At 64.4% G+C, this 56,911-nt stretch carries 53 protein-coding genes (1 of these 53 cut by a window edge); 36 read left to right on the forward strand and 17 right to left on the reverse strand.

What is annotated here, in order from left to right; genetic code table 11:
- From MHM88_RS08735 to cobJ, 7 genes are all read left to right on the forward strand, one after another.
- On the forward strand, positions 1 to 185 hold the final stretch of the coding sequence (locus MHM88_RS08735; RefSeq protein ID WP_239363094.1) for a DUF1636 domain-containing protein. The gene continues 295 nt to the left of window position 1, outside the view; only the last 185 of its 480 coding nucleotides appear in the window; its start codon lies beyond the left edge, outside the window; its stop codon occupies positions 183 to 185.
- Between the two features lie 19 nt (positions 186 to 204).
- A complete protein-coding gene (gene cobW / locus MHM88_RS08740) occupies positions 205 to 1,239 on the forward strand; it encodes a cobalamin biosynthesis protein CobW (protein WP_239363105.1) in 1,035 nt (344 codons plus the stop codon).
- Positions 1,240 to 1,381: 142 nt separating this feature from the next.
- Positions 1,382 to 4,627 (forward strand): cobaltochelatase subunit CobN, encoded by a 3,246-nt coding sequence (gene cobN / locus MHM88_RS08745; protein ID WP_239363107.1) that lies wholly within the window; start codon positions 1,382 to 1,384, stop codon positions 4,625 to 4,627.
- A complete protein-coding gene (cobG, locus tag MHM88_RS08750) occupies positions 4,624 to 5,781 on the forward strand; it encodes a precorrin-3B synthase (protein ID WP_239363110.1) in 1,158 nt (385 codons plus the stop codon). The genes cobN and cobG overlap by 4 nt, the downstream gene beginning before the upstream one ends.
- Position 5,782: 1 nt before the next feature.
- Entirely contained in the window at positions 5,783 to 6,412 is a 630-nt protein-coding gene (locus MHM88_RS08755) for a precorrin-8X methylmutase (protein ID WP_225262089.1), read from the forward strand.
- A gap of 2 nt (positions 6,413 to 6,414) precedes the next feature.
- On the forward strand, positions 6,415 to 7,146 hold the full coding sequence (locus MHM88_RS08760) for a precorrin-2 C(20)-methyltransferase (protein WP_370687474.1): 732 nt from the start codon (positions 6,415 to 6,417) through the stop codon (positions 7,144 to 7,146).
- Entirely contained in the window at positions 7,143 to 7,952 is an 810-nt protein-coding gene (gene cobJ / locus MHM88_RS08765; RefSeq protein ID WP_239363113.1) for a precorrin-3B C(17)-methyltransferase, read from the forward strand. Before MHM88_RS08760 ends, cobJ begins: the two co-directional genes overlap by 4 nt.
- On the opposite strand, the gene MHM88_RS08770 is transcribed toward cobJ, so the two are convergent.
- Positions 7,949 to 8,710 carry a cobalt-precorrin-6A reductase gene (locus tag MHM88_RS08770; protein WP_239363115.1) on the reverse strand — a complete coding sequence of 254 codons (762 nt, stop codon included), beginning with the start codon at positions 8,708 to 8,710 and terminating at the stop codon, positions 7,949 to 7,951. The genes cobJ and MHM88_RS08770 overlap by 4 nt on opposite strands.
- Here MHM88_RS08770 and cbiE point away from each other — a divergent pair.
- The 6 genes from cbiE to cobF all read left to right on the forward strand — a co-directional run bounded on the left by cbiE (position 8,709) and on the right by cobF (position 14,011).
- Positions 8,709 to 9,917, forward strand: a complete 1,209-nt coding sequence (cbiE, locus tag MHM88_RS08775) for a precorrin-6y C5,15-methyltransferase (decarboxylating) subunit CbiE (protein ID WP_239363118.1) — start codon at positions 8,709 to 8,711, stop codon at positions 9,915 to 9,917. The genes MHM88_RS08770 and cbiE overlap by 2 nt on opposite strands.
- The gene (locus tag MHM88_RS08780; RefSeq protein ID WP_239363120.1) at positions 9,914 to 10,276 is read left to right on the forward strand and encodes a cobalamin biosynthesis protein; all 363 of its coding nucleotides are present in this window, start codon (positions 9,914 to 9,916) and stop codon (positions 10,274 to 10,276) included. The genes cbiE and MHM88_RS08780 overlap by 4 nt, the downstream gene beginning before the upstream one ends.
- Positions 10,273 to 11,067 carry a precorrin-4 C(11)-methyltransferase gene (cobM, locus tag MHM88_RS08785; RefSeq protein ID WP_239363122.1) on the forward strand — a complete coding sequence of 265 codons (795 nt, stop codon included), beginning with the start codon at positions 10,273 to 10,275 and terminating at the stop codon, positions 11,065 to 11,067. Before MHM88_RS08780 ends, cobM begins: the two co-directional genes overlap by 4 nt.
- Before the next feature lie 129 nt (positions 11,068 to 11,196).
- Positions 11,197 to 12,513 carry a cobyrinate a,c-diamide synthase gene (locus tag MHM88_RS08790; protein ID WP_239363125.1) on the forward strand — a complete coding sequence of 439 codons (1,317 nt, stop codon included), beginning with the start codon at positions 11,197 to 11,199 and terminating at the stop codon, positions 12,511 to 12,513.
- A complete protein-coding gene (gene cobA, locus MHM88_RS08795) occupies positions 12,510 to 13,250 on the forward strand; it encodes a uroporphyrinogen-III C-methyltransferase (RefSeq protein WP_239363129.1) in 741 nt (246 codons plus the stop codon). The genes MHM88_RS08790 and cobA overlap by 4 nt, the downstream gene beginning before the upstream one ends.
- A complete protein-coding gene (gene cobF, locus MHM88_RS08800; RefSeq protein WP_239363132.1) occupies positions 13,247 to 14,011 on the forward strand; it encodes a precorrin-6A synthase (deacetylating) in 765 nt (254 codons plus the stop codon). The genes cobA and cobF overlap by 4 nt, the downstream gene beginning before the upstream one ends.
- Before the next feature lie 229 nt (positions 14,012 to 14,240).
- Here cobF and MHM88_RS08805 read toward each other — a convergent pair whose 3' ends face one another.
- From MHM88_RS08805 to MHM88_RS08830, 6 genes are all read right to left on the reverse strand, one after another.
- Positions 14,241 to 14,714 carry a CYTH domain-containing protein gene (locus tag MHM88_RS08805; RefSeq protein ID WP_239363135.1) on the reverse strand — a complete coding sequence of 158 codons (474 nt, stop codon included), beginning with the start codon at positions 14,712 to 14,714 and terminating at the stop codon, positions 14,241 to 14,243.
- A 46-nt stretch (positions 14,715 to 14,760) separates the two neighbouring features.
- The gene (locus MHM88_RS08810; RefSeq protein WP_239363137.1) at positions 14,761 to 15,504 is read right to left on the reverse strand and encodes a ParA family protein; all 744 of its coding nucleotides are present in this window, start codon (positions 15,502 to 15,504) and stop codon (positions 14,761 to 14,763) included.
- Positions 15,501 to 17,030, reverse strand: coding sequence for a CHAD domain-containing protein (locus MHM88_RS08815; protein ID WP_239363148.1), 1,530 nt, complete (start codon positions 17,028 to 17,030; stop codon positions 15,501 to 15,503). Before MHM88_RS08815 ends, MHM88_RS08810 begins: the two co-directional genes overlap by 4 nt.
- A 5-nt stretch (positions 17,031 to 17,035) precedes the next feature.
- Positions 17,036 to 17,215: a hypothetical protein gene (locus MHM88_RS08820; protein ID WP_239363150.1), complete on the reverse strand. Its 180-nt coding sequence runs from the start codon at positions 17,213 to 17,215 to the stop codon at positions 17,036 to 17,038.
- A 260-nt stretch (positions 17,216 to 17,475) separates the two neighbouring features.
- On the reverse strand, positions 17,476 to 18,666 hold the full coding sequence (kynU, locus tag MHM88_RS08825; protein ID WP_239363152.1) for a kynureninase: 1,191 nt from the start codon (positions 18,664 to 18,666) through the stop codon (positions 17,476 to 17,478).
- A gap of 1 nt (position 18,667) precedes the next feature.
- Entirely contained in the window at positions 18,668 to 19,507 is an 840-nt protein-coding gene (locus tag MHM88_RS08830) for a tryptophan 2,3-dioxygenase (RefSeq protein WP_239363154.1), read from the reverse strand.
- Between the two features lie 328 nt (positions 19,508 to 19,835).
- On the opposite strand from MHM88_RS08830, the gene MHM88_RS08835 reads away from it, so the two are divergent.
- The 22 genes from MHM88_RS08835 to MHM88_RS08940 all read left to right on the forward strand — a co-directional run bounded on the left by MHM88_RS08835 (position 19,836) and on the right by MHM88_RS08940 (position 45,100).
- Positions 19,836 to 22,313 carry a chemotaxis protein CheB gene (locus MHM88_RS08835; RefSeq protein ID WP_239363156.1) on the forward strand — a complete coding sequence of 826 codons (2,478 nt, stop codon included), beginning with the start codon at positions 19,836 to 19,838 and terminating at the stop codon, positions 22,311 to 22,313.
- A gap of 325 nt (positions 22,314 to 22,638) precedes the next feature.
- Positions 22,639 to 23,292, forward strand: coding sequence for a hypothetical protein (locus MHM88_RS08840; protein ID WP_239363158.1), 654 nt, complete (start codon positions 22,639 to 22,641; stop codon positions 23,290 to 23,292).
- A 377-nt stretch (positions 23,293 to 23,669) separates the two neighbouring features.
- Positions 23,670 to 25,046, forward strand: a complete 1,377-nt coding sequence (locus MHM88_RS08845; RefSeq protein WP_239363160.1) for a serine/threonine-protein kinase — start codon at positions 23,670 to 23,672, stop codon at positions 25,044 to 25,046.
- Between the two features lie 71 nt (positions 25,047 to 25,117).
- Positions 25,118 to 26,518, forward strand: a complete 1,401-nt coding sequence (locus MHM88_RS08850) for an FHA domain-containing protein (protein ID WP_239363168.1) — start codon at positions 25,118 to 25,120, stop codon at positions 26,516 to 26,518.
- Positions 26,502 to 27,407: a PP2C family serine/threonine-protein phosphatase gene (locus MHM88_RS08855; RefSeq protein ID WP_239363170.1), complete on the forward strand. Its 906-nt coding sequence runs from the start codon at positions 26,502 to 26,504 to the stop codon at positions 27,405 to 27,407. Before MHM88_RS08850 ends, MHM88_RS08855 begins: the two co-directional genes overlap by 17 nt.
- The gene (locus MHM88_RS08860) at positions 27,404 to 28,681 is read left to right on the forward strand and encodes a dynamin family protein (RefSeq protein ID WP_239363180.1); all 1,278 of its coding nucleotides are present in this window, start codon (positions 27,404 to 27,406) and stop codon (positions 28,679 to 28,681) included. The genes MHM88_RS08855 and MHM88_RS08860 overlap by 4 nt, the downstream gene beginning before the upstream one ends.
- A gap of 46 nt (positions 28,682 to 28,727) precedes the next feature.
- Complete coding sequence (locus tag MHM88_RS08865) at positions 28,728 to 30,791, forward strand: dynamin family protein (RefSeq protein WP_239363194.1); 2,064 nt, start codon at positions 28,728 to 28,730, stop codon at positions 30,789 to 30,791.
- 17 nt (positions 30,792 to 30,808) lie between these two features.
- A complete protein-coding gene (locus MHM88_RS08870; RefSeq protein ID WP_239363206.1) occupies positions 30,809 to 31,714 on the forward strand; it encodes a dynamin family protein in 906 nt (301 codons plus the stop codon).
- A 74-nt stretch (positions 31,715 to 31,788) separates the two neighbouring features.
- Complete coding sequence (locus MHM88_RS08875) at positions 31,789 to 32,175, forward strand: hypothetical protein (RefSeq protein WP_239363208.1); 387 nt, start codon at positions 31,789 to 31,791, stop codon at positions 32,173 to 32,175.
- Positions 32,172 to 32,957, forward strand: coding sequence for a hypothetical protein (locus MHM88_RS08880; RefSeq protein WP_239363210.1), 786 nt, complete (start codon positions 32,172 to 32,174; stop codon positions 32,955 to 32,957). Before MHM88_RS08875 ends, MHM88_RS08880 begins: the two co-directional genes overlap by 4 nt.
- 186 nt (positions 32,958 to 33,143) lie before the next feature.
- A complete protein-coding gene (locus MHM88_RS08885) occupies positions 33,144 to 33,926 on the forward strand; it encodes an ABC transporter ATP-binding protein (protein WP_239363212.1) in 783 nt (260 codons plus the stop codon).
- Between the two features lie 43 nt (positions 33,927 to 33,969).
- Positions 33,970 to 34,734, forward strand: coding sequence for a transporter substrate-binding domain-containing protein (locus MHM88_RS08890; protein ID WP_239363214.1), 765 nt, complete (start codon positions 33,970 to 33,972; stop codon positions 34,732 to 34,734).
- Between the two features lie 73 nt (positions 34,735 to 34,807).
- The gene (locus tag MHM88_RS08895) at positions 34,808 to 35,521 is read left to right on the forward strand and encodes an ABC transporter permease (RefSeq protein ID WP_239322943.1); all 714 of its coding nucleotides are present in this window, start codon (positions 34,808 to 34,810) and stop codon (positions 35,519 to 35,521) included.
- A 12-nt stretch (positions 35,522 to 35,533) separates the two neighbouring features.
- Entirely contained in the window at positions 35,534 to 36,226 is a 693-nt protein-coding gene (locus MHM88_RS08900) for an ABC transporter permease (protein ID WP_239322941.1), read from the forward strand.
- Between the two features lie 35 nt (positions 36,227 to 36,261).
- Positions 36,262 to 37,059: an arginine deiminase family protein gene (locus MHM88_RS08905; RefSeq protein ID WP_239322939.1), complete on the forward strand. Its 798-nt coding sequence runs from the start codon at positions 36,262 to 36,264 to the stop codon at positions 37,057 to 37,059.
- Between the two features lie 212 nt (positions 37,060 to 37,271).
- The gene (locus MHM88_RS08910; RefSeq protein ID WP_239363231.1) at positions 37,272 to 38,618 is read left to right on the forward strand and encodes an ABC transporter substrate-binding protein; all 1,347 of its coding nucleotides are present in this window, start codon (positions 37,272 to 37,274) and stop codon (positions 38,616 to 38,618) included.
- A 76-nt stretch (positions 38,619 to 38,694) separates the two neighbouring features.
- Positions 38,695 to 39,996 carry a carbohydrate ABC transporter permease gene (locus MHM88_RS08915; RefSeq protein ID WP_239363243.1) on the forward strand — a complete coding sequence of 434 codons (1,302 nt, stop codon included), beginning with the start codon at positions 38,695 to 38,697 and terminating at the stop codon, positions 39,994 to 39,996.
- Between the two features lie 5 nt (positions 39,997 to 40,001).
- Complete coding sequence (locus MHM88_RS08920) at positions 40,002 to 40,823, forward strand: carbohydrate ABC transporter permease (RefSeq protein WP_239363246.1); 822 nt, start codon at positions 40,002 to 40,004, stop codon at positions 40,821 to 40,823.
- Positions 40,823 to 41,821, forward strand: a complete 999-nt coding sequence (locus MHM88_RS08925; protein WP_239363249.1) for an ABC transporter ATP-binding protein — start codon at positions 40,823 to 40,825, stop codon at positions 41,819 to 41,821. The genes MHM88_RS08920 and MHM88_RS08925 overlap by 1 nt, the downstream gene beginning before the upstream one ends.
- Positions 41,818 to 43,245, forward strand: a complete 1,428-nt coding sequence (locus tag MHM88_RS08930) for a glycerophosphodiester phosphodiesterase family protein (RefSeq protein ID WP_239363251.1) — start codon at positions 41,818 to 41,820, stop codon at positions 43,243 to 43,245. The genes MHM88_RS08925 and MHM88_RS08930 overlap by 4 nt, the downstream gene beginning before the upstream one ends.
- Positions 43,242 to 44,261, forward strand: coding sequence for a LacI family DNA-binding transcriptional regulator (locus MHM88_RS08935; protein ID WP_239322930.1), 1,020 nt, complete (start codon positions 43,242 to 43,244; stop codon positions 44,259 to 44,261). The genes MHM88_RS08930 and MHM88_RS08935 overlap by 4 nt, the downstream gene beginning before the upstream one ends.
- Positions 44,258 to 45,100, forward strand: a complete 843-nt coding sequence (locus tag MHM88_RS08940; RefSeq protein WP_239363254.1) for an inositol monophosphatase — start codon at positions 44,258 to 44,260, stop codon at positions 45,098 to 45,100. The genes MHM88_RS08935 and MHM88_RS08940 overlap by 4 nt, the downstream gene beginning before the upstream one ends.
- Here MHM88_RS08940 and MHM88_RS08945 read toward each other — a convergent pair.
- Positions 45,097 to 47,439: a bifunctional diguanylate cyclase/phosphodiesterase gene (locus tag MHM88_RS08945; RefSeq protein WP_239363258.1), complete on the reverse strand. Its 2,343-nt coding sequence runs from the start codon at positions 47,437 to 47,439 to the stop codon at positions 45,097 to 45,099. The genes MHM88_RS08940 and MHM88_RS08945 overlap by 4 nt on opposite strands.
- A gap of 213 nt (positions 47,440 to 47,652) precedes the next feature.
- Here MHM88_RS08945 and MHM88_RS08950 point away from each other — a divergent pair, with 213 nt between their 5' ends.
- Entirely contained in the window at positions 47,653 to 48,651 is a 999-nt protein-coding gene (locus MHM88_RS08950; RefSeq protein ID WP_239363261.1) for an NADPH:quinone reductase, read from the forward strand.
- A gap of 83 nt (positions 48,652 to 48,734) precedes the next feature.
- Here the strand turns inward: MHM88_RS08950 and MHM88_RS08955 are convergent, their stop codons facing one another.
- From MHM88_RS08955 to MHM88_RS08995, 9 genes are read right to left on the reverse strand one after another with little or no spacing between them, the layout of a single operon-like run.
- Complete coding sequence (locus MHM88_RS08955; RefSeq protein WP_239322924.1) at positions 48,735 to 49,130, reverse strand: RidA family protein; 396 nt, start codon at positions 49,128 to 49,130, stop codon at positions 48,735 to 48,737.
- Complete coding sequence (locus MHM88_RS08960) at positions 49,127 to 49,531, reverse strand: thioesterase family protein (protein ID WP_239363263.1); 405 nt, start codon at positions 49,529 to 49,531, stop codon at positions 49,127 to 49,129. The genes MHM88_RS08955 and MHM88_RS08960 overlap by 4 nt, the downstream gene beginning before the upstream one ends.
- A gap of 3 nt (positions 49,532 to 49,534) precedes the next feature.
- A complete protein-coding gene (locus tag MHM88_RS08965; protein ID WP_239363273.1) occupies positions 49,535 to 50,221 on the reverse strand; it encodes an ABC transporter ATP-binding protein in 687 nt (228 codons plus the stop codon).
- Complete coding sequence (locus MHM88_RS08970) at positions 50,218 to 50,967, reverse strand: ABC transporter ATP-binding protein (RefSeq protein WP_114961590.1); 750 nt, start codon at positions 50,965 to 50,967, stop codon at positions 50,218 to 50,220. The genes MHM88_RS08965 and MHM88_RS08970 overlap by 4 nt, the downstream gene beginning before the upstream one ends.
- Positions 50,960 to 51,943 (reverse strand): branched-chain amino acid ABC transporter permease, encoded by a 984-nt coding sequence (locus MHM88_RS08975; protein WP_239363275.1) that lies wholly within the window; start codon positions 51,941 to 51,943, stop codon positions 50,960 to 50,962. Before MHM88_RS08975 ends, MHM88_RS08970 begins: the two co-directional genes overlap by 8 nt.
- The gene (locus MHM88_RS08980; RefSeq protein ID WP_065326402.1) at positions 51,940 to 52,860 is read right to left on the reverse strand and encodes a branched-chain amino acid ABC transporter permease; all 921 of its coding nucleotides are present in this window, start codon (positions 52,858 to 52,860) and stop codon (positions 51,940 to 51,942) included. The genes MHM88_RS08975 and MHM88_RS08980 overlap by 4 nt, the downstream gene beginning before the upstream one ends.
- 57 nt (positions 52,861 to 52,917) lie before the next feature.
- Positions 52,918 to 54,048 (reverse strand): ABC transporter substrate-binding protein, encoded by a 1,131-nt coding sequence (locus MHM88_RS08985; protein WP_239363277.1) that lies wholly within the window; start codon positions 54,046 to 54,048, stop codon positions 52,918 to 52,920.
- Between the two features lie 33 nt (positions 54,049 to 54,081).
- Complete coding sequence (locus tag MHM88_RS08990) at positions 54,082 to 55,698, reverse strand: benzoate-CoA ligase family protein (protein ID WP_239363280.1); 1,617 nt, start codon at positions 55,696 to 55,698, stop codon at positions 54,082 to 54,084.
- Positions 55,695 to 56,852 carry an acyl-CoA dehydrogenase family protein gene (locus MHM88_RS08995; RefSeq protein WP_239363282.1) on the reverse strand — a complete coding sequence of 386 codons (1,158 nt, stop codon included), beginning with the start codon at positions 56,850 to 56,852 and terminating at the stop codon, positions 55,695 to 55,697. Before MHM88_RS08995 ends, MHM88_RS08990 begins: the two co-directional genes overlap by 4 nt.
- Positions 56,853 to 56,911 lie beyond the last annotated feature (59 nt).

Consider the following 56,911-nt stretch of genomic DNA (forward strand, 5'->3'; position numbering starts at 1 on the left):
CGGCGACCGAGGATGGGTTTGTGCCATGGCGCGAGCGCCCGGTGGTGTTTCGCAAACAATCCATCGCCCGCATTCCGCCCGTCTCCATGCCAAGCGTCGCGCTGACCCCGACGCCCGCACCGGAGCGTGGCGACTCTTCCAATGACACCCCAGACACGCCTGCCACCGAGCTTGCGCAGGATTGACCCGAAAGGCCCATTTCACATGACCACATTGAACAAGATCCCCGTCACCGTCATCACCGGCTTTCTGGGGGCTGGCAAAACCACTCTGATCCGTCACCTGATGCAAAACCCGCAGGGCAAGCGCCTCGCCGTGGTGGTGAATGAGTTTGGCACCGCCGGTGTGGATGGCGACATCCTGAAATCCTGCGCCGACGAGAGCTGCCCGGCGGAAAACATCATGGAACTCGCCAATGGCTGCATCTGCTGCACCGTGGCCGATGATTTTATCCCCACCATCGAGAGCCTGATGGCGCTGCCCGAGCCGCCCGAGCATATCGTCATTGAAACTTCTGGTCTGGCACTGCCAAAGCCGCTGCTCAAAGCCTTCGACTGGCCCGCGATCCGCTCGCGCATCACCGTCGACGGGGTGATCGCCCTGGCCGATGCCGAGGCCGTCGCCAAGGGCCAGTTCGCGCCGGATCTGGACGCCGTGCAGGCCCAGCGCGAGGCGGACGACAGCCTTGATCACGAAACACCGCTGTCCGAGGTCTTTGAGGATCAGATTTCCTGCGCGGACATCGTGCTGTTGTCCAAAGCCGATCTGGCCGGTGAGGCCGGCGTCGAGAAAGCCCGCGCCGTGATCGAGGCCGAGGCCCCGCGCAAGCTGCCCATCCTGCCAATGACCGAGGGCGTGATCGACCCCCGCGTGATCCTCGGTCTGGGGGCCGCCGCCGAAGACGACCTTGATGCCCGCCCCAGCCATCATGACGGCCATCACGATCACGAACATGACGATTTTGAGTCCATCGTGGTCGAAATGGGCGAAGTCTCCGATCCCGAAGACCTGCAAAAACGGATCATCGAGATGGCCCGCGCCCGCAACATCCTGCGGGTGAAGGGCTATGTGGCCGTGGAAGGAAAACCGATGCGAATGCTGGTACAAGCGGTGGGCGAACGCCTGCGCGCGCAATACGACCAACCCTGGGGCGCACAGGAGCGCAAGACCCAGCTGGTTGTGATCGCCGAGCATGATAACATCGACACAGCAGGCATCCACGCCGACCTCGGGGCCTGAGTTTCTATGCGGGCGAAGTGGAAACACATCGTTTTCGTCCGGCCGAGAGGCCGGACAGCCCCCGACCGCCCCCCCGGGCGGGGGCTTCTCCCCCCCCCGCGGTCCGGGGCTATCCTCGGCGTGTCCAAACGGAGCTAACCTCATGCACGTCGTCTTCCGCGAAAGCCACGGGCTCGGAGAAACAGACACCCCCTATGACGTCGGGCAGACCCCCGGCGATCTGGTGGTGCTGTCCTTTTCCGACAGCGACCTTGGCGCATTCGCGGCGGGCTGGCACCGCGCGGACGGCAAACTCCCCTCCACGCGACTTGCCAATCTGGTGGCGCTCAAACACCCGCTTTCGGTCGATGTCTACGCCGAGCAGACGCTGGAGGGCGCAAAGGGCGTCTTGGTCCGGCTGATCGGTGGTGAAAGTTATTGGTCCTACGGTCTGGCCACGCTTCAGGATCTGGCCCGGCGCAAGGGCATCGCGCTGGCAATCCTGCCCGCCGACGGTCAGGAAGATCCGCGCCTTGATGAGCTGTCCACCCTGCCGGTTTCCACCCTGCGCCGCCTTCAGGCGCTGTGCGATGCGGGCGGTGCTGTTGCCGCGCAAGCGGCACTGGCGCAGCTGGCGCTGGCTTCTGGCCTTTATGCCAGCCCGGTGATCGGCAAGAAAACCGTGCCTGATTTCGGCTTCTACGACCCCGACCGGGGCGCGCTGGATGCCTTGCCCGAAATCAACAAACCCTTGGTGCTGGTCAGTTTCTATCGCTCTTATCTGACCTCTGCCGACACCGCCCCTGTGGATGCGATGATCCGTAGCCTGCGCGCGCGCGGGTATGCTGCCTATGGGGTCTTCGCGCCGAGCCTCAAGGTCCCCGAGGCGGTCGACTGGCTGCGCGCAGAACTGCCCGCCCTGAACCCCGCCGCGCTCATCAACGCCACCGCCTTTTCCGCGCAGGGGCGCGATGGCAGCGCCTCCCCCTTAAGCCTCACGGGCTGTCCGGTGTTTCAGGTGGCGCTGTCCACGGCCCGGCGCAAGGATTGGGATCTGGCGGATCGCGGCCTGTCGCCTGCGGATCTGGCCATGCATGTGGTCCTGCCAGAGGTGGACGGTCGGCTGTTTGCCGGTGTTGTCAGCTTCAAATCCCCCACCAAGCGCGACCCCGATCTGGAATATTCCCGTTTCACCCATCGCGCCGATCCGGAGCGGGTGGAGGCGGCGTTGGATCGCATCGAGGCGCATCTGCGGCTCGCCCGCCAAACGCCCGCCGACAAACGCCTTGCGCTGGTACTCTCGACCTATCCGGGGCGCGATTACAACCTCGCTCACGCGGTGGGGCTGGACGCGCTGGCCTCAACGTCCGAGATTTTGCGCGCCCTTGCGACCGAGGGCTATGACGTCACGGCCAAGGCAGACCTTGGCGCGCGCCTCTCGGATGAGACGCTGACATGGCCGCTCTCGGACTATCTCGCAGCACTCGCCCACCTGCCCGCCTGCTTGCGCGAGGATCTCACCGCGGCTTGGGGCGCGCCCGAGCAGGACCCCGCGATCAGGGACGGCCTCGTGCACTTTCGCGCGCTGCGCGCGGGCAAGGCGCTGATTGCCCTGCAACCCGAACGCGGTGACGTGCAATCCCGCGATGACGACTATCACGACCTCGACCGCACGCCCCGCCACGGCTACGTCGCCTTCTATCTCTGGCTCCGGACGCAAGCAGATGCGCTGGTGCATGTGGGGGCCCATGGCACGCTGGAGTGGCTGCCGGGCAAGGCGGTGGCACTCTCGGGGCAATGCTGGCCCGAGGTGCTGGCGGGTGATCTGCCGGTAATCTATCCGTTCATTGTCAATGATCCGGGAGAGGCCGCGCAGGCCAAACGCCGCATCGGCGCCATCACGTTGGGCCACATGCCGCCGCCTTTGGCACAGACCACGCTGCTCGACGGTATGACGCGGCTTGAAAGCCTTCTGGATGAATATTCCACCGCCGACGGGCTTGACCCTGCGCGCCGCGACCGGCTCATCGCCGACATCCGTGCCGAGGCGCAGGGCACCGGCGTCGAAGAAGATCTGGGCATCCCCACCGACGCCTCGGCCGCAGAGGCGATCACCCGCATCGACCGCTTTGTCTGCGACATCAAGGAAAGCCAATACGGAGAGGGGCTGCATATCTTTGGCAGCGGCGATCATGGCGCGGCAGAGCTGCGCGGGGTTCTGGATGCGCTGGCGGGCAAGTTGATCTCCCCCGGCCCGTCCGGGTCGCCCTACAGGGGGCGGTCGGATGTGATGCCCACCGGGCGCAACCTCTTTACCACGGATCCCCGCGCGGTGCCGTCGCGGGCGGCGCAGGCGCAAGGGGTCAAGCTGGCGGAAGAGCTGCTGCGCCGCCACCTGCAGGACCATGGCGACTGGCCGCGCGGGTTGGTGGTGGATCTCTGGGGGTCTGCCACCATGCGCACGGCGGGCGAGGAATTTGCCATGGCGCTGCATCTTGCGGGCCTTGCTCCACAATGGGACGCAGGATCAGAGCGTGTTTCGGGCTTTGAGATTATCCCGCTGGCCCTTTTGGGCCGTCCGCGCATCGACGTGACGCTTCGGGTATCCGGCCTGTTTCGCGATGTATTTCCCGGCCTTGCCCAGATGTTCGAGGCCGCCGCCGCCGCGCTGAGTGCCCGCGAAGAGGACCCAAGCGACAACCCCTACCTCAAGACCACGCCGCGCGTCTTTGGCCCCAAGCCCGGGCTATACGGCCTTGGCATGACCCAGCATCTTGATGACTACTCCGAAGAGGCCCGCGCGGCAGCGGGCGAGGCCTGGCTTGCGGCCTCGTCACATGCGATTGACGCAAAAGGCGACATCCACGAGGCGCGCGCCGCGCTTGAGGATCGACTGCACAGCGCCGACAGCTTTGTACACCTGCAAGATCTGGCGGAAACGGATGTTCTGGTCGCCTCGGACTATGCCGCCCATGAGGCCGGTTTTGCCGCCGCGATGAAGCGTCTGGGCGCTGAGGCTCCGGCGCTTTATCACATGGACGCCACCCGTCTGGACCGCCCGCAGGCGCGCAGCCTGCAGGAGGAAATCGCCCGGGTGACCCGCGCCCGTGCCTCTGACCCGCATTGGGCGACCTCAATGATGAACCACGGCTTTCGCGGCGCGGCAGAGATTGCGGCAACGCTGGATCACATGGCGGCCTTTGCGCATCTGGCTCAGGTGGTGCCTGCGCATCTCTTTGACCTTTATTTCGAGGCCACACTGGGGCGCGACGATCTGGTGGCGTTTCTGGAGCGCGAAAACCCTGCGGCCCTTCAGGCCATGCGGGATCGGTTCAACGCTCTGCGCGACGCAGGGCTTTGGGTGACGCGGCGCAATTCGATCCTTGCCACGCTTGAGGGCGGGGCATGAGCACCGCCCCCAAGGTCTATGGCTGGTGCCCCGGCGCGCTAAGGCCGATGATGTCCGGCGACGGGCTGGTGGTGCGCATCCGCGCGCCACTGGGGCGGCTCACGTCTGAGCAGGCCCAGACCGTCGCGGATCTCTCCACGCGCTACGGCAATGGCGTTCTTGATCTCTCGGCGCGGGCGAACCTGCAATTGCGCGGCGTCCACGAGGCCAGCCATCCCGCCCTGATCGCTGCGCTTCAGGATCTCGAGCTTGTGGAACAGGACGCCCATGCCGAGGCACGCCGCAATATTCTCATGACGCCCTTCTGGGCGGAGGGAGACCGCAGCCACCAGATCGCCTTGGCGTTGACAGAGGGCCTCGCACAAGCAGAGGACTTGCCCCTGCCCGGCAAGTTCGGCTTTGCCGTGGACGCAGGTCCGGCCCCCGTGTTGCAAGGCGCCGCTGCCGATATCCGCATTGAGGGTGCAGGCGACAGGCTGACCTTGCGCGCAGACGGTGCCGATGTGGCGCTGGAGGTGCACAAAGACGATGCCGCAGCCGAGGCGCTGACCCTCGCGCGCTGGTTCCTTGACCAAGGCGGCGCGTCGGAGGGTCGGGGCAGGATGCATGCCCTGCTCGCGCGCCGCGCAGCCCCCGCGTCGCATACCTCAGGCGTCGCAAGGGGCGCTTCTCGGCCCGCCCCCGGCCAGACCCGCAGCGGCGCATTGGTTGCGCTGGAGTTCGGCCAGATCAACGCCGAGACCTTCGCCGCGCTTGCCACACACGCCCCCCTGCGCCTCACTCCCTGGCGAATGCTGCTGATCGAGAACGCTCAAGACCTCGCGCCCCTGCCCGGCCTGATCCACAGTGCAACGGATCCGCGCCTGCGGGTGAGCGCGTGCACCGGCGCACCCGGGTGCCTGCAGGCGCTCTCTGAAACCCGCGCGCTGGCCCGCGACCTGGCCTTGCATCTCCCGGAGGGCACCAGCCTGCACGTCTCGGGCTGCGCCAAGGGCTGCGCCCATCCCAAAGCTGCCGATGTGACCTTGACCGCCACCGGCACAGACCGCTTTGACCTCATTCGCAATGGCCGCGCAAACGACCGCCCCTTGCGTTCTGATCTCTCTGCGCGCACCCTGCGCGCTGCGCCGCACCTTCTGACGAAAGACACCTGACATGCTGCACACCTATGAGACCGATGGCGCCAAGATCTATGCCGAGAGCTTTGCCACCATCCGCAATGAGGCCAATCTCGCCCGCTTCACCAAAGACGAAGAGGTGGTGGCCGTGCGCATGATCCACGCCGCAGGCATGGTGGGGCTGGAGGAGCATGTGCAATTCTCAGACGGGATGGCCGAAACCGCCCGCGCGGCACTGGCGAAGGGCGCGCCGATCCTCTGTGATGCCTATATGGTCTCCGAGGGGATCACCCGCCCGCGCCTGCCTGCCGACAATGAGGTGATCTGCACCCTGCGCGACCCCAAAGTGCCGGAAATGGCCCGCGAGATGGGCAACACCCGCTCGGCGGCCGCGCTGGAACTCTGGCGTCCGAAACTCGACGGGGCCGTGGTCGCGATCGGCAATGCCCCCACCGCGCTGTTTCACCTTCTGAACATGCTCAAGGATCCCGCCTGTCCGCGCCCTGCCGCAATCATCGGCTGCCCTGTGGGCTTTGTCGGCGCACGCGAATCCAAGGAGGCGCTGATGGAGGACCTGCCGGTGCCCGCGATGATCGTCAAAGGCCGCCTTGGGGGCTCTGCCATCACGGTTGCCGCAGTGAATGCGCTGGCATCATGGAAAGAATGACCATGAACGCGCCCAAAACCGGCAAAGTCATCTGCGCAGGCCTCGGCCCCGGCGATCCGGACCTGATGAGCGTCAAAAGCTGGCGCGCGCTGCAAGGCGCGACCCATGTGGCCTATTTCCGCAAGGCAGGCCGCGCAGGGCAGGCCCGCGCCATCGTCGAAGGCATCCTGCCCGAGGGCGTCACAGAATACCCGATGGAATATCCGGTCACCACCGAGATCCATTTCTCCGACCCCGAGTATAACCGCCAATTGGCCGCGTTTTATGACCAATGGGCCGACACATTGGCCGAGATCGCGGCGACGGACACGGTGGTGGTGCTCTGCGAGGGCGATCCCTTCCTTTATGGGTCGTTCATGCATCTGCACACCCGCCTTGAGGGCCGCGCGGAGGTGGAAATCATCCCCGGCATTACCGGCATGTCCGGCTGCTGGACCGCCACCGGCCAGCCGATCACCTGGGGCGATGATGTTCTGACGGTCGCGATGGCAACCCTCTCGGAAGAAGAACTGACCAAACGCATCCGGGAAACCGACGCGCTGGTGGTCATGAAAATCGGCCGCAACCTGCCCAAGCTGCGCCGCGCGCTTGAGGCTGCAGGCCGTCTTCAGGACGCATGGCTGGTGGAGCGCGGCACCATGCCGACCCAGACGGTGCAAAAGCTCACCGAGGTCACCGGCGATGTGCCCTATTTCTCCATCGTGCTGCTGCACGGGCAAGGACGTCGCCCATGAGTGATGCGCAAAAAGGCTGGGTGGTGATCGCGGGGCTTGGCCCCGGTGACGAGCGCATGGTGATCCCCGAGGTGCAGGAGGTGCTGGCCGAGGCCAGTGATGTGGTTGGCTATATCCCCTATGTGGAGCGCATTGCGCCGCGCGCGGGCCTGACCCTCCATGCCAGCGACAACCGGGTTGAGGTGGACCGCGCCACGCAGGCCCTGCAGATGGCGGCAGAGGGCAAACGCGTGGTCGTAGTCTCCTCCGGCGATCCGGGGGTTTTTGCCATGGCATCGGCAGTGTTTGAAGCACTGGAAGACGGGTCCAAGGCGCAGCCCGCGTGGCTCGACCTAGAGATCCGGGTGCTGCCCGGCATCACCGCCATGCTGGCGGCCGCAGCGGTGATCGGCGCACCTCTGGGCCATGATTTTGCGGCGATCAACCTCAGCGACAATCTGAAACCGTGGGAGCTGATCGAACGCCGGTTGCAGCTTGTGGGTGAAGCAGGTCTGGCGATGGCCTTTTACAACCCGCGCTCCAAATCCCGCCCGCATCAGTTTGCCCGCGCTCTGGACGTGCTGCGCGCGGCCTGTGGCGCGGAAACCCTGATTACTTTCGCCCGTGATGTTACCAAACCCGGGCAGGAGATCCTCACCGTACCGCTCAAGGATGCCCGGCCAGAGATGGCGGACATGCGTACCGTGGTGATCGTTGGCAATCGCGACACGCGGCGTGTGGGGCCTTATGTCTATACGCCGCGCTTTGCACCCGGTCATCAACCCGGTCATCAAACCGGGCAGACCCCGACCGGCAAGGACACCTAAGCGCCGTGCTCCAGCCAGCGCATCACCTCAGCGACAGTGCCCAGCACCGGGCGTGCAGGCACCTTGGGCCGGTCGATCATCACGACCGGCAAGGAGAGCGTGCGCGCGGCACTCAGCTTGGCCTCGGCACCTGCGCCACCGGCGTTTTTTGCCACAACATGCGTGATCTTGTGCTGGCGCATCAGGACCTCATCGCCGGTCGCTTCAAACGGTCCCCGCGCCACAATGACAGTGGCATCGGGCAGAGACAACGGTGCCTCCGGCGCATCCACCAGCCGCAGCAGATAGTGGTTTTTGGGCTTTGCCGCGAACTCCGCCACATGTTGCTTGCCGATGGCCAGAAACACCCGCGCGCCGGCCTCCGGCAGGGCGGCAACGGCACCTGCCATATCCGCCACATGGACCCAGTGATCGCCCGACTGCAGCTGCCACGCAGGCCTCTCAAAGGCCACCAGCCCCACCCCAGCCTCAGCGCAGGCCCGCACCGCATTGGTGCTCATCTGCGCGGCAAAGGGATGGGTGGCATCGACAACATGGGTGATCCCTTCGCGGCGCAAATAGTCGACCAGCCCGGACACGCCCCCGAAACCGCCGACACGGCAGGGCAACGGCTGCTCTGCCGGGCGCGCGGTGCGGCCTGCGTAGGAAAACACCGCCTGACGCCCGGCCACCGGATCGTCCAAAACCCAGGCTTGCGCCAAATGCGCCGCCAGATGCGAAGCTTCGGTGGTGCCGCCCAGAAGCAGGAGCTTGGTCATGTCTGATCCTTTGACAAAGGGCGGTGCGCGCCCGTGGCTGACCCTCATCGGGCTCGGGGAAAATGGCCCCGAAGGCCTGTCGGATGCAAGCCGTGCAGCCCTTCGAGCCGCAGAAATCATCATCGGCGGGCCGCGCCATCTAGAACTGGTCGATGCAGGCGCGCGCGGGCAGGTCTGGCCCGTGCCCTTTTCCACCGCGCCGGTGCTGGCTGCGCGGGGCCGCCAGACTGTGGTGCTGGCGTCGGGCGATCCCTTCTGGCACGGCGCAGGCGGCAGCCTGCTGCGCGATCTGGACCGCTGCGAATGGACGTCCCATCCGGCGCCCTCCTGCTTTGCGCTGGCTGCCAATGCGCTGGGGTGGAAGCTTGAGGACACGCTCTGTCTGGGTCTTCATGCCGCGCCCTATGCGCGCCTGCGTCCGGTTTTGGGCCGTGGCACGCAAGCGATCTGCACCCTGTGTGATGGCGCGGCGGCGGCGGAACTGGCTGCCTATCTATGCGAAATCGGCTTTGGCACCAGCGCGATCACCGTGCTGGAGCGCCTTGGCGGACCACGCGAGCGCATCCGCTCAACCACCGCCCAAGGGTTTGACATCACCGACATTGACGCCCCGGTGGTGGCGGCACTCACGGCATCAGGCACGGGCCTGCCGCAGGCATCCGGCCTTGAGGATGCTCTCTTTGCCAGTGACGGGCAGATCACCAAACGCCCCATCCGTGCGCTGACGCTCTCGGCCCTCGCGCCGCGCGTGGGCGAACATCTGTGGGATATTGGCGGCGGATCGGGGTCTGTCTCGGTGGAGTGGTGCCTTGCCGCCTCAGGGGCCACGGCAACCACGTTTGAGGCCCGCGCGGATCGGCTGGAGAACATTCGCCGCAACGCCGAAGACTTCGGTCTGGCGCATCGCCTGACAGCCATCGAGGGCCGCGCGCCGGAAGTATTGGAGGGTCATTCCCCACCCGATTGCGTGTTTATCGGCGGCGGCGGGTCGCAGGCCCTCATTGACCACTTCTGGCAGATCCTGCCCGCAGGCACGCGCCTCGTTGCCAATGGAGTGACGCTGGAAACCGAGATCCTGTTGATGCAGGCTCATGCCAGCCATGGCGGTCATCTGCTCAAAGCGGAGATCGCCGAAGCTGGCCCCTTGGGTTCCATGCGCGGCTGGGAACGTGCCCGCCCCGTGATCCAATGGAGCGTCACCCGATGATGATCGCAGGCTTTGGCTTTTCCAACCGCGCCACCGAGGCAAGCCTTGCGGAGGCTTACAATGCGCTGCAAACGCGCCCAGATCGGGTGGTGACCCTGCGTACCAAGACCGACAGCCCCGTGTTTCGCGCCTTTGCGCTGGCACAAAACCTCACGGTCGAGACCCTTGATGAGGACCAGATCGCCGGGATCGCGACCCCCACCCTTTCGCCGCGTATCCATGCGCGGTTCAACACCGGATCGGTGGCCGAAGCCTGCGCCCTTGTGGCAGCGGGCGCAGGCGCGCGGCTGATCCAGAGACGATGTGTGACCACGGACGGGCTTGCCACCGTGGCGCTTGCGGAGATGATAGAGAGATGACCGTTCATTTCATTGGTGCCGGACCGGGTGCCGCCGACCTGATTACCCTACGCGGGCGCGACCTGATCGCAGCCTGCCCGGTGTGCCTTTATGCCGGCTCTCTGGTGCCCGAAGCGCTGCTCAGCCATTGCCCCGAGGGGGCCAGGATCATCAACACCGCGCCCCTGTCGCTGGATGAGATCATGGCAGAGATCGCCAGTGCCCACGCTGCCGGACAGGATATTGCGCGGCTTCACTCCGGGGATCTGTCGGTCTGGTCCGCCATGGGCGAACAGCTGCGCCGCCTGCGCGACCTGAGTATTCCCTATGACATCACCCCCGGTGTGCCTGCCTTTGCGGCTGGTGCGGCGGCGCTGGGCACCGAACTCACCCTGCCCGGCGTGGCACAATCGCTGGTGCTCACGCGTACGTCGGGGCGCGCCTCGGCGATGCCCGAAGGCGAGACGCTGGAGAATTTCGCCGCCACCGGCGCAACGCTGGCGATCCATCTGTCGGTGCATGTGCTGGACGATGTGGTGGCACGGCTCACGCCCGCCTATGGCGCGGAATGTCCGGTGGCCATCGTGTGGCGCGCCAGTTGGCCGGATCAGAAGATCGTCAAGGCAACACTTGGGTCCATTATCGAGGCAACCAACGGCGCGCGCGGGCGCACCGCGCTGATCCTCGTGGGCCACGCCCTGGGCGCAGAGGATTTCGCCGAAAGCTGCCTGTATGGTGCGGATTATGACCGCCGTTATCGTCCACAAAGTGCCGATAGCCCGTGGTCGGAATGGAGCGAAGGGGATGATTGATCGGCTGCGGATTAGAAATAAGGACAGCGCCCGAGCCTGGGTGGGTGCGAAAGCGCCCTCCCGGGGGGAGGGTCGGGCGCTGTCCGGCCTTTCGGCCGGACGGGACTTGCCGGTGCGCAGGGAGGCAACATGACCCATTTCCCCAAAGGCCTGATGATCTCCGCGCCCTCCTCTGGCACCGGCAAGACCACCGTCATGCTGGGCCTGCTGCGCGCGCTCAAGGACGATGGGTTGACCGTGCAGCCCTTCAAGAGCGGGCCGGATTATATCGACCCGGCGTTTCACTTTGCGGCCGCCGGGCGGGCGTCCTTCAACCTTGATACATGGGCGATGGATGGCGCTCTGCTCGATGCCGTGACCACTCAGGCCCAAGGCGCTGATATCTGCGTCGGTGAAGGGTCGATGGGCCTCTTTGACGGGGTCGCCACGCGCGGCCAGTCGGGATTTGGCTCCTCGGCAGAGACCGCGCTCAGGATGGGCTGGCCGGTTGTGCTGGTGATCGACGTGGGCGGACAGGCACAATCCGCCGCCGCCACCGCGCTGGGGTTCAAGATGTATAACCCCGATCTGCCCTTTGCGGGCGTGATCCTAAACCGGGTGGCCAGCCCTCGGCACGAGCGGCTGACCCGGCTTGGGATGGAGCGCGCGGGCGTCAAGGTGCTTGGCTCTCTGCCCCGGCGCGGGGATCTGACCCTGCCCGAACGCCACCTTGGCCTCATTCAGGCGGTGGAGCATCCTGACCTTGAGGCCGCCATTGCAGGATATGCCGCCTTTTTGCGCGAAAACGTCGACCTCGACGCGATCCGAGCGGCGGCCAGCACCGCTGCTGCACCCGCGCCGCGCGCTCTGCCTCACCCGCCTGCGCAGCGCATCGCATTGGCGCGCGATGCGGCGTTTTCCTTTACCTACCCGCATCTCCTGGAAGGCTGGCGTGCCGCCGGGGCCGAGATCCTGCCGTTCTCGCCCCTGAAGGATGAAGCCCCCGCCACCGACGCCGATCTGGTCTGGCTGCCCGGCGGCTATCCGGAGCTGCATGGCGGCACGCTTGCCGCTGCCGAAAACTGGCGCAAAGGCATGGCAAAACATGCTGAGACCAAACCCGTGCATGGCGAGTGCGGCGGCTATATGGCGCTGGGGGAGGCCCTGATCGACAAGGAAGGCACCCGGCATCAGATGGCGGGGCTCCTCGGGCTTGTCACATCGTATGAGAAGCGCAAATTCCACCTCGGCTATCGCCGTGCGGAGTTGCAAGCGCCGATGCCGGGCTTTGACAGCGGTGCTCATTTGCGCGGGCATGAGTTCCATTACTCGACCATTCTGGATGAGCCCGACGCGCCGCTGGCGCGCGTCATGGACGCTGACGGCAATCCGGTCCCCGAAACCGGATCGATCAAGGGTCATGTCACCGGCACCTTTTTCCACCTGATCACCGGAGAGCATGCATGAGCGGATTTGTCAGCTTTGTCTCCTCCGGGCCGGGTGATCCGGACCTGCTGACGGTCAAGGCCGTGAAACGTCTGGAGGCGGCGGATGCGGTGTTGTTTGACGACCTGTCCTCGGGCCCGATCCTGTCGCACGCGCGCGAGGATGCGGATCTGGTGGGCGTGGGCAAACGCGCAGGTCGCCCCTCGCCCAAACAGGACCATGTGAGCCAGCTTCTGGTGGATTATGCCCAATCCGGGGCCCATGTGGTGCGGTTGAAATCCGGGGATTCCGGCGTCTTTGGCCGGCTTGAGGAAGAGATCATCGCACTGCGCGCCGCTGGCATCAAATATGAGATCATCCCCGGCGTCACCGCAGCCTCTGCCGCCGCCGCCGCTGCGGGAATTCCGCTGACCCGGCGGTTGACCGCACGCCGGTTGCAGTTCATCACCGGCCATGACGTGACCGGCGGCCTGCCCGATCACATGAACCTTGCAGCCCTTGCCGATCCTGAGGCAACCACCGTGGTCTATATGGGCAAGCGCACCTTTGCAGCGCTGCTGTCCCTTTTGTTGGAGGCCGGCCTGCCGCAAGACACACCTGCACTGGTGGCGCTTGGGGTCTCGACGCCCGCGCAAGAGCTGCACCGGGTAACCGTTGACGGTCTGCCGGGTCTGCTGGAGGCGATCACCTCACCAGCGCCAGTGCTGATCCTCTATGGACCGCTGGCGCAGTTGGAACCGGAAAGCGGCACGCCATGATCCATCTAAGCCTGATCGGTATCGGCACCGGCAATCCCAAGCACCTGACGCGGGAGGCCATCGAGGCCATTCAATCCCAGGATCTCATCCTGATCCCGAACAAGGGGGCGGGCAAGGATGATCTTGCCGGGCTGCGGCAGGCCATCTGCGCCGACGTGCTGGCAGACTGCGCAGATCCCCCGCGGATCGCCGAATTCGCCCTGCCCACGCGGGACCCGAACACCGCGGAGTACCGCCAACGGGTCGACGACTGGCATGATGCGATTGCCGCGGTCTGGCAGTCGGCCCTGTCCGATCATCTGCCCGATGGCGGGCATGTGGGCTTTCTGGTCTGGGGCGATCCATCACTCTACGACAGCACCATGCGGATCGCCGAGCGGCTGCGCGCGCGCCTGGACCTGCGGATGCGGGTGATCCCCGGCATCACCTCGATCCAGGCCCTGACCGCCGCCCATGGCGTGCCGTTGAACACCATCGGTGGCCCGGTGCAGATCACCACCGGACGACGGCTGCGCGAGGCGGGCTGGCCGGAGGGCTGCGACACGCTGGTGGTGATGCTGGATGGCGAATGCTCCTTCCAAAGCTTGGCCGAACAGGCGCAGATCACGATCCATTGGTCGGCCTATGCGGGCATGGACAACGAGATCAACATCGCCGGGCGCCTCTCCGAGGTGCAGGACCGGATCATCGCCACACGCGCAGAAGCACGCGCGGATCATGGCTGGATCATGGACATCTACCTGCTGCAACGCGCCCCCTGAACACGCAGCCTCTGATTTCGGGATGCAACAAGAAGGGCAAGGCTCCCGCCCGTCGCGGCCCCATTATAAATGCGACCGCTCCCGTTGGGCATGGCGCCGGACCTTCCGGTCCGGCGCCGCAGCCTGTCCGCAGGACAGGCTGCCCGGCCCAACGCCAAGCGGGGTCTTGCGTCAGCAAGGGTCTGCGCGGGGGCGGGAGCGCCCCCGGTTTACGCCCCCCCTGCGCGGATCACTCCGGGTCCGACGGCAGACCGTGCACCGCGAGGGATTTATTGCCGAACCGCTTGTCCTCGGTTACCTCGTGCCCGAACCAGGACGGTGGCACAAAGGCCTCTGCCGCCGCCTCGTCCGAAAACTCCACCTCGACCATCTGCAAGGGAGCCAGCGCCCCTTCGAAGATGTCGAGCTCATAACCCTGGCCATCGGGCAACGCCCCCGTCCAACGGGTCTTCTCCACCCGCCGCCCCATTGTGCCCGGCCAGAACGTCTCGAACACCGCCGGGCTGATTTCCGCCTCCCGCTCTTCGCGGACCCGCCCGGACCCGCCTTTCTGGGTCAGAAAGAAACGCTCTCCCTTCTGGCGCAGGCGCAGCTCGGTGCTGTCCTCCAACGCGGTCAGATACCCCTGCCGCACGGGCGTGGCCTGCGCCGCAGTCAGGTCCGGCTGATCCGCCACCAGGAATTTCCGCTCGATCTCTTTCATGCCAATGTCCTTGCTTGCATCACCCCTGTGCTCCCTGCGTTCCGCCTCAGATCCGTGCGTTGACCTCATCAAACAGCGCCCGGTAGGCCTTGCCCGCCGGGCGAGTGGCCGCAAAGCACAAGGCCGGTTTGCGGTGCAGGCCCATTTTCTCCACATCGGTGGAAAACGGCAGCTCCGTTGACAGAAACCGCTTGCCATGACGGGCGCGCAGGCGGGTGATCGTCTCGCCATGCATGGCCTTGCGTCCCTGTACCATGGAAAAGAAGGGCAGCAGCTTTGTCATCTTCACCCCGTCCGCACGAAACACATCCAGAAGCTGCACAAAGCTGCGTTCCGACAGCGTGGTCGGGATCACCGGCACGACCACCTTGTCCGCCGCCTTGAACACCGCCTCCGACAGCATGGAGATATTGGGCGGGCAATCGAGAATGATGACATCATAATCGCTGTGCACGCCCTTCAGCGCCTTTTTCAGGCGCGAGCGGCTGTTCTTCATGCGCGCCAGAAACAGGTCGAAATCGCGAAAGGTCAGATTGGCCGGCAGAATGTCGAGGTTCTCATAATCGCTGCCGCGGATGGCGCGGGTAAAGCGCTCCACATCCTGAAAGAACTGCGCGTCCTTCAGCTTTTTCGACGGTTTGACCCGGAAATAGAAGCTCGACGCCCCCTGCGGGTCGAGATCGCACAACAAGGTGCGCGCGCCGGAGTGCGCAAAGGCATAGGCCAGGTTCACCGCGGTCGCGGTCTTACCGACGCCGCCCTTGTTGCTGTAGCAGGCAAGAACCTTCATGCTGCGGCCTCCTCGGGATGACACAGCGCCTTGATCTCGGCGCGGGCCTCAGGGCTGTTGAACCGGTCGAAACTCTCCATCACCCGTGCCCGTTCCGCCCGTTGGCCTTGATCCAGCAGGGCGATCAGCGCGCCGATGCTCAGCGCCGCTTCGACACCCCGGCGCCCGGTCATCGCCGGGTGGGTCTCGACAAAGCGCAGCAGCGCCTGCTGCTGAACGGCATAATCGTTGAACGCGCCGAGATTGTCCTGCAACAGCTTCATCCGCTTGATGATGCGCTTGGCGCTCTTGCCGGGAAACAGCGGGGCAAAGAACTCCACCAGATAGCGGAATTTCTTGCAGGCGATGCGCAGTTCATGGACCTCATCGTCGGGCGTATCGTCGTGAATACGCGCGGCGATCTTGCAGATCTTGCGGTAGCGTTTCCAGATCAGCTTGCGGGCATATCGATCCGCGCTGACCCCGCTTGCGGCGCCGCGGATGAAGCCCTCGGGATGGGCAAATTGCGCCTCCAGTTCCGAAATCGCCTTGTGATAGGCCCTGCTGTTCAGGTGTTTTGCCAGTGCCGCCTGCGCACCGGCGCGCTCTGCGGCAAAGGCATCGAACATCACCGACAGGCCGGGACGCAGATGTTCGGGCACCCGGGCGTCGTAGTCCGCCCGCTCCATCAGGTAGACGTCGAGATCGCGCACCCGCCCGGTGGGCTGCATCAGGTCGGACAAGGCGGCTTTCAACTCTGCCGTCTGCACCGCACCGAACACGCCCTTGAACAGGCTCAGCACCGAGCGCAGCTTGCGCAGCGCCACGCGATAGTCATGCAGGAATTCGGTGTCGAGATCGGCGATCACACCGGCCTCGTTCGCGCGGGCGACCGCGATGTAGTTGGACATCGTTTCCACCGCCACGTCAAAGGCGGTTTCCTGCCCGGTAAAGGTGGTTTCGGGCTTGGCCACATAGGGCTGCACCTGCGGCGCCAGCGCCGCAAAGACCCGTTCTGCCTCCACCGGCCCGGCGCCCTGCTCCCGCAGGCCGGTCGCCATCGCCGCCGGGGCGCGATCATAGCCGCGCAGCGGTTTCAGCAGGACAAGGGTGACGGCACCGCCGGCCTCGGCCTCAACCTGCAGAACCTCGCCGCGCAACTGGGTCTTGGTTTCCTCATCCACCACACGCAAGCTGGTGGACCGCAGCGGACCACTGGCCAGGGTCAGAAAGCAGCGCAGCGGGAACAGCTTTTGCGTCAGGTTGCGGATTGGCCCGTCTGGCAGATCGGCCGGGAAATCACCGTCTGAGGCCGCCGCCTGGCGCAACGGTGCCTCCTGCCCGGCAAACAGCGCAAGCGCACCGTCAAACTCCAGCAACACCCGCCCTGATCCGCGCAAAAGCTGGTCGTGGCAATCCAGCAAGCGAAAGGGCACGGTCCCGTCGTCAGGCTCCGTCACCAGCCGCAGGGGGGCCAAGGCAGCTTCGATCTGCGACCAGTCCATCTGGCCGTCCAGTAGAAACCCGATTGGTTCAGATGATGTCATGCGCCTTATCTCTTTGTCGGTCTCAGGTAGTCCTCGATAAGCCGCTCTATCAGGCGCTGAATGCTGGTATCCTCTTCAATGGCCCGGATTTTCAGCGCTTTCAGTGTCTTGCTGTCCAGACGCAACGAGGTGTTCTTGCGCGCGGATTTGGAGGGTTTGCTGCTGCTTGTCTTGTCTTTGGACATCTGGGGCGGCCTCACTACATGACGTCATGATGTCAGCCAATGAGTGTCGCTGTCAAGAAACCGTTACAAACCCGGCGCAACAGATCGATGCGACACGCGCGACAGCCGTATGAAATTGTGATGATTTAACGAATTCGCTGATGAGTATCGCAACGCCCTGCCCCTGCGCGCGCAGGGACAGGGCGTTGGGACAGCGTGCCTCGCGCCATGGGGCGCACGGCACTGGGGGGCGAAAGGCACTGGGGGGCGCGATGGCCCGGTCAGGTCACCCGCGACCGGACCTGAAACCGCGGCTCCTTCCAGGCGCCGCTGTCCATGACCTCGCCGAGGATTTCGGCAGCCCGCCGCACGTCCGCCTCGTCGATATAGAGCGGTGTGAACCCGAACCGCAGGGTATTCGGCGCACGGAAATCGCCGATCACCCCCCGCTCGATCAGCGCCTGCATCACCGCATACCCCTCGTCAAAGGCAAAGGACACCTGCGAGCCGCGCTGCGCGGCGTCGCGCGGAGAAGCAAGGGTCAGCATCGGGCAGCGGGCCTCGACCTCGGCGATGAAAGTCTCGCAGAGCGCAATAGACGCGGCCCGGATCTCGGCCATGGACACGCCGTCCCAGACATCCAGCGCCGTGTCGAGGATCGACAGTTGCACGATGGGGGGCGTGCCGACGCGCAGGCGTTCGGTGGTCATGGCGGGACGATAGCCGGGTTCCATCGCAAAAGGCGCGTCATGGCCAAGCCAGCCCGACAGCGCGGGCTCCACCTCCAGCACGATGTCGGGACGCGCATAGATGAAGGCCGGCGCGCCGGGGCCGCCGTTGAAATACTTGTAGGTACAGCCCACCGCAAATTCCGCATTGCAGGCGGTCAGATCCACCGGCAGCGCGCCCGCACTGTGGGCCAGATCCCAGATCATCACGGCGCCGTTCTGCTGCGCCCGTGCGGTGATCTCCATCATGTCGTGCCGCCGGCCCGAGCGGTAATCGACTTCGGTCAGCATCACCACCGCGACGTCGTCGGTGATCGCTTCGGCCACGTCTTCGGGAGCGACGGTGCGCAGTTCATAGTCCTTGCCGATGGTCGAGATCAGCCCCTGCGCCATATAGAGGTCGGTGGGGAAATTGCCGGTGTCCGACAGGATCACCCGACGGTCCGGGCGCATTTTCAGCGCCGCCGCCAGCGCCTGATAGACCTTGATCGAGAGCGTATCGCCGGTGGCCACGCTGCCTGGCGCGGCGCCAATAAAGCCCGCGATCCGGTCCCCGACCTTTTGCGGCAGGGCCATCCAGTCGGCGGTGTTCCAGGCCTTGATCAGCTGGGTGCCCCACTCCTGCGTGAGGGTCTTGGTCGCCCGCTCCGCCGCGCCTTTTGGCAGCGGGCCGAGCGAATTGCCGTCGAGGTAGATCATGCCCTCAGGGATGTCGAAGAGGTGTTTCTTGGGCAGGTTGGTCATGTCAGAGGTCGCCTCTCAGGGTCCAGAGTTCGGGGAACAGCTCCACACTCAGCATGCGGCGCAGGTATTGTACACCGGAGGTGCCGCCGGTGCCGCGTTTGAAGCCGATGACGCGCTCCACCGTGGTCACATGGTTGAAGCGCCAGCGGCGGAAATAGTCTTCGAGATCGACCAGTTTCTCGGCCAATTCGTAGAGCGTCCAGTGGCTGTCGATGTCCTGATAGACCTGCAACCAGCGGGCCTGAATATCCGTGTTGAGCGCATGCGGGGCATCCAGTTGTGGCACCGGCATGTTTTCCGTATGCCCATCAATGGTTTGGTACAGGAACCGGTTCACCTCGTCATAGAAACTGGGGCGCGCCAGTTCGGCGCTCAGTATCGCGTGGACCTCCGGCACATGCTCATGCGGACGCAGCATGTTGGGGTTGCGGTTGCCCAGCACATATTCGATCAGCCGGTACTGATAGGACTGAAACCCCGAGGACGGCCCCAAAGCCTCGCGAAAGCGGGTGTAATCGGCGGGCGTCATGGTGCGCAGCACATCCCAGGCACTGTTGAGCTGTTCAAAAATGCGGCTGAGCCGGGCGAGCATCTTGAACATCTCGGCGGTCTGGCCCTGCTGCAAGGCATTGCGCGCCGCCTGCAATTCATGCAGCGCCAGCTTCATCCACAATTCGCTGGTCTGGTGCTGGATGATGAACAGCATTTCGTCATGGGCGTCGCTCTTGCAGTGCTGCTGATCCAGGAGCGCATCAAGGTGCAGGTAGTCGCCATAGGACATGGCGTCGGCAAAGCCCATCTTGGCCCCCTCCTGCCCGGGATTATAGGGTGTGTTGCTCATCTTGGTGCTCCCTTCCTGCGGCCTGCGATCCCGCGCCGCCAGATCTCCGGGCAACGGTATTGCGCGGCGGGTCCCGGTGCAAGACAAACCTTCAAGCTTAAAATATACAGGCGCAAAGCACCCTGCCGCGGCACTGGTATCCTGCCGCAGCGGGCCGCCGCAGCCGTGTTTTGTGACGCCGCGCGACTGGAACGCCGGCGGGTTTTCTGAAACAACCCGAGAAGACGCGCAGGCGCGCGGACGGATTTGGCCTTTGTGACGGTCGCCGCGAGACCGCGCCGGAGCATGGCCGGTCCGACAGGGCCTTGCGAGACAGGAGTTTGGGTGAATGGCACAGGCAACGCTACCGGTCATGATCGGTATTGCCGCATCGGCCGGTGGTCTGGAGGCGATCACGCAGCTGGTCAAGAACCTGCCGGCGCAGGCCAAGGCCAGCTACGTGATTGCGCAGCACATGTCACCGACCCACAAGAGCCTGCTGTGCGCGCTGATCGGGCGCGAAACCGAATTGCCGGTCATCGAGTTGACGCAGGAGGATCGCGTCCCGCTTCCGGACACCATCTATATCACACCGCCGAACTGCGACGTCGTACTGGACGGGGGCAAACTGGGGCTGCGGGACTCGGGCGGCCCTCCCGGCACGCCCCAACCCGTGGCCGATCGCCTGTTTAAAAGCCTGGCCGATGAATGCGGCGACCGCTGTGTCGGCGTGGTGCTGTCGGGAACCGGCAGCGACGGCAGCGCCGGCATTCGCGCCATGCGTGACTGCGGCGGCGTGACCATTGCCCAGGAGGTCGGCACCGCGAAATACGAGGGCATGCCTGCCTCCGCCATCCACACCGGCTGCATCGACCTGACCTTGCCGCCGGACATGATCGGCCAGCAACTGACCCGGATCCTGGCCAACCCGCGGGACCTTGCCGATCTGCAGTCCCTCGCCAGCGCCTCGAGCAAGCTTCAGGATCTCTACCACATCCTGCTGTCGCGCACCGGAGTCGATTTTCGCGACTATAAGGAGACCACCATAAACCGGCGCATTGCGCGGCGCATGGTGGCGCTCGGCATCGACAGCTATGAGGCCTATGTGGCGCACTGCCGCGACAACGACAGCGAGGTGGATGCGCTCTACAAGGACATGATGATCTCGGTCACGCGGTTCTTTCGCGACCAGACCCAGTTCAATCACCTCGCCCAGGTCATCGCCGCCATGGTCAAGGACAGGGCCGGTCGCCCGCTGCGGGTCTGGGTTGCCGGCTGCGCCACCGGAGAAGAAGCCTATTCGATCGCCATCCTGTTTGCCGAGGCGCTGGGTGGGATTGAGTGGCTCACCAAGGATCGGGTTCAGATCTTTGCCACCGACATCGACACCAAGGCGTTGGAAGTGGCCCGGCGCGGTCTCTATCCGCTGTCGGCCGCCAATGATGTGCCCCGCGCCTATGTCGAGACCTATCTGCATGTCGGAGGCGACACCGTCGAGGTCCACAAGCAGTTGCGATCCGTGGTGCTGTTTTCCCGCCACAACATCATCCAGGACCCGCCCTTCATCAACATCGACCTGATCAGCCTGCGCAACCTGCTGATCTACTTCGGCGCGTCGCTGCAGGAAAAGGTGCTCTCGCGGATGGCCTATGCGCTGGTGCCCGACGGCAAGATCTTTCTCGGCACCTCGGAAACCGTCGGCGCCATGCACGGCCATTTCGAAACCCTGTCCCTGCCCGACCGGCTGTATTCCAAACGTGGCCTGCGCCAGAGCAGCGCCCGGTTGCCCTCCAGTTTCCTGCCCCTGCCGATCGCCAGCCGCGACATGCCGCAACCGGCGCGCACGCAGGTGAAACCCCGGGGTTCGGAAATGTTCGACGCGCTCAGCCGGGTGCTGGCGCCAAACGGCTTTATCGCCACCCGCGACAGCGAGATCATCCGCATCATCGGCGACATTTCCCACGTGACAGAGCTGAACGAGAGCAGCGCCCTGCTGCGCCTGAGCACGAAGATTTTGAAATCGGACCTGCGCGCCGAAGCTGCCAGCCTGATCACCCTGTGCCTGCGCAGCCGCTCCATGCGCTCCGGGCTCTGGCACAGCATCGCCGGCCCCGGCTTCGACCAGACGCGGCTGACATGCTACCCGCTGCTGGCCGAGAACGAGGGCGAAGATCATGTCCTGTTTGCAGTGGAGACCCGCGCGGCACACACCCGGACACCCGCTACGCCGGACATCAGCGATCAGGACCGGATGCAATATGTCCGGCAGATCGAGGACGAGATCGCCAGCACCCGCGAGGCGTTGCAGCAAACGATCGAGGAGCTGCAGACCTCGAACGAGGAGCTGCAATCCGTGAACGAGGAAATGCAGGCCACCAATGAGGAACTACAGGCGACAAACGAGGAGTTGGAGACCTCCAACGAGGAGCTGCAGGCCACCAATGAGGAGCTGATTACCGTCAATGAGGAGATGCAGATCAACGCGACGGAATTGCAGCAGTTGATGATCGAGCTGGACGCCATCCTGCGGGCCACGCCTTATCCCACGCTTGTGGTCGACCCGGCGCTGCAAATTCGCCATGCCTCGGCGGTTGCGCTGTCCTATTTCGGGATTTCGCAGCTGCCCCAGAGCGGCATCCCCCTCAGCGCGTGCCGCTCCGTAGAGGGGCTACCGCATCTGGTGCCACAGGTCTCAGAGTGTTTTCGTCATCAGGAGAACCGGAGCGTCCCGTTCAGCGAGGGGGATGTTGAAAAAACACTCAGGTTCACGCCGATTTTCAAGGGTCTGCCCCCGGAGAACATCGGCGTCATCGTCAGTGTGATCTGATCCGCGCCCCCGCGCACTGCAACCACAGGCCGATCCAGATTGCCGACAAGGGCGTCACCACCGATAATTCGGGCGCCAACACCTGCCCTGCCACCCCCGCCATTTTCGGCGAGGCGGATTGGAAATTTCGACGTTCCTGCCGGAAACAAAGATCAATAAATCAACAGAAAACCCGCTTTTACTCCGCAGTCAGGCCACTGGGATTGCCGGTATTTTCCCTCCAGATGCCTTGCCTTGTCGCCTGCAACCTATAGAATAATCATAGTTTGGGTTCGGTCTTGAACGGTGATGTCTCATGTTTGAGGTAAGTGCGTATGCAGGCAATATGCTGACCGTAGAAATACGCGATGCTGCCGGAGGCCGCGACCAAACCGTGGCCTCCGTTGCACTTCACTCTGCGGCGTTGAAGAACACGCTTCACTTCACCGGGAAACGGTCCATCACCGATGTGTTCCACCCGGATTTCGCCAACTGTCTGCTCCGTCTGGTGCAACGCGCCAAAGACGCGCCGATGGTCCTGACAACCCCCGATGTCATCAAATCCCGAAAGGCCGCCGTGGTCGCGCTGATGCGCATGCTGGTCAACACGGCGATGAATGGCGGGCGGCACATCATCATCCGGTTTGCCTGTTGCATCGGCTCTGTGGCGTGCGCGTTCAGGCGAAAGGAAGGGGCACCCCACAAGTCCCTGCCGCACCGGGAACGTCTGGCGGTGCAGGCGCAGGACAGCATCTGCTCTCCGCTCGGCAATATCGCCCTGCACCTGGACCGCATCCTTGAGGACCGGAACGCAACCGAGGCCGTGCGGTCAAGGCTGCGCCAAATCGAGGATGAAACGGTCGAACTCAAATTCTACACGGAATTGCTGCGCCGCTATGTGGACGATTGCGCCCGTGATCGCATCCGCAATGATCAGGACCAGCAGGAGCCTGTGCCGAGGCAGCGCGCCTCGGAAATAAGCCAGGACAAGTGGCCTTGAGCCGCGGCGGGCATGACCCCGATCTTGCCCCATATCCGGCAGGGATCCCGGCGCTGATGCGGCGGCGCGGAATCGGCGCAGGCAGCCCGATGCCCGCCACCGCCACCTAAAATTGCGCCACCACAGGCCAGGCGCCCGCGACGGTCAGCGCGCAACGCCATCAGTGTTAATTTGAACTAATAGCGCGTTAAGCAATGCGGCGCATTTCCCGCCTTCTTTTCAAGGAAGTGCCCGGAACTATGGCAAAAGAAGGGCGATCCTGCCCGATTTGCCCCAAAGAGGACACGCTTCTTCCCTGATTGCCTCGCAGCCTTGAAAGCCGCGCCCCACTCTGCCGGGGGGCTGTCTCACTGCCGGGTTTCCCAGGAGGTTTGTTCATGCAGCTGCACCCCGCGACCGCTCAGCCGACTTCGGATGCGGAACTTGCGAATGGTGCGCGGCTGCTGCACGGGCAATATCAAATCGAAGCGCCGCTGATCGCGGGCGGGTTCGGGATCACCTATCTGGCGCGGGACAGTCTCGACCGACAGGTCGTGATCAAGGAATGTTTCCCGGCTGAACTGTGCCAGCGCGACACAACCGGACAGGTGCGTCCGCGCAGCCCCGCCCAGTTGCGGAGCTACAAGGCCGTGTTGCGCAGTTTCCTGAGAGAGGCGCATCTGCTGGCGCGTGCGGAACATCCCAATATCGTGCCCGTGCATCAGGTGTTTCGCGAAAACGGCACGGCCTATATTGCGATGGACCACCTGCTGGGAGAGGATCTTCTATCGCTGCGCGAGACCGCTCCTCAGCGGTTGACCGCGCCGATGTTGCACGCCTGTCTGCTCCAGGCCCTGGGCGCGCTCGATGCGCTGCATGGGCAGGGCATCCTGCATCGCGACATCTCCCCGGACAACCTGATCTGGACCGTCGACAACCGGCTGATGCTGATCGACTTTGGCGCGGCCTGCCATACCCCCGCCGAAGATCTGACCATCAGCGAGGACACGGTCGCCGTCAAAGATGGCTACTCGCCGCATGAGCTTTATGCCGCCGGGGCCATCGCCCGCGCCTGCTCCGACCTCTATGCGCTTGGTGCAACGATGCACTACCTGCTGACCGGCGACCCGCCCCCGTCGGGGCCGGAGCGTCTGGCGGCTGTGACCCGGGGTGAGGCCGATCCGCTCCACCCGCCTGCAGAGACCCCGGCGTTCTGGTCCACCATCGCCAAGGCCCTGTCGGTTCTGCCGGCAGAGCGCTACCAGACGGCGGCGGACTGGCTGGCCGACCTGCGGTGCAGCCGCCCCCCGGGCACATCCGCCGCGGCGCCCCTTCCGGCCACGCAAGAGCTGCCAGAGCCGACATCGACCGCCCCCGCCCTGCCAGAGGCTGCCGACGTGCTTGCGCAAGACGTTCCGACGGCCTCCGCCTCCGGGGCGCGGCTGAGCACACGGATCGCCGATCTTGTCGCCCAGACCAACGACGGGCTGACCGCGGGGCTGCCGCGTGTCCTGCGCCCTGCACCGGCGCCCGAACCCAAGGCGCACAAGCTGAAACGTCAATTTGTCGACCTGTTCGGCCAGCCGGTCGGAGATCTGCACGCCTGGATGGCGGATCAGGACTGCATTGAGCCCTCTGCGCCGCTGGCAGCGGGGTCCGCAGGTGATGCAACCGATGATGCCCCGCCCGAGGCCGACCGAATGCAGGCAAAGGGCGGGCTCGGCCGGTTCTTTGGCAAACGCACACGGCCCAGGGACAGCGCCACGGCCTCCTGACCCTTCCGACCTGACCCCGCCTCCCCGCTACCGCGTTTCCGACAACACCCCGTTCCCCAAGAGGATCCCCCATGAAGTTCATCAAGGATATCATCGGAGAGCAACGCACCCGCGTCCGCCCGGCCGCAGCCTCTGACGACCTGCCACTGCGGCTTGAAACCCAAGACCGGGTGGATGACGCTGACCCCGACGCACCGATCCCGCCCGGCACCGCCGCGGCGCAGCAGCTGGAGGCTGTGACCGACCTCCTGAACAGCGAGAGGACGCAGCAGCAGGCCGGGAACGCCGCACCGCCCCCGCCTCATTCCGAGGAGCGGCTGGCAGATGACAGCGAATTCGACCGCATCCTCACACGCACCCGTCAGGAAGAGGCCGCGCTGCGAACGGCGACGGCAGCGGGCGTGGAGGCCGCAGAGGACACCGACCACCCCAAGCCGCCAGCGCCCGACAATACCGTGCCCACGCCGGGACCCGAGCGGGACTCCCCGGCAGCGCCTTCCCCGGCGCGCGCACCATCGCCCACACCTGAACCGGCAGATGAGGACCCCAGGGATTATCGCCTGTTCACCCGCCGCCGCCCTGCGCAAATGTCAGAGCGTCCACCCGAACCGGAGGCTACCCCTACGCCAACAGCCCGCAGCGCAGAAGCGACCGAGACGCAGACGCCAGAGCCGGAGCAATTACCAGAGCCCGAGCAAACGCCGGGCATGGGAGCGCCGGCACAGGCTCCGCAGGCACGGACGCTGCATGCAAGCGATCCAGACGGTGACCTGACCGCGCCCGACATGGCCCCCGACGCCCTCGACGCGTTTCGCCGTGATCATGCGCGCTCGGCCCCTCCCCAGCAGCCGGACACAACCGATCTCTGCCCACCGCCGCAGAACGCCAGCGATGAGGAGTGGGACGCCCTGCCGCCTCCGCTCGGTGACAGCGAAGCCGTGCAATCGCCTGTGGATGTGCCGGCCCCGGCCATGGGGCGCGGCGCCCGGCGCGCCGGTGGACGGGTCAAGACGCGGTTGCTGGGCTTCAACCCCGCCGCAGCGCCGGATCCCTTTGCCAGGGAAGCGGGCAGCCAGCCCCCGGGCTATAGCGAATATCCTGTCGGCTGGCTCGCGGTGGTCCGCGGCCCCGGCAGGGGCGCGACCTTCACGCTCTATGCCGGCGTCTCCACCATCGGGCGCGGCCCTGATCAGAGCGTGCAGCTGGACTTTGGCGACACCAGTATCTCGCGCGCGCAACACGCCGCGCTGGCCTATGACCCGGAACAGCGAAGTTTCTATGTTGGCCATGGCGGTAAAGCCAATCTGGTCCGGCTGAACAATCGGCCGGTGCTGTCGACAGAACCCTTGAACGCGGGCGACACCCTGCGGATCGGGGAGACCGAACTGCGGTTCATCCCGCTGTGCGATCAGGGCTTCAGCTGGGATGATGACACCTCGGAGGGCGACCGCCGCCATGCCGCCGCGCGCTAGTTTCAGCTATGACGCGGCCACCGCGATCAGCCAGGGCCGTCGCGACCGGCAGGAGGATTCCGTGGCCTCGGATTTCCTTGCCGGATCCGGGATCGGATTTGCCGTGCTGGCCGATGGTATGGGCGGACATGCGGCCGGTGACATGGCGTCGAAACTGGCGGTCACCGAGGTCTTTGCCGGGCTGAAGCTGTGGTCGGATGCACCGCAGCGGCTGGAACCGCAGATCGCGCAGGTCCTGACCGACGCCGCCGATGACGCCAATGCCTCGATACGCGCCTATGCGAGCCAGCGGCCGGACGCGCTGGGGATGGGCGCAACCTTGCTGGCGCCGGTGATCGTGGACAATCGCCTGTATTGGCTGTCGATCGGGGATTCGCCGCTGTTGCTGTTTCGCGACGGGCGGCTCTACCGGTTGAACGCCGATCATTCGCTGGCCGCCCAGCTGGACCGGATGGTCGCGGCGGGGGAATTGTCGGCGCAGGAGGCCCATGCGCATCCGGATCGCGCCTGCGTGACGTCGGTCCTGACCGGGCATGACATTCCGCAGGTGGATTGCCGCCACGCACCGCTCTCGCTCAGAGCCGACGATCTCGTGATCGCCACCAGCGATGGCCTGCTGGCGCTGCACACCACGGAGATCGAAGAGACCCTCGGCCAGGGGGCGGACCTGTCGAGCGCGGAGCTGAGCCAGCGGCTCCTGGCCCGTATCGACGCCGCCAATGCGCCGGAGCAGGACAACGTCGCCTTCTGTCTGATCCGTGTGCGCCAGGCACAGGCCCCGCAGCGCGCCCGCCCCGCACGCAAGCGCCGGCGGCTGACGGTTCTGGCCAGGGGCAATCACCACGCAGGGCTGCATCTGCACCACAGCATCAGGGATGGATCCGCATGAGCATAGCCGAGGCCGCATTGACGCCGCTTGCCGGGCAACTGAGCGAGAGCCTGCAATCCGGGGTGATCCCGCGCCAATACGCGGATTGGGGACAGCGCCTGCTGCACCGGTTGCAAAAGCCGGTGCAGGTGGTGGTGATCGGACTGCCGGGCAGTGGAAAATCCGCCCTGATCGACATGCTGCTGGGCCAACCCGTGCTGGGACAATGCCCCTCGGCGGGCATGACGGAGGTCGTGTTCGGCCAGAGCCCCCGGGCCGAGATCGAGACCGCCGACGGCGCGATCCTGCAGCACGACGGCCATCTGGCCGATCAAAGTGCTGTCACCGATCCCGGGCTGGCCACACTGCGTCTGCGCCAGGAACTGCCCGATCCGCGTTTGCGCGGCATGAGCCTGACGGAAATCACGGTGTTCGGCGCCCCCGCGCGCCAGTCCGCGATCATGAAACAGGCGGTGGCCTATGCGGATATTCTGCTGTTTTGCAGCACCGAGTTCAGCGCACCGGAACAGGCGCTCTGGTCCGAAGTGCCGGACGAACGCAAGGATCACAGCTTTCTGGTGCTGACCATGGCCGACCGCCGCATCATGCGTGGCACGCTTGACCGGGCGATCAATGCGCTCGATCCCGTGGCAGCGCAGGAATTCCTGGGGCTGTATCCATTGGCCGCAATCCAGGGTTTGACGGCGCAGGTGGGCGGTGATGCCGGCATCGACCGCCAGCTGTGGCATTCGAGCGGTGGCAAGCGGCTCTATGATGACATCATGCATCAGATCGATCAGGGCCGGACTGCCGACCTCGACCAGGCGGAGATGCTGCTGCAACAATTCGCCCCGCCGGACCGGCGTCGCCCGTCGGCGACCGATCACCGGACCCTCCGACCGGCGCCAACCGCCACAGCACGCAGCGACGCCGCAGCCACGCCCGCCCCCGAACAGGCGCCCGCCCCCGCGCATGCGCGCCTCGACGAGCAGGATCTGCTGGCCGAGGCCTCGGCAATGATCCGCGCCCGCGCCGCGGACCTCCTGCAGGCGCAGGACGCCGAGCCCCCCGACCTCAACTGTATCTTTGACGGCACGCTGGCGACGCTGCGGCAGGTCATGCGCTCCGTCGAGCCTCATGCGGCGCGCTCCGACCGGCTGCGCACGATCCACGACACGGCGCAGGAAGGCGAAGAGGTTCTGATGCTCTGCCAACTGGAACAGGACGAGGACGCCGCCGTCGATGCGGTCACCGTACTGCTGCAGCTGCGGCGCGAAATGTCACCCCCAGCCTGATCTGCCGCTCTCTCTCTCGCCCCGATCCAAAGGACGCCCCCGCCAGATGTACATCGACACCGAAATCGACAGCGCCACGGACCTGCGCGCGGCCACCCAGCCCGGCAATCTCGCCGCCGGGCTGGCGCCGTTGCACGAGGTCGCGCAAGACCTCGCGGACTTGCGGGCCGCATTGGATCAGTTGGCGCAGGGCCCCGGCGAGAAGACCGCGCGCAATCTGGCCAGACTGGATCAGGACCTGGCGCAGTTCGAGCCGGCGGTGACCTTTCTGGGACAAGTGAAATCCGGCAAGACCACGCTGGTGAATGCGCTGGCCGGCTGGTCGGATCTGCTGCCGTCGGATGTGAACCCCTGGACCTCGGTGGTGACCTCGCTGCATCTGAGCCCGGGCCAGGGCCGGGCGGAAACCAGCGCCCGCTTTCGCTTTATGACCGAGGCGGAGTGGGATCATCTGCTGACCCGGGGCGGACGCATGGGAGAGATGGCCGGGCGCGCCGGTGCCGCGGGCGAGATGGACAAGATCCGCAGCCAGGTGGAAACCATGCGCGACCGTGCCAAGGCGCGACTGGGACGCAAGTTCGAGCTGCTGATGGGGCAGAGCCATGACTACGGCTATTTCGACAAGAACCTGATCGAACGCTATATCTGCCTCGGCGATGATCCCGGCCTTGGCGACGACGCGGACGCCCATCAGGGCCGGTTTGCCGATGTGACGCGGTCGGCCGATCTCTATCTCGGCAGTCCGGTGCTGCCCTGCAAGCTCTGCCTGCGGGATACGCCCGGGGTCAACGACACCTTTCTGATGCGCGAACAGATCACCCTGCAGGCGCTGCGCGACAGCCGCGTCTGCGTGGTGGTGCTGACCGCCAGCCAGGCGCTGTCGACGGTGGATCTCGGGTTCATCCGCATGCTGAGCAACCTGCAGGCCGAAAAGGTGGTGCTGTTCGTCAACCGCATCGACGAACTGTCGGAGCCGGCGGTGCAGGTGCCCGAAATCGAAACCGCGCTGCGCGCAACATTAAAGGCCCATCACGTGCCCGACGGGGCTGAGATCATCTTTGGCAGTGCGCTTTGGGCCAATGCGGTGCTGGCCGGCGATCTGGATGCGATGCCACGGGCCTCGGCGCAGGCGCTGTTCAACTGGGTCGAAGCCAACCCGCCGTCCGAGGGCGACGCGGTCGAACCGCCGGATCTGGTCTGGGCGCTCTCCGGATTGCCGGCGCTGAACCGTGCCATTGCCACCCGTGTGGCCGAAACCGACGCACGCCCCCTCATTCGCCGCATCGCGCAGGAGGCGCTGACGCTGGCCACCGCCCGGGATGCAGCCGAGGGCATTCGGGTCAGCGGCGTCAGTGGCGGCAGCGGCGCGGGGTTTGCCACGCCGGAGGAGAGTCTGCACGCGTTTGACACCCTGACGCAGGCGCATCTGGAGGCATGTGCCGAAGAAATCGACGCTGTGCTGCAGGCCTTTGCGGAACGGGCGGATCGCGCCCATGACACGTTTCTGGACCGCGCCACCCATGCCCTGATCGCGCATTTGCAGGAGTGGGGCGAAGGCAGCCCCTGGCAGTACGATCCCACCGGACTGCGGCTGTTGTTGCGCAGCGCCTATTCGGTCATGGGCAAGCAGCTGAAAGAAGGGCTGGAGGACCGCTATTCCGCCGCCTTGAGCGATGTGGCGCGCCATCTCTACGACGCCTGCGGCGACGCCGTGGCCGGGATCCAGATCGCGGTTCCGGATGCGCCTGCGCTGCCCGCTCCGGTGGCGCTCGCCCAGACCATTGCCCTCGATGTCCGCGACAGCTGGTGGGGCAGCTGGTGGCGCCGGGCCCGCGGATACGCCGCCTTTGCCGAGACGTTTCGCACCCAGATCGCGGTGGAAACCCATCCCTTCATGACAGCGCTCAAGGTGGATCAGGCCGAACGCATCCGAACCGAGGCGCTGGGACGGTTGCAGGACACCCTGCGCCAGCACCGCGACATCCTTGTTGAAATCACAGATGCCATGGCCCGGGGACACCCACCGCAGAGTGCCCCTCTTGCCGCTGGCCACCCTGAAACCAGCCTCTGCCCCGCCACCCTGCGTACCCTGCGCAGGCTCACCGACTGATCCCGGAGACCCACCTCATGCCAGATCCCTCCCAAAAGCCCCGGATCGCCCTGATGGGCGAATTCAGTGCCGGTAAAAGCACGCTCACCAATCTGTTGCTGGGCAGCCGCCCGCTGCCGGTCAAAGTCACCGCAACCCGGCTGCCGCCGGTGTGGATTTCCCACGGGCCGGAGCAGGCGCAGGTCCAGATGGCCGACGGTACGGTTCAGGACATAGCACCGGCGGCGCTGGACCGCGTGCCGCTGGCGCAGGCGCGCCGGATCGACCTGCAGTTGCCGTCAGAAGCGCTGGAGCTGTGCGACCTGATCGACATGCCGGGGATTTCCGATCCGAACATGCCGGCAGAGGTCTGGCAAACGGTGCTGCCCGAGGTCGACAGCGTCATCTGGTGCACCTCGGCGACTCAGGCCTGGCGCCAGAGCGAGGCGGCCTTCTGGTCGATCCTGTCGCCGCAGCTGAAAATGCCCGGCACGCTGATGGTGACGCATTTCGACAAGCTCACCTCGGAGCGGGATCGGGCGCGGGTCCTGCGGCGGCTGGAGCGGGAAACCGACGGCGGTTTTGGCGCCATCTTCCCCATCGCCCTGCCACAGGCACTGGCCGCGGGCGAGGATGTGGAAGCCTGGAAAACCAGCGGCGCGGACCAATTTGTCGAACACCTCATCGACATGCTGCTGAACTGGGAGACCGCCACCGCGTCCGCCCCCCTCTGTGACGACACGATCGCCCAGTTGGCGCCCGTGCCCGACTTGCAGCGCCCCCGGCTGCGACCGGTTCGCGCGGTTTCTGCGGGGGGGACACCGGCGGAGGAGGACGCGGCAGCGGAGGGAACCGTACGGGTGTTGCCGCGCCGTGTGCGCAGTGAAACGCAGCACGCCACGCCGCGTCCGCGCCGCGGTCGGCAGGAGCGCCGGGTCAAGTGACGCAAGTGATTTCCCCCTCATCCGGCAGCGACCCAGATACCCCCGCTCGCCCCGTCGAGCAGGCGCTCTGGGCCGTGCAACGCCGAGTTTCCGGATGCCGTGTTGTCGCCTACTGCGATCTCGAGGCCAGCCTGGTTTTGCGCCATGTGGCCAGCCCGGCCGTGCGGCAAGAGCTGCTGGACCAGTTGAGCGCCGACGCCCATGCCGCCTTTGCCCTGCGTGCAACGGCGCTGGCCTGCTGTCCGCCGGGTTTTGGCGGGGGGGCGGACGACGGCCCTGACGTGGAGCAGGTCCGCCTTATTGACGACCGCGGCGTGCGCCTGTTCCTGAGGTCACCGCAAGCGCCACAGGATGCGCTGCTCCTGCTTTGCGACACCGCGCAGACCGCGGATCGGGTGCTGCCTGCGGCGCAGGCGCTGCTGCTGGCGTTGCTATCGGACCCGGGCATGGGGACGATATGAAACAGGCCGCACAGGCACCCACGGCACCGTCCCCCGATACCCCGCTGGCCCGTCGGTTACGGCTGCTGGCAACCGCGCCCCTGCCCGCGGCCCCGACAGACCTGATGGAGCGGCTGCTACAGGAGATCGACGAGATTGTCCTGCCCCGTGTCCTGAGCCTCCGGATCACCGACGGGCAGGTGGCGGAGTTCCACGTCGCACAGCGCGCCCTGATGCGCCTGTGCTGGCAGGGCTGCACCCTGCCCCGCCCCGACGCGCCTGACGGTGCTGGCAGTGGCGGCGACTGCCCCGAGACGGCTGCGACGGATTTTGCCCGAACCCTCTGGGAGATCAGCGCCCGGCTGCCTGCAAACGCCAGGGTTGAGTTGACGCGACGTGCCGCCGCCGTCCGCCCCCATGCCGCCGCGTGCAAGGCCCCGATGCTGCGCGCCGCGATTGCCGCATGTGCCCCGGCCTCCGTGCAGGACGTGCTGACGGCGGCGCGCACGCAGGCGTTGGCGGCCTGCGCCTATCACACCGATACGCGCGGGGTGGAAAGATCCCCCCCGGACTCGGCCTTTGCGCCAATGCTGGACGCGGCACTTGCACAGCTGCGTCAGGACCAGCCTCTCAACGCGCCGGGACCGGCATTATGCCGCAGGACGCCGCGCCTGCATCTCCTGCCACTCAGCCCGGATCTGCAGCTGGCGCTGGCCCGCATCGAAGGCCTGGACCTTGCGCTGGTACTGCCAGCAGAGCAGGCCCGCGCACTGGCACAGGCCTGGCAACACGCACTGACCTGAGGGGACTGCACCGGTCCGCGTTGGCGGCATCAATGACCACGCGATGTTTCTGCCGATGCCGCAGGCACGGATACAACTCTTGCGCGATCCAGAAATTTAATGACTGCACAACCGTGCAACAGAGTTGACCTTCGGGCGCGATCACACCTAGGCTAGCGCCAACGAAGACAACCACGGACCCAGCCGATGCCCGATGCCACACCGCCCAATCCCCCCGCCATCGAAGTGCGCGCGCTGCACAAGTATTTTGGCACGGCGCATGTGCTGCGGGGGGTGGGTGTCACGGCACAAGATGGCGATGTGGTGTCCCTGATCGGCTCCAGCGGGTCCGGCAAGAGCACCTTCCTGCGTTGCATCAACATGCTGGAGACACCGTCGAGCGGTCAGATTTTCCTCGGTGGTGAGGAACTGAGCCTGAAGCCCGGCCGCGCGGGTCTGATGCCGCGCGACCGACGCCAGCTGGAGGGGTTTCGCGCTCGGCTGGGCATGGTGTTCCAGTCCTTCAACCTCTGGCAGCATATGACCGTGTTGCAGAACGTGATCGAGGGGCCGGTGCAGATCCTCGGGCTGTCCCGCGCCGAGGCGACGGAGCGCGCCGAGGCGCATCTGGCCCGCGTCGGCCTGTGGGAGAAACGCGACGCCTATCCGGCCTATCTCTCGGGCGGGCAGCAACAGCGGGTGGCCATTGCCCGCGCGCTGGCCATGGATCCGCGGGTGATGCTGTTTGACGAGCCGACCTCGGCGCTGGACCCGGAACTGGTGGGCGAGGTGCTCAAGGTCATTCGCGAGCTGGCCGACGAGGGCCGCACCATGCTGCTGGTCACCCATGAGATGCGCTTTGCCCGGGATGTGTCGAGCAAGGTGCTCTATCTGCATCAGGGCCAGATCGAGGAAGAAGGCCCGCCGGAGCAGGTCTTTGGCGACCCGGTCAGCGACCGCTGCCGCGCCTTCGTCGCCTCGGTCCACTGACCCGTCAATCCATAACAAACCACCAAACAGGGAGTTCAGAAAAATGAAAACACTCAGCACCTTCACCGCCGCGGCCGCCCTCGCGATGACCGCCGGCATCGCCAGCGCCGAGGTCAAGATCGGCATCGCCGCCGAACCCTATCCGCCCTTTGCCGAAAAGGCCGCCGATGGCAGCTGGAAAGGCTGGGAAATCGAGATCGTGAACGCGCTCTGCACTGCGATGGAAGAAGACTGCGAGATCGTTCCGATCGCCTGGGATGGCATCATCCCGGCGCTGCTGTCGGAAAAGATCGACGTCATCACCGCGTCCATGTCGATCACCGAAGAGCGCATGAAAACCATTGATTTCTCGGACAAATACTACAACACACCCGCCGTACTGGTGGGCCCGAAATCCATGGAGATGACCGGCGATCCGGCCAGCCTCGATGGCCGCTATGTCGGCGTTCAGGTCTCTACCACGCATGCGAACTATGTTGATGCGCATTTTGCCGACACCGCCGAGGTCAAGACCTACAACACCTTTGACGAACACAACCAGGATCTGGTTGCGGGCCGTATCGACGCGGTTGTGGGCGACAGCCTGGCGTTCCAGGACTTCCTCAACAGCGACGCGGGCCAGGATTACGAAGTGAAGGCGGAGCTGAATGACGTGGCGATCTTCGGGCCCGGCGTGGGCGGCGGCATCCGCAAGGGCGATACCGAGCTGCGCGAGAAGATGAACGCGGCGATCCAGCAGATCCGCGAAGATGGCACCTATGATGCGATCTCGGACAAATACTTCAACTTCGACATCTACGGCGGCTGATCCCCGCCCGACTGGCCGGGCGACCCGCTGAGGTCGCCCGGCACCTTTGTTTCAGGAAAGACCCACATCCCCGATGGATAGCGCATTCGACCTCCTCGCCCTCAGCCCGCCCGGCTGGGGAGGCAATCTCCTCATGGGCCTGTTTCGCACCATCCAGATCGCTGTCGGTGCCTATGCGCTTGGCCTGCTGATCGGGCTGTTCGGCGCCCTGGGCAAGCTGCACGGCGGGCCGGTGCTGCGTTGGGGGCTGGAAATTTACACCACGGTGATCCGCGCCATTCCGGAACTGGTGCTGATCCTGCTGCTCTATTACGCGGGAACGGATCTGCTCAATGTGCTGCGCGAGAGTCTCGGGATGGAGCGCACCGACATCAATGGCCTGTGGGCCGGGATCTACGTGATCGGTCTGGTCCAGGGTGCCTACTCCACCGAAGTCTTTCGCGGCGCGTTTCAGGCGGTGCCGCATGGGCAGGTGGAGGCCGGGCGTGCCATGGGTCTGCGCCCCTTCACCGTGCTGCGCCGCATCACCTTGCCGATCATGCTGCCCTATGCGCTGCCGGGGCTGTCGAACCTCTGGCTGATCACCACCAAGGACACCGCGCTGCTGGCCGTTGTCGGCTTCAGCGAACTGGCGCTGGAAACCAAACAGGCGGCCGGGGCCACGCGGGAGTATTTCATGTTCTACATGGTGGCGGGCGCGCTTTATCTGGCGCTGACGCTGGTCTCCACCCTCGGTTTCACCCTGCTGGAACGACGCCTGCGGCGCGGCCAGCCGGTACAGACATAGGGGGCACATAGCATGGAATGGTATTGGCTGGCCGAATATGCCCCCCGTTTCGCCGAAGGGCTCTGGCTCACCCTGCAACTTCTTGGCTTGTCGATCTTTTTTGGCATGGCACTGGCAATCCCGATCGGGTTGGTGCAGGTCACCGGACCCTGGCCGCTGGCCTGGGCGGCGCGGGCGTTCTGCACCGTGATCCGGGGCACGCCGCTGCTGATCCAGCTCTGGCTGATCTACTACGGGCTGGGATCGCTGTTTCCCTTTATCCCCGGCATTCGCGACACGATGATCTGGCCCCTGCTGCGCGAGGCCTTTCCCTATGCGGTCTTTGCGTTCTCGCTGAGCGTGGCGGGCTACGAGGGCGAGGTCATGCGGGGCGCGTTCCGCGGCGTGCCGCGGGGCGAGCTGGAGGCCGCGCGCGCCATGGGCATGTCGCCCTTCACCGTGCTGCGCCGGATCTGGTTGCCGCGGGCCTTGCAGAACGTCTTTCCCACCCTTGCGGGGGAATTCATCCTGACCCTGAAGGCCACGCCTCTGGCCGCCACCATCACCGTGTTCGAGGTTTATGGCGTCGGCACCATCGTGCGCCAGGAAACCTATCGCATCTATGAACCGCTGCTGTTCGTGGCAGCGATCTACCTCTGCCTGACCTTCGTGCTGGTGATCGCCTTTCGCCTGATGGAGCGCCGGATGCCCCGCCGCACCGCCTGACCCGTATTTCCATTCAACGACCAAGGACTACCCCCATGACGGACCGTTCCTTCCGCTTCACCCACGCGATTTCGCGCAAACCCAGCGCCAGCATCACCGACGGACTGCGCGCGGTCGACACCGGCACGCCGGATCTTGAGCTGTTTGCCAGCCATCACGCCGACTACGTGCTGGCGCTGAAGGAGACCGGGGCCGAGGTTCTGGTGCTTGACGCGCTGGAGGCCTACCCCGATGCGGTCTTTGTCGAGGATACCGCACTGTGTTTGCAGGAAGGGGCCATCGTGATGCGCCCCGGGGCCCCTTCGCGGCTGGGGGAGGCCGCGGAAATGGCACCCCATCTGCGCAGGCTCTACGCCGAGGTGCGCGAGATCTCCGGTGCGGACAGCTACATCGAGGGCGGCGACATCCTGACCACGGAAACGGAAATCCTGGTGGGACGCTCGGCCCGCACCAATGCCGCCGGCATCGAAGAGTTGCGCCAGCTGGTGGCCGATTGGGGCTACAGCGTGCGCGAGGTCATCACCCCGGAAGGCGTCTTGCACTTCAAGACCGATTGCTCGCTCCTCGACGGTGAGACCGTGCTCGCGACAGAGCGTCTGGCGGCCTCGGGGTGCTTTGACGGCTACAAGGTTATTCTCACCGCAGAGGGCGAGGAGGCCGCGGCCAATACCATTCGCTTCAACGACCTGGTGCTGATGCCCGCAGGCTTCCCAAAGACCCGCGACCGCCTGGTGGAGGCCGGCTACAACCTCCGCGAAATCGGAAATTCCGAGGCCGCAAAACTGGACGGTGGCATGTCCTGCCTGTCGCTGAGGTTCTCTCCAAACACCTGATTTCGAACATTTTCCCTGAAACATCACACACGCCCCGGATGCCGCATCCGGGGCGTTTTTGCGGCCGCCCCCTGCCCTGTCGCGATCCGTCGTCAAAAAAGTGAAACACGAATCGCCTAGATCCTGCATCGAGATGTGCACACGTGTGCTCACATCACGAGCATCATGTGCCGACTGCTTCGATCATTGGCCAAAACCACGGGGAACCGACCATGTCCAACTTGCGCGCCGTCTTCGCCACCACTGCCCTTGTCGCCTGCGGCACAGCTGCCCTCGCCGAGGATATTACCATCAATGTCTGGGCTGGAGGCTCCAACGATGCCGACAGCTACCGCTGGGAAGCCATCGAGCTCGCAGCCGACCTGCTGGAACGTGAATATGCGATCCTGGGCGAGGAGCTGAACATCACCGTCGAGGCAAAACGCGACTTTGGCGGCTGGGACGAATTCAAACAGGCGGTGACGCTGGCGGCCGAGGCCGGCACCGCGCCGGCGATCGTGGTCACGTCCCACCTCGACATCGCGCCCTGGTCGCAGGCCGGCTATATCGTGCCGGTCGAGGATTACCTCGATCTGGATGCCTGGCCGCTCAACGACATCTACCCGAACCTGCTGGAGATCGCCTCTTATGATGGCATCCAGTGGGGCCTGCCGCAGGACGCCGAGAGCCGTCCGTTCTTCTTCTGGAAGGATACGATGAAGGGCATCGGCTATTCCGATGCCGACATCGACGCCCTGCCCGCCAAGGTGGCCGCCGGTGAATACACCCTGCAGGACGTGCTGGCCGATGCCAAGAAGGCCGTCGACATGGGCCTCGTCGAAGAGGGCTACGGGTTTTATCCGCGGGTGTCGAACGGCCCCGACTATGCGCAGTTCTACCAATCGTTTGGCGGTCAGTTGCAAGATCCCGAAACCGGCAAGCTGGTGCTCGACAAGGCCGCGATGGAAGAGATGTACCAGTTCTTTGTCGATGCCGTGGAGGCAGGCGTGACCCGCAAGAACCACATCGGCACCGATTGGAGCCAGTGGTACAGTGAGGTCGCCAACGGCAAGGCCGCATTGTGGCACGGCGGCACCTGGCACTATGCCCGCTACACCGGCAAGGAAGGCAACGATGATTTCTTCGGCACCATCCAGTTCTCGCTGATCCCGGCGGGCAACGACAAGGGCCGCGCCAATACCATCACCCAACCGCTGGTCTATCTGCTGACCGACCAGCAGGATGACACGGTCGAAGACGTGGCCGCGCAGCTGGTGAAGATCGCCTCCGAACCACGCCTGAATTCCCTGCACGCGATCAAATCCGCGCATCTTGGCATCAGCAGGCAACAGGCCAATGTCGAACTCTATTCCGGCGACCGCTGGGCCGATGAAGCAACGGAACGCCTGCTCGGCACCGCCAATGCGCAGCCGAACCACCTGCAATACGGCGTCTTTGCCGAAACCATGTGGAAAGGGCTCGAAGCTGCCTGGACCGGTGTTCAGACCCCCGCCGAGGCCGTGGCCGCGGTCGAGGCGGAACTGACCGCAAAGCTTGGTGACGAGCTGATCGTCCGCTGAGGGTTATCTTCCCCCAAGAAGATCGGGAGGGCGGTGCGCCGCCTTCCCACCTTCCCCCCAACGTCTCGGATCTGTCATGCGCAACGTAAACTGGCTGGGCCTCGCCTTTCTGAGCCCCGCCCTGGTCATGGTGACGCTGTTCTTTCTGCTGCCGGTCGTGCTGACCGGGTTCTTTGCCTTTACCAATATGTCCACCGCCACGGGCGTGACCGGCGGCGAGTATCTTTTGAACAGTGCCAGCCTGCGCAGGCTGCAAAACGAGGGCTTGCCGCAGGAGGTGCTGGCGAAACTGGAGGCTGGCGGCTACCGCGTGGATGCGGCCGGGCTTGCCGCCCTGGCCGAGGCGACCACCCCCGCCACCGCGCAGGAACTGGAACAACTGCATGGCGCAGCGGAGTTTTCCGACCGGCGCGATATGGAACGGGCGCTGAAGGACCTGCGCGACAATCGCATCCGCAGAACCCGCGACCGGAAAGAGGCCGCAGAGCTGTTCAAACGCTCGATCCTGAACGAACGCTTTGCCACCGAAGCCGCCTTTCGTGCAGCCCTGACCGAAACAGGCACACCCGCCGCTCATGCGGAGCAGATCACCACCGCCGCCTATACCGGCTGGGTCTGGACCACCAAAAACGTGGAGCTGCTGTTCGCCCTGCCGTCCACCCTGCGCTACGCGGCCAATACCGCACTTTATGTGACGCTGACGCTGGCCTTCAACGTGGGCTTCGGGCTGTTCCTCGCGATCACCACCTTTTACCTGCCCAAGGGACAGGGGGCTGCCTTCCGGGCCATCTGGTTCCTGCCGCGCATCCTGCCGCCCGTGCTCTACGTGCTGATGTGGCGCTGGTTCACCTGGGACACAGGCTTTCTGGCCACCGTCACCGGGTATTTCGGCATCAGCCCGAAGAACTGGATGCTCGACACCTCCTACCACGCCTGGACGGTGGTGGTGCTGATCAACGGCTTTGTCGGCGCGTCGATGGGAATGATCATCTTCTCCTCCGCCATCCGCGCCATTCCCACATCCATGCTGCATGCCTCCGAGGTGGACGGGGCGGGCCGCTGGCAACAGGTGCGCTGGATCATCCTGCCGCAGCTGGCCTGGCCGATCCTGTTCATCACCTGCTATCAGACGCTGTCGCTTCTGACCTCCTTTGAATACATCCTGCTGGCCACCGATGGCGGACCCGGACGCGCGACCGAGGTCTGGTCTCTGGCCGCCTATCACACCGCCCTCAACAACTATGGCGGCAATCTGGAGTATGGCCTGGGCGCGGCCTTCGCACTGGTGCTCGTGTTGATCGGTATTGCCGCCAGCCTGATCTACTTCCGCCTGTTCAACTTCAAACGGCTGATCACCAAGCCGCTGATCGAGGGGTGAAAGATATGTCCTCCAAGAACTGGCCCGTCCTCCTGCTGCTGTCGGTGGTGTCGCTGCCGCTGTTGATCATGTGCGGCTATGCGGTGATCGACGCCTTCAGCGATACCGCTCCCGGCTCCTTGGTGCCCACACGCTTCACGCTAGAGCATTTCCGCTTCCTGTGGGAGCCGGTGGCCGAAGCACGCGGCAGCATCTGGGTGGCGACCGCCAACACGTTTGTTTTTGCCACCACTTCGGCGCTGGTTGTGACCATGGTGTCGCTCACTGCCGGCTATGCGCTGTCGCGGCTGAATTTTCCGGCGCGGGGCTTCTTTCTGGCCGGGCTGATCGTGTTGCATGCCTTTCCAACCATCACGCTGATCATCGCGATCTTCCTGATCCTGCAAATGCTCGGTCTCTATGACACGCTGATCGGTGTCATCGTGGTGAAAACCGCGCTGGAGTTGCCGCTCGGCATCTGGATCATGAAGGGGTTCTACGACACCGTCCCCTGGGAGATCGAAATGGCCGGCGTGCAGGATGGTGCCAGCCGCGCCACCGTCTGGTGGCATCTGGTGTTGCCGCAGGTGCGGCCCGGCCTGATGGCGCTGATCCTGTTCTCCTTCCTCTCCGGCTGGTCGGAATACATCCTGCCGCAGGTGCTGGCCCCAGGATCGGACGCGCGGGTGCTGTCCACCTATCTCAGCTCCCTGATCCTCGACGACACCAAGGCGGACTTCAATCTGTTCAAGGCAGTGGGCCTGTTCTACGCGGCCCCGGTCGTGGTGATCTACCTGCTGTTCCAGAAACACCTCATGAACATCTATGGCGGAGGCACCAAGGGCTGATGCAACTTGACCTGATCAACTTCACCAAGCGTTTTGGCGACACCACGGTGATCGAAGACATGTCGCTCTCGGTCAACTCCGGCGAGATGATCGCGCTGCTGGGCCCGTCGGGCTGCGGCAAGTCGACGACGCTGTTCGCCATCTGCGGCATCCATCGCATTGACCAAGGACAGCTGATGTTCGGTGGCAAGGATGTCGCCCATCTGCCAAGCCAGTCGCGCAATGTGGGCGTGGTGTTCCAGAACTACGCGCTTTATCCGCATATGACGGTGGCGGAAAACATCGCCTTTCCGCTCAAGGTGCAGAAGATGAACCGGACCGACCGCGAGGCGATGGTGCGCAGATATGCCGAACTGGTCCATATCGAGGCGCTGCTGGAACGGCGCCCGGCGCAACTGTCCGGCGGGCAACAGCAGCGGGTGGCGCTGGCCCGTGCGCTGGTGCGGCAGCCGGATTTTCTGCTTTTAGACGAACCGCTTGCCAACCTTGATGCCAAGCTGCGGCTGGAGATGCGGTCCGAAATCCGCCGCCTGCAACAGGAGACCGGCCTGACCGCGATCCTCGTCACCCACGATCAGGTGGAGGCGATGTCGATGTGCGACCGCATCGCCCTGATGAATGGCGGGCGCATCGTGCAGTATGATACGCCGACCAGCATGTATGAAAGGCCCGAGAACGACTTTGTCGCCGGTTTCCTCGGCAATCCGCCGATCTCCTTTGTGTCTGGCGCGGGGCTGGGACAGAGCGACGCCCGGGTGGCGCGCTACGGAATCCGGCCCGAGGGGTTTGGCCCGCAGTTCGGCAGCGCCCTGTCCGGTCGCGTCACCTTTGTCGAAACCCAGGGCCGCGAAGATCTCTTTGATGTCTCGCTGACAAATGGAGAGGTCTTGCGCTCCATTCAGCCCGCCGGGTCGGGCATCCGCCCCGGGTCGACGGTGCAGTGGGGCGTGGCCCAGGACAAACTGCTGCGGTTCGACCAGGACGGGAGGCGACTATGACGCACTGGCTCTCCCCCGCCCGCCCCTATGTCATCGCCCATCGCGGGGCCTCGGCCTATGCGCCGGATTGCTCCATCGAGGCCTATGAAAAAGCCGCCCGTCTGGGCGCCGATTTCTGGGAGGTCGACATTCGCCGCGCCGCCTGCGGCACACTTGTTGCCTGTCACGATGCCGCTCTCCCCGATGGCCGCGCCATCGCGGAGCTGACCTTCGACCAGCTCGGCGCCGCCGCACCTGCCCAAGGCGTGTCCGCCGTGGCCCTCGCCAGCATCCTGGCGCTGGCGGTGGAGCATGATGCCGGTGTTTACGCCGACATCAAAGACGTCGACGCCGCCCTGCCGGTAATGGCGGCGCTGCAGGCTCAGGGCATCACCCGCGCGATCCTCGGCACCTTTAACCCCGAGGCCATCGCCGCTCTGGATGCTGCGCAATGCCCCTACCCCCGCGCCGCATTGGTGCCGGTGGGTGTGGACCCCTTTGAGCACGCGCGCGGCGCCGAGATCATCCACCTCTGCTGGGAGAGCCTGGATCAGCCGCAGGATCTGTTGACGCCCGCGTTCTTTGCCAAGGCTGCGCAACTCGGGCAAAAAGTGGTGCTCTGGCACGAGGAAGATCCCCTGCGCATGGCCGACTTGCGGCATCTGCCGGTGCTGGGCATCTGTTCCGACCGCCCCGAAATGGTGCATCCCTACTCTGCCCGCGATGATGCGCAGATCGAGATCGTCTGCCACCGTGGCGCGCCCGAATTTGCGCCGGAAAACACGGTCGAGGGCGCGATCTGTGCCTTTGGCGCGGGGTTCGACATGGTCGAGCTCGACGTGCACTCGCTGCGCGATGGCACGCTTGCGGTGATCCATGACGACAGTTTCGACCGCACCACCGATGGGTGCGGCAGGGTGGCCTGGTCCACCGTCGCGGACTGCGCAAAACGGGATGCGGGGGCGTGGTACTCGCCGCATTTCACCGGCACCAAAGTTCCCGACCTTGACGACATTCTGGATGTCACCCGCACCCACGGCGGCAAGCTATACGTCGAGTTGAAACAGGCCGACCCCGATGCCGTGCTGGCCGCGGTGCGGGCCAAGGGCATGATGGAGCGGTGTTTTTTCTGGTCGTTTGACTACCAGCGCCTCGCAGCCTTGCGCGCCGCAGCGCCCGAAGCGCACATCATGATCCGCCGTCAGGACCTGCCCGATCTTGAGACTGCGCTGGCAACGCTCCGGCCCAGTATCCTCGAATTCACGGTGGAGGAGGACTTCTCCGAATTCAGCCGTTGCCGTGCGGCGGGTGTCCGGCCCATGATCGCCTATATGGGACGTGACACGGCGGTCTTTGACAAGCTCCTGGCCGCCGGGCCCGACCTGGTGAACCTGCACTTTCCTTTCCTGTTCCGCGATCACCTGCGGGCGCGGCGTGAGACATGACTGAAAAGAAACAGAAAAAACCGACATCCTTTGACGTGGCGCGCCTGGCGAATGTGCACCGCTCGGCGGTGTCGCGGGCGCTGTCGGGCAAGGGACGTGTGTCCGAGGAGACCCGTGAACGGGTCATCAAGGCGGCGCAGGAACTCGGATATCGCGTGAACTATCTCGCACGGAGCCTACACGACCAGAACTCCGGGCTTGTCGGTATCGTCGCTTCGCGGCTCGACACGCCTTATCGCGCCCTTCAGGTGAAGATCGCGGCCCGCGACCTGCTGAACAAGGGCTATTGCCCGATCCTGATCGTGGCCGAAGGGGACGTGGCGCTGTCGGGGCTGATCGACCGGCTGTTGAACTACAATGTTGCCGGGATGATCGTCACCTCCGACTCGCCGCCGGCCGGGATCATTGACGAATGCAAACGCCTCGCCGTGCCGGTAGTGCTGGTCAATCGCGATGTGGGCGATGTACAGGCCGACCGCGTGCAGCTGGATATCGAAGCGTCCGGCCAGATGGCGTTTGACATGCTGCGCGCCGCCGGAGGCACGCGTTTTGCGGTGCTGGCGCCGCGCGAGCAGACCTATACCGTGACCGGACGCGCCCGCGCCTTTGCCGCCTGTTGCCAAGCCGCCGAGTTGCCGGTGACAATGATCACACCGCACCGGCAGAACTATGTCGACGGGCTTGAGGCCGCCGATCTGCTTGCGGCGCAGGACGACAGCATCGATGCGGTGTTCTGCACCACCGACCTGCTGGCGCTGGGGTGCCTTGACGGCATGCGTGTGACCTATGGTCGCCAGATCCCGCAGGATCTTCAAATACTCGGCTACGATGATATCGAGCAGGCGGGCTGGCTGGGCAACAACCTGACCACGATCAAGCAGGACGCAGGCGCGGCGGCGGTGCTGGCCGTGGAGCTGATGCAAGCCCGGATCGAAGACGCCACCCGCCCGTTTGAAACCGCCACCATTCCGATTTCGCCGGTCTGGCGCGGCACCACGCGAAAGACCGCAGGATGACCGAAATCGCAGCGCGACTGGCCTTTGCGATCAATATCGCGCGGGAGGCGGGGCAATTGGCACGCCAGATGCGGTCCCGGCAATCTGGCGACTTTGTTTCGGCAAAAGGGCCGCAGGACTTTGTGACCGAAGCCGATACCGCCGTCGAACACCTGCTGCACCGCCGCCTTGCTGCGGCCTATCCTGCAGACGGTTTCCTGGGCGAGGAGGGCGGATCACGCACCAGTGGACGGTTCACCTGGGTCGTCGATCCGATCGACGGCACCACGAACTTCCTGCGCGGATTGCCGGAATGGGGCGTATCCATCGCCTGCATGAGCGCCGAACACATCGAGCTTGGGGTCATCTACCTGCCGGACCTGGACCGCCTCGGCTGGTGCAGCCGCGCGGAAGGGGCCTACCTTGACGGGATCGCGCTTGACCTGTCGAACCGCCCCGAAAGCGCCGGGAAGCTGGCCATCCTCGGCCATTCGGACCGGTTACTGCTGGAGGATCATCTGCGCACCATCTCGGGCCTGCTGCCCGCAGGCTACGAGTACCGTCGCCAAGGCGCGGCCTGTTTCGGTTTGCTGGCGGTGGCAACCGGCTGGGCGGATTTCTATTTCGAGGGGCATCTCAACCCTTGGGACGCTTTGGCGGGCCTGCTGCTCGTGGAAACCGCGGGCGGGCAGGTCTCGAGGCCCGCCCTGCCCCAGTTCCTGCGCGCGGGTGGCGCGGTGCTGGCAAGCAGCGGCGACCTCGCGCCAGAGATCCTCGACCGGTTGCAGCCACCGCCCCCGGCGTCAGATACGGCCCGGCGTCATCCCGATCAGGGCGGTGATCTTCCCTCAGAGGGCTAGATCACGCTGCGATCCTGGTCGACTCCCAGCAGGTTCAGCTTGAGGTCGGCAAAGCTGCGCGGCTTGGAGAAATAGAAGCCTTGCAGGGTGTCGCAGCCGATCTGGCGCAACAGTTTTGCCTTGTCGAGTGTATCAACCCCCTCGGCGATGATCTTCACATCCAGCGTATGAGCAAGGTCGACCACCGAGGCCACCATCCGCTCCGCGCGTTCGCTCTTGCCCAGGGGGAAGATAATATTGCGATCGATTTTGATCGCATGCGGTTCGATGTTCAGCACCCCGTTGATAGAGGCATGTCCCGAACCAAAATCATCCATGTCGATCTGAAATCCCATATCCTTCAGCGTGTCGATGCAGAAAATCAGCGCATCATCGCCCTCTTCGCAGGAGATCGATTCCAGGATTTCAAAGGCGAACTGATCCCGGTTGTCGGGGATTCTGCTCTGTACGGTATCGAGAAACCCCGGCTCCATGATCCGGGGCGCACTGACGTTGAAGGCGACGCGGGGCACGTGAATATCCATGTCGCGCAGTGCTGTGACCTGCTGGACCGCTGCTTCAAAGATCTGCCCGTCGATTTCCGCCTCCAGCCCCAGCTGCTTGGCAAGACCGAGAAAGCGCGAGGGGGGCAGCACCCCGAGACTGGGGTGATCCCAGCGGGCGAGCACCTCCAGCCCGGCCAGATGCCAGGTGCGGGCGTCGTGCTGAGTGTGGTAGAATGGTACGATTTCACCACGCTCCAGCGCCTCCTGCAACTGATCGGCAAGCGCACGTTCGGCCTGGGCTTCCTGACGCATTTCCGAGGTGAAGACCTCGACCGTCGCGCGCCCCGACGCCTTGGCACGGTACAGCGCCGCGTCGGCATTGCTCAGCAACTCGCTGGCGCTCATGGCGCCGGCCTCGCCACAGGCCACGCCAAAGCTGGCCCCGAAGTTGCAGCGCTTGTTGCCCCAGGAGACCGGTTGCAGCACCTCTGCCAACACGCGTTTTGCCAGTACCTCTGCCTGCCGCAGGGTGGTGCCCGCCTGACAGAGGATGACATATTCATCGCCCCCCACCCGCGCGGGCAGATCGCCCGATTTGGTGTGTTTGCGCAGAACATCCGCCACATGGCACAGCACGAAGTCGCCCGCCTCATGACCCAGGATGTCATTGATCTTCTTGAAACGATCAAGATCGATGCGGACCAGGGTGACCGTTTCATGCGACAGACGCCGGGCCAGTTCCTGATCCAGATGGCGACGGTTGGCCAGTTTTGTCAGCGGATCGCGCAGGGATTGCTGCTCGATCCGATCCTTGGCTTCCTTCAGCGCTTCGGCGGCTTCGCGCTGCTGACGTTCGTTGCGCACCAGTTGGGTGATTTCGCTGCGCGTCACCACCTTGTCGCCAAAGTCGGTCTCGTTCACCCGGGCGATGATATGGCGATCCCCGGCGAGCTCCAGCTGGGTCTCGGCGCGGAAATCCCGGCTTTCGATACGGAGGTTGTAGGAGGCGGCAAATTCTTCTGGTGTCGACCCGTGCAGCGCGTAATGGCCAGCATGAACGGCGCCGACGAGAATCTCTCCCAATGACATGCCCGGCTTCACCTCCTCGGGGTGGGCATGGCTCAGCTCCCGGTAGGTATCGTTGCAGGTCACCAGCCTGTTTTCATCGTCGAAGATGGCGAACCCATCGCCCGACGCCCCCATGGCCGCCGCGACCCGCTGTGTCATCCGGTTGAGGTCACGGGTCTGCTGCGCCTGCGTCTGCCAGGAGCGGATCATCTGTCGCGACAGCCCCACGAAAAACAGCGCCAGGCAGAGGCTTATGACCGCCGTGCCGCCTTCCACGATTCGGACAAGCCGATCCTCGATCATGTTGACGTGCGGGTGAAACGCGTGGCTCAGCCGCTCCAACCGCTCCACCGAGGCGAGGAGTTGCAGGTTGCGCGCAAACGGGCTGTTCGCCCCGCTCTGACGGATCGCATCCTCCTGCAGCAACTGGTCGAGAAGCGCGGTCATCTTGTGGGTTTCCTCGATCCCCTGATGGCACAGATCCAGCGCCGCGCTGGCCCCCAGAAGCTCAAACCCCTTGCGTTCGACCATGGACAGATTGTCGATGCACCAATGCGCCTGTGCGTCGGCGCGTTCGGCCAGCACCTTGATCTGCCGGGCCGCCTCCGGGCGGATCACAGGGTTCGCGGCCAGGATGTCCATCGCGTCATGCACGAGGCTGAGGTGGATCATGTTGCGGGCCCGGTATTCGCTGGCCAAGGTCAGATAGCGATAGCCAAGGAACGACATTCCGGTCAGCAGCGCCAGAATGAGCGCAAACAGGGCCAGCGTTTGTCCCAACCTCATGACCAGATCTCCCGAAGGGTACTCGAATTCCACATCGGATCGACCCTAGGCAGATATACTTGCTCAATGCCTAATCCAGCCGCGGCACCGCCCCGCATGGTTAACACGGCATTGCACCCCAAGGACCTGTGCCCGACTGCCCCTTGCGTTCCGGGGCGATTTCGGGGCTCATGCGCACATCCATACGTTCAGAGAAAAACACAAGGAGCGAGCATGAAAGCGGTCTTCAATACGGCACGCGGCACAGCCCGGGACACTTTGACCCTCAAGCAAGTGGGGACCCCATTGCCGGGCGCGGGCGAGGTTCTGGTCGCAATGCGGACCTCCGGCGTGAACCCTTCGGATGTGAAACTGCGCTCCGGCGCGCAGGGGCCGATGATCGCCGATCAGGTGCTGATCCACAATGATGGCGCTGGTGTCATCGAGGCGGTTGGCGAAGGCGTCGGCCCCGCGCGCGTCGGCCAGCGGGTGTGGCTCTATAATGTGAACCGCTCTGCGGATGGGCTGGGTCAGGGTCCGTTGGGAACCGCTGCGGAATATGCCATTGTGCCCGCGCATCTTGCGGTCGAACTGCCGGAGCCGGCGAGCTTTGACGCCGGTGCCTGTCTCGGGGTCCCGGCGATGACGGCCCATCGCGCCCTGCTCTGGGCCGGCCCCGTTGCGGGCAAGACGGTGCTGGTCACCGGAGGCGCCGGTGCCGTCGGTCACAGCGCCATCCAGATCGCCAAGGCCAAAGGCGCGCGGGTTGTCGCCACCGTGTCCGGCGAGGCCAAGGCGGAGATTGCCAGAGACGCCGGTGCCGACGACGTGCTGAACTACAAAAGCGCGCCGCTTGTCGACCAGCTGCTGGATGTTGTCGGAACCGGGGGAATAGATCACGTGGTTGATGTGGACATTGCCGCACATGTCGACATCTATCCGCAGATCCTGACGCTGAACGGCTCGGTCGGCGCCTATGCCTCGGCCTCCGATCTGACACCGGCGCTGCCGTTTTACCCGCTGGCCTTCCGCAACATCCAGTTGCAGCCGGTGTTTGTGTATTCCATGAGCGACGCCGCCAAGGCCGAGGCGATTGCCGACATCAATGCGCTGCTGTCTTCTGGTCAATTGACCCCGCGGATCGACAGGACATTCGCACTGGAGGACGTCGCCGTCGCCCATGAGACCGTGGAGGCTGGCAGCCTGATGGGCAACGCAATCTTGCGTTTCTGAGACCGCCATGCACGCAACACAAAGGGCCCCGGCAACACGGGGCCCTTTACGGCTTGTCTCGGTCCGTTGTTCCGGGCAGCGGGTCAGGTGATATGCGCGGTCGCCTCGATCTCGACCAGCGCGCGATCCTCCACCAGTCCTGCGACGATCAGCATCGACATGGCCGGGAAATGCTTGCCAAACACCTCGCGGTAGGCCGCGCCCACTTCGGCCTGATGGGCGAGGTATTCCTGTTTGTCGGTCACGAACCACGTCAGACGGGTCACATCAGCGGGCTTGCCCCCGGCAGCCTCGACAATGGCGGCGATGTTTTTCAACGCCTGTCGCATCTGGCCGACGAAATCATCCGATACAAATTCCTTGTTCTCGTCCCAGCCGATCTGGCCGCCAATATGCAGCACGCCATCATGGGTCAGCATGCCATTGGCATAGCCTTTGGCCGGAGCCCAACCTTCGGGGTGAATGGTTTGATGGGTCATGTCTGCCCTTTCATCTCGTTCTCAATTTTTGTTCGGATCGGTGCGGGCCAGGGGGCGGAGCGCCCCTCGGCATTGATATGCACCAGGGTTGTTTCGGTGGAAAAGCGCAGCTCCTCGCCGCAATGTGCGGTCATTTCATAGGCAAGCGAGGACTTCCCGATCCGCGTGACCACAAGGCGCAGCATCAGGTGGTCACCGTGGCGGCTGGGGGCGGAAAACCGCGTCTGGATATTGGCCGTGGGCACGCCTGCTGTTTGGTGAATGTCCTCAAACGGCCAGCCCAGAACATCGGCAAACCAGCCTTCGACGCAGTCGTTCATCATCTCGAAATAGCGCGGGAAAAAGACGATCCCCGCCGGGTCACAATGTTTGAACAGCACTTTCTGTGGCATCTCATACATGGCTCATACCCCCACGTAACGCTCTGAAATCTCTGGGGTCAGGGCCGCCATGGTCCCTCTCCAGACGGTCTTGCCACGCTCCAGCACCACCGCACGATCACAGACCTGTTCCAGTTCCGCCAAAGTCTTGTCGATCACCAGGATCGCCATATCGGTGTCCTGTTTCAGCCGGTTGATCGCCGCCCAGATTTCCTGACGGATGATGGGCGCAAGTCCCTCTGTCGCCTCATCCAGAATGAGCAGGCGCGGGTTGGTCATCAGGGCGCGGCCAATCGCGAGCATCTGCTGCTCCCCGCCCGAGAGTGACGCCGAAAGCTGGCTCTGGCGTTCGCCCAGACGCGGGAACAGCTGGGTGACGCGGCCCATGTCCCAGTCACCGGGGCGGCTGGTGGCAAGAAGGTTCTCCGCCACCGTAAGATCGCGAAAACAGCGCCGCCCTTCTGGCACCAGACCAAGGCCCAGACGCGCGGCCTTGTGGCTGGGCAATGCGTGCAGGTTCTGACCCGCGAACTCCAGCGTGCCGCCTGCGGCGATCATGCGGCAGATCGCCTTGACGGTGGTGGATTTGCCCATGCCGTTGCGGCCCATAAGCGCCACCACCTCGCCCGGGTTGATATCGAGGTCGACACCAAACAGCGCCTGACTCACACCATAGGATGCGGTGAGGGATTTGACGGACAAAAGACTCATGCGCTTTCTCCCAGATAGGCTTCGCGCACGCGCGGGTCGCTGCGGATCTGATCGACGCTGCCGGTAGCGATGACCTCGCCGTAGACCAGCACGCTGATCCGGTCCGCGAGTGCAAAGACCGCGTCCATGTCATGTTCCACCAAAAGGATCGGAGCCTCTTGGCGCAGACTATCAAGGAACCCGGTAAGGTTCTTGGACCCCTCTGCACCAAGGCCCGCCATGGGTTCATCCATCACAAAGGCCTTTGGCGCGAGCGTAAGCGCCACGGCAACCTCCAACTGGCGGCGTTGCCCATGGCTCAGGTCGGCGCAGCGCTTGGTCTTGTGGTCGGCAAGGCCAACCCGCTCCAGCGCCGCTTCGGCTCGGGCACGCAAAGACCTGTCACCAAGGGCCGCCGACCAGAACCGCCACGGCCTGCCGCTGGCGCCCATGGCGCCGAGGGTGGCGTTCTCCAGCACCGTGTCTTCCATCGCGAGCGCTGAGATCTGAAAGGTCCGCCCCAGACCGGCCCGCGCCCGCTGATCGGTGCTGAGGCTGGTCACATCCTGACCCATCAGCTCGACACGACCTGCATCCGGCGCAAGTGAGCCACAGATCTGGCCGATCAGAGTGGATTTGCCTGCCCCATTGGGGCCGATGATGGCGTGGATTTCGCCGGGGCGCAGATCAATCGAGATATCATTGCTGGCCTTGAGCGCGCCGAAGGATTTGGTGATGCCGTAAGTTGCAAGAATGGTCTCAGTCATGGGTTGCCTCCTTGCCGGCCACCAGCCCGGTGATGCCACCGCGCGCAAAGAGCACGACCGCCAGAAGGATCAGCCCAAGGAAGATGTGCCAGAACTCGGTGATCCCGCCGAGGAAATGTTCCAGCGCCACAAAGGTCACAGCCCCCGCAACAGGCCCAAACAGCCGCCCTACCCCGCCGAGGATCACAAGGATCATGATCTCGCCCGAGAACTGCCAGCTGAACATCGTCGGGCTGACAAAACGGTTGAGATCGGCAAAGAGCGCGCCAGCCAGACCGGTGATGACACCGGAGATGACAAAGGCGACAAGTTTGAGGCGCATCGGGTCCATGCCCACGGCCTCAACCCGCGCGGGTACCTGACGCGCCGCGTTCAGGCCCAGACCAAAGGGCGCGCGACGCAGGCGGGCAGAGAAGATCAGCACCACCACGAGGATCGCAAGACACAGCCCGTAGAACTGGATCGGGGCCAATGTGTTGAGACCCGGAAAATCGTTACGGACATAGATCGACATGCCGTCTTCGCCGCCATAGGTGCTCCACGAAATCGCGAAGTAGTAAAACATCTGACCAAAGGCGAGCGTGATCATGATGAAATAGGCCCCGGTGGTGCGTAGGCTCAGGATGCCAATGACCAATGCTGCAAGGGCCGAGACCACAATGGCCAGAAGCCAGATCACCGGCATGAACTTGGTGCCTTCGATCAGGAAAGGCCATTCCATCAGCGGGGTGTAGCTTTGGGCGTGGTGGGCAAGGATGCCCATGGCGTAGCCGCCAATCCCAAAGAATACGGCGTGGCCCAGGCTCACCAGACCGCCGATGCCCAGCGCGATGTTCAGGCCAGCCGCCGCAAGGGCAAGGATCACCGCACGGGTCGCCAGTGTGATCGTAAAGGGTTCGTCCGTCATCACCGCCCATGCAGGCACGGCAATGAGACCCAGCAGCAGGGCTGCGTTAAAGAGTGTTTCTCGGCTCATGCGCGCGCTCCGAACAGGCCAGAGGGACGCCAGATCAACACAAGGCTCATCAGGATATAGATCGACATCGAGGCGATCGACGATCCGGCAGAGGTGGCGGGGGCTGCGTCCATAAAGAGTTTGAGAACTTCGGGCAGGAAGATCCCGACCAATGTGTCCGTAAGCCCCACCAGCAATGCGCCGATAAACGCGCCCTTGATGGACCCGATCCCACCGATCACGATCACCACAAAGGCAAGGATCAGCACCGGCTCGCCCATGCCCACCTGCACCGACTGGATTGCGCCCACCAGCGCGCCTGCGAGACCAGCCAAGGCCGCCCCCAGCGCAAAGACCAGCGTGTAGAGTTTCGAGATATCGACGCCCAGCGCCGCAATCATCTCGCGGTCGTTTTCGCCCGCGCGGATCTGGATGCCGATACGGGTGCGCTCAATCAAGAGCCACAAGCCAAACGCCACCAGCAGCCCCACGCCAATCAGCGCCAAGCGATACAAAGGATACTGGATGCCGCCGGGCAAGGTCACCGGCCCCGACAAGGCATCGGGAATGTCCAGGAACAGTGGAAAAGACCCAAAGACCCAGCGTGTGCCCTCGGAAAAGATCAGAATGAGCGCAAAGGTCGCCAAAACCTGATCGAGATGGTCGCTGTCATAGAGCCTGCGGATCACCGCGACCTCAATCACAGCCCCCGCAAGGGCCGCTGCCGCAAGGGCCGCGATCAGCGCCAGTACAAACGATCCGGTGACGCCCGCCACAGCCGCCGCCGCAAAGGCCCCAACCATATAGAGCGAGCCATGGGCGAGGTTGATAAGCCCCATGACGCCAAAGATCAGCGTCAGCCCCGCCGCCATGAGAAAGAGCATGACGCCGGATTGCAGCCCGTTCAGCACCTGCTCGATGATAAGTATCGTGGACATATGTCTTCTTTCAGGTGTGTCCCGGCCCGCAGGTCCTGCGGGCCGGGCGCGCCTCACTTACATCTTGCACGCGTCCACATAGGCGTTTGCATGATCCTCAAGAGCGGTGCCGACGATCTTGTTGGTAAAGACGTCACCTTCCTTGATGACCTCACGCACATAAACGTTCTGGATCGGGTGATTGTTGGCGGCAAAGGAGAACTCTCCCCGCACAGAGGCAAAATCCGCCTCCTTCAGGGCCGCAGCAAAAGCTGCGTCATCATTCACATCCGCCTTGTCGATGGCCGACAACAGCAGGTTCGCAGTGTCATAACCCTGCGCCGCGTAGATCGACGGCAGGCGGTCGTACTTCTGCTGGAAGGCCGCAACAAAAGCCGCGTTGGCCTCATTGTCCAGATCCTTGGACCATGTGGAGGAGTTCTTGACCCCCACAGCCGCCTCGCCCACCGCTTGCAGGATACCCTGATCAAAGCTGAAGGCCGGGCCGACCACGGGCAGATCGACGCCGCTGTCGGCATATTGCTTCAGGAAAGAAATCCCCATGCCGCCGGGCAGGAAGAAGAACACGCTGTCGGCGCCAGACGCGCGGATCTGCGCGATTTCGGCCGCGTAATCCGTCTGCCCCAGCTTGGTATAGACCTCACCCGCCAGATCGCCCTCGTAGAACCGCTTGAACCCGGTGAGGCTGTCGTGGCCGGCCGGATAGTTCGGCGCCATGATGAAGGTGTTCTTGAACCCTTCCTGCGCCGCATAAGCGCCCGCGCCTTCGTGCAGGTTATCGTTCTGATACGACACGGAGAAATAGTTGGCGTTGCAGCCCTTGCCCGCCAGTTGAGCCGGGGCGGCGTTGGTCGAAAGGTAGAACAATCCCTGCGCGGTGGCCGCAGGCACCACGGCCATGGCGAGGTTCGACCAGACGATCCCGGTCAGCACGTCGACCTTTTCTGATTGGATCATCTTGTCGGCAAGCTGCACCGCGATGTCGGGCTTGCGCTGATCGTCCTCGATGACCACCTCGACATCATCACGGTTGGCGTTTTCCATCGCCAGCATGAACCCGTCGCGGGTGTCGATGCCAAGACTCGCACCGCCGCCCGAAAGCGTGGTGATCATGCCCACCTTGACCTCTGCCATTGCGACGCTGCTCATGAGCGCTGTGGCCGCTGAGGCCATCAGAAATTTCTTCATTGTCGAACTCCCTGTTCTGGTTGGTGTGTTGGCTTATGACCGAAGCCTAAAACGTTGGATCTTGCCTGTCTGCGTCTTTGGCAGACTTTGGGCAAAGACAATGCTTCGGGGGTACTTGTAGGGCGCGATTGTTGCCTTCACGTGGTCCTGAAGCGCCCTGGTCAACGCGGCGTCGCCAACAACGCCTGCGTTCAAAACGATATGAGCCTCGACGATATGGCCTCGTTCCGCGTCCGGGGCACCGATCACCGCGCATTCAGACACGGCGTCATGCGCCAAGAGCGCCGCCTCCACCTCGGGGCCTGCAATATTGTAGCCAGCCGAGACGATCATATCGTCGTTGCGCGCGGCAAAGTGGAAATAGCCATCCGCGTCGCGGATAAAACTGTCGCCGGTGATGTTCCAGCCATCGGTAACATACCCGGCCTGACGGTCGTCGTTCAGATAGCGGCACCCGGTCGGCCCGCGCACCGCAAGGCGGCCAACCTCGCCATCAGGCACAGTGTTGCCGTCGTCATCGACCACCTTGGCCTCATAGCCCCCCACGGGTTTGCCGGTACAGGCCGGGCGGTGGTCGTCAAAGCGGTTGGAGATAAAGATATGCAACATCTCGGTCGCCCCGATCCCATCGAGCATCGGCTTGCCGGTCTTGGCGATCCAATCGTCATAGACGGGTTTGGGCAGGGTCTCCCCGGCGGAGACGGCAGCACGCAGGCTGCTGAGATCCGCCCCCTCTTCCATTGCGGCAAGCATCACCCGATAGGCGGTCGGCGCGGTAAAGCACACGGTCGCGCGGTATTTCTCGATGATCTCGATCATATTGGGCGGGGTGGCCTGTTCCAAAAGCGTCGCGGTTGCCCCGAACCGTAGCGGGAAGATCGCCAGCCCGCCAAGCCCGAAGGTAAAGGCAAGTGGCGGTGACCCAACAAAAATATCCTCAGGCACCACATTGAGCACATCGCGGGCATAGCCGTCGGCAATGATCAATAGATCGCGGTGGAAATGCATGGTCGCCTTGGGCTCTCCGGTCGACCCGGAGGTAAACCCCAAAAGCGCCACATCATCGCGCCCGGTCTGCACCGCCTCAAAACGAACCGGTTTTTCCAGCGCCAGCCTGTCGAGTTCGGCGTCGTGGTTGGAGGTCCCGTCAAAGCCTACAACTCGCTCAAGCACGTCACACTCTGCCGCGCAGGTCTCCATCTCCTCCATCAACCGGGTATCGCAGAGCGCAAACTGGATCTGTGCCTTATCGACGTATTTCTTCAGTTCCGCGGCGCGCAACATCGGCATGGTGTTGACCACAACCGCGCCCGCCTTGGTGGCGGCCAGCCAGCAAGCCACCATCGCCGGATTATTGGCGGACCGGATCAGGATGCGGTTGCCCGGTTTGACGCCCAGATCCTCCACCAGCGCATGCGCCAGCCGGTTGGTCCAGTCGGCAAGCTCCTTGTAGGTGCGCTGCCGCCCGTTGCCGATCAGGGCAGTACGGTCGCCAAAGCCCCGCTCCACCATGGCGTCCGTCAGTTCCACGCCCGCGTTCAGATGATCCGGGTAGTCAAACCCATCCAGCAGGAAATCCGGCCATTGTTCCAGTGGCGGCAGCGCGTCGCGGGTGAATGTGTCGGTATGTGCGGTTGCGCCCAGTTTCATGACTTGCCCTCCATTGCCATCATGGCTTGCCGCGCGATCACCACGCGCTGCACGTCACTGGCCCCTTCATAAATCCGCAAGGCTCTGATTTCGCGATAGAGTTTTTCGACCATCGCACCGGAGCGCACGCCCTCGCCGCCAAAGAGCTGCACCGCCTTATCGATCACAACCTGCGCCGCCTCGGTTGAGAACAGCTTGGCCATCGCCGCCTCGCGCGTGACCCGCGCCGCACCGCTGTCCTTGGTCCAAGCCGCGCGGTAGACCAATAGGGCCGCCGCATCGACATCCAGCGCCATATCGGCGATATGCCCCTGCACCATCTGCAAATCAAAGAGCGGCGCACCCTGCACATGACGCTCTGTGACACGCCGCAAGGCCTCGTCCAATGCGCGACGCGCAAAGCCCAGCGCCGCCGCCGCCACAGTGGAGCGGAACACATCCAGCACCGACATGGCGATACGAAACCCCTGCCCCGGCGCGCCGATCATGGCGCTTGCGGGGACACGGACATCGGTAAACCGCAAGGTTGCCAGCGGATGCGGCGCGATGGTCTCCAGCCGCTCCACCACCTCAAATCCGTCCAGATCCGGCGTCACGATAAAGGCCGAGAGCCCCTTGGCGCCCGGCGCCTCTCCGGTGCGGGCAAACAGCGTGTAGACATCGGCAATCCCACCATTGGAGATCCAGGTCTTTTCACCATGCAAAACATAGTCATCGCCATCGCGCACCGCCGTCATGGTGGAGTTTGCCACATCCGACCCCGATTGCGGCTCCGTCAGCGCAAAGGCGGCGATCGCCGCACCGCTGCGGGTTTTGGGCAGCCACGCCGCCTTCTGCGCATCAGTCCCGAACAGCGAGATCGCCCCGGTGCCAAGCCCCTGCATGGCAAAGGCAAAATCCGCCAGCCCGTCGTGGCGCGCAAGGATCTCACGCGACAGACACAGCTTGCGCACATCAAGGCTCTCGCCGCCCTCTCCCTCGCCCGTGGGCCGCAAAACACCTGCCGCGCCAAGATCGGCCACCAGCTTGCGACAGGCTGCATCGGTGTCACTGTGATCGATCGCCAGCCCGGAGGCCACGGCCTCAACCTGCGCCGCCCAGTCGCGGTGCTCGTGGTCAAAAAAGGGCCAATTCAGAAAACTCTGGTCCGCCACGTTATCTTCCCCGTTGTTTTCATCTTCTTGTTAAATATCCTCGCCGAAGGCGAAACACG

Origin of the sequence: Epibacterium sp. MM17-32 (assembly GCF_022348205.1) — a bacterium.
In the GTDB taxonomy this organism is placed as follows: Bacteria; Pseudomonadota; Alphaproteobacteria; order Rhodobacterales; family Rhodobacteraceae; genus Epibacterium.

Coding starts and splice junctions, on each gene's coding strand:
- cobW (WP_239363105.1), top strand. CDS start 205: ATGACCACATTGAACAAGATCCCCGTCACCGTCATCACCGGCTTTCTG.
- cobN (WP_239363107.1), top strand. CDS start 1,382: ATGCACGTCGTCTTCCGCGAAAGCCACGGGCTCGGAGAAACAGACACC.
- cobG (WP_239363110.1), top strand. CDS start 4,624: ATGAGCACCGCCCCCAAGGTCTATGGCTGGTGCCCCGGCGCGCTAAGG.
- MHM88_RS08755 (WP_225262089.1), top strand. CDS start 5,783: ATGCTGCACACCTATGAGACCGATGGCGCCAAGATCTATGCCGAGAGC.
- MHM88_RS08760 (WP_370687474.1), top strand. CDS start 6,415: ATGAACGCGCCCAAAACCGGCAAAGTCATCTGCGCAGGCCTCGGCCCC.
- cobJ (WP_239363113.1), top strand. CDS start 7,143: ATGAGTGATGCGCAAAAAGGCTGGGTGGTGATCGCGGGGCTTGGCCCC.
- cbiE (WP_239363118.1), top strand. CDS start 8,709: ATGTCTGATCCTTTGACAAAGGGCGGTGCGCGCCCGTGGCTGACCCTC.
- MHM88_RS08770 (WP_239363115.1), bottom strand. CDS start 8,710: ATGACCAAGCTCCTGCTTCTGGGCGGCACCACCGAAGCTTCGCATCTG.
- MHM88_RS08780 (WP_239363120.1), top strand. CDS start 9,914: ATGATGATCGCAGGCTTTGGCTTTTCCAACCGCGCCACCGAGGCAAGC.
- cobM (WP_239363122.1), top strand. CDS start 10,273: ATGACCGTTCATTTCATTGGTGCCGGACCGGGTGCCGCCGACCTGATT.
- MHM88_RS08790 (WP_239363125.1), top strand. CDS start 11,197: ATGACCCATTTCCCCAAAGGCCTGATGATCTCCGCGCCCTCCTCTGGC.
- cobA (WP_239363129.1), top strand. CDS start 12,510: ATGAGCGGATTTGTCAGCTTTGTCTCCTCCGGGCCGGGTGATCCGGAC.
- cobF (WP_239363132.1), top strand. CDS start 13,247: ATGATCCATCTAAGCCTGATCGGTATCGGCACCGGCAATCCCAAGCAC.
- MHM88_RS08805 (WP_239363135.1), bottom strand. CDS start 14,714: ATGAAAGAGATCGAGCGGAAATTCCTGGTGGCGGATCAGCCGGACCTG.
- MHM88_RS08810 (WP_239363137.1), bottom strand. CDS start 15,504: ATGAAGGTTCTTGCCTGCTACAGCAACAAGGGCGGCGTCGGTAAGACC.
- MHM88_RS08815 (WP_239363148.1), bottom strand. CDS start 17,030: ATGACATCATCTGAACCAATCGGGTTTCTACTGGACGGCCAGATGGAC.
- MHM88_RS08820 (WP_239363150.1), bottom strand. CDS start 17,215: ATGTCCAAAGACAAGACAAGCAGCAGCAAACCCTCCAAATCCGCGCGC.
- kynU (WP_239363152.1), bottom strand. CDS start 18,666: ATGACCAACCTGCCCAAGAAACACCTCTTCGACATCCCTGAGGGCATG.
- MHM88_RS08830 (WP_239363154.1), bottom strand. CDS start 19,507: ATGAGCAACACACCCTATAATCCCGGGCAGGAGGGGGCCAAGATGGGC.
- MHM88_RS08835 (WP_239363156.1), top strand. CDS start 19,836: ATGGCACAGGCAACGCTACCGGTCATGATCGGTATTGCCGCATCGGCC.
- MHM88_RS08840 (WP_239363158.1), top strand. CDS start 22,639: ATGCTGACCGTAGAAATACGCGATGCTGCCGGAGGCCGCGACCAAACC.
- MHM88_RS08845 (WP_239363160.1), top strand. CDS start 23,670: ATGCAGCTGCACCCCGCGACCGCTCAGCCGACTTCGGATGCGGAACTT.
- MHM88_RS08850 (WP_239363168.1), top strand. CDS start 25,118: ATGAAGTTCATCAAGGATATCATCGGAGAGCAACGCACCCGCGTCCGC.
- MHM88_RS08855 (WP_239363170.1), top strand. CDS start 26,502: ATGCCGCCGCGCGCTAGTTTCAGCTATGACGCGGCCACCGCGATCAGC.
- MHM88_RS08860 (WP_239363180.1), top strand. CDS start 27,404: ATGAGCATAGCCGAGGCCGCATTGACGCCGCTTGCCGGGCAACTGAGC.
- MHM88_RS08865 (WP_239363194.1), top strand. CDS start 28,728: ATGTACATCGACACCGAAATCGACAGCGCCACGGACCTGCGCGCGGCC.
- MHM88_RS08870 (WP_239363206.1), top strand. CDS start 30,809: ATGCCAGATCCCTCCCAAAAGCCCCGGATCGCCCTGATGGGCGAATTC.
- MHM88_RS08880 (WP_239363210.1), top strand. CDS start 32,172: ATGAAACAGGCCGCACAGGCACCCACGGCACCGTCCCCCGATACCCCG.
- MHM88_RS08885 (WP_239363212.1), top strand. CDS start 33,144: ATGCCCGATGCCACACCGCCCAATCCCCCCGCCATCGAAGTGCGCGCG.
- MHM88_RS08890 (WP_239363214.1), top strand. CDS start 33,970: ATGAAAACACTCAGCACCTTCACCGCCGCGGCCGCCCTCGCGATGACC.
- MHM88_RS08895 (WP_239322943.1), top strand. CDS start 34,808: ATGGATAGCGCATTCGACCTCCTCGCCCTCAGCCCGCCCGGCTGGGGA.
- MHM88_RS08900 (WP_239322941.1), top strand. CDS start 35,534: ATGGAATGGTATTGGCTGGCCGAATATGCCCCCCGTTTCGCCGAAGGG.
- MHM88_RS08905 (WP_239322939.1), top strand. CDS start 36,262: ATGACGGACCGTTCCTTCCGCTTCACCCACGCGATTTCGCGCAAACCC.
- MHM88_RS08910 (WP_239363231.1), top strand. CDS start 37,272: ATGTCCAACTTGCGCGCCGTCTTCGCCACCACTGCCCTTGTCGCCTGC.
- MHM88_RS08915 (WP_239363243.1), top strand. CDS start 38,695: ATGCGCAACGTAAACTGGCTGGGCCTCGCCTTTCTGAGCCCCGCCCTG.
- MHM88_RS08920 (WP_239363246.1), top strand. CDS start 40,002: ATGTCCTCCAAGAACTGGCCCGTCCTCCTGCTGCTGTCGGTGGTGTCG.
- MHM88_RS08925 (WP_239363249.1), top strand. CDS start 40,823: ATGCAACTTGACCTGATCAACTTCACCAAGCGTTTTGGCGACACCACG.
- MHM88_RS08930 (WP_239363251.1), top strand. CDS start 41,818: ATGACGCACTGGCTCTCCCCCGCCCGCCCCTATGTCATCGCCCATCGC.
- MHM88_RS08935 (WP_239322930.1), top strand. CDS start 43,242: ATGACTGAAAAGAAACAGAAAAAACCGACATCCTTTGACGTGGCGCGC.
- MHM88_RS08940 (WP_239363254.1), top strand. CDS start 44,258: ATGACCGAAATCGCAGCGCGACTGGCCTTTGCGATCAATATCGCGCGG.
- MHM88_RS08945 (WP_239363258.1), bottom strand. CDS start 47,439: ATGAGGTTGGGACAAACGCTGGCCCTGTTTGCGCTCATTCTGGCGCTG.
- MHM88_RS08950 (WP_239363261.1), top strand. CDS start 47,653: ATGAAAGCGGTCTTCAATACGGCACGCGGCACAGCCCGGGACACTTTG.
- MHM88_RS08955 (WP_239322924.1), bottom strand. CDS start 49,130: ATGACCCATCAAACCATTCACCCCGAAGGTTGGGCTCCGGCCAAAGGC.
- MHM88_RS08960 (WP_239363263.1), bottom strand. CDS start 49,531: ATGTATGAGATGCCACAGAAAGTGCTGTTCAAACATTGTGACCCGGCG.
- MHM88_RS08965 (WP_239363273.1), bottom strand. CDS start 50,221: ATGAGTCTTTTGTCCGTCAAATCCCTCACCGCATCCTATGGTGTGAGT.
- MHM88_RS08970 (WP_114961590.1), bottom strand. CDS start 50,967: ATGACTGAGACCATTCTTGCAACTTACGGCATCACCAAATCCTTCGGC.
- MHM88_RS08975 (WP_239363275.1), bottom strand. CDS start 51,943: ATGAGCCGAGAAACACTCTTTAACGCAGCCCTGCTGCTGGGTCTCATT.
- MHM88_RS08980 (WP_065326402.1), bottom strand. CDS start 52,860: ATGTCCACGATACTTATCATCGAGCAGGTGCTGAACGGGCTGCAATCC.
- MHM88_RS08985 (WP_239363277.1), bottom strand. CDS start 54,048: ATGAAGAAATTTCTGATGGCCTCAGCGGCCACAGCGCTCATGAGCAGC.
- MHM88_RS08990 (WP_239363280.1), bottom strand. CDS start 55,698: ATGAAACTGGGCGCAACCGCACATACCGACACATTCACCCGCGACGCG.